Below are 57,671 nucleotides of genomic sequence, written 5' to 3' on the forward strand. Positions count from 1 at the left end.
GCTGGCGGCGGTGGTCGAGTTGCTGCGGTATCCCGCTGTGCTGTTCGGTGCGGCTCGCCCTGAGGGGAAAGTCGACGCGCGTTGCAAGTACACGAGCTGGGACGGGGTCGACAAGGCGCTGTCACTGCTTGAAAGTCGCAATGTCTCCGTGACCTATGTCCGACACCTTCTGCATCTGGCGGCTCACTTCGCGCAGCGTCACGGCCTGCGGCGAGAAGGAACGGTGACCTTGACGCTCTTCGAACACGAAAGCATCACGAGCATTCGCTACGAAGTTCCGGTCGATGTCAGCCGCGAAGCGGCCTTGGAATGGACGTCCGAATTCTGGGGCGAACTCGCTTACGTCGATCTGCTGCAGCCCCACTTCCTGCTCTCGTTTGTGGACGAGGCATCCGCCTGAGGCCGCCAGCAAAACCCACTGTCAGGGACGCATCATGGCCATCGAGTGCAAAGACTTTCTCGCCTTCGCGCGCCAGTTGGGGCAGCAGGACTCAGAGGTGGCATTCCGGAGCGCCATCAGTCGCGCCTACTACGCCGCATTCCACCGCTGCAAGGAATGGGAGCAGACCCTGCCGATGCTTGGTCGCAACGAAGGGCCGGAAGGAGGATCACATCAAGAGCTCATCAACCGGTTGAAGCATCCTGCCGAGCGCTGCGGCGAGATATTGAAGGAGCGGTCGCGGAGGAACGGAGCACAGCTCGAAGCGCAGCGACACCGACGAGTGCAAGCCGATTACGCATTGGGCGAGACCGTGACAGCCGCTGAGATGCATGACCAGTTCGGACAAGTCCGGCAGGTTCTGGAACGATGTGACGCGGCCCTACCGCGCTCGATGCCTCAGCTGCGCCGGCAGGCGCCCACCCAATCCCAGTCCTTGCGATAGACCGAAGTCTCCACGCCACTGAGGCTGAGCACCGTGTGATACAGCCCGTCGTGCGACATCGGCGTATCGCGCCGCTGCGTCAGGCAGGCGCTGTCGAGCTTCTGCGATTGCCGCGTCTGCTCCGGCAGCCACAGGATCAGCGGCACATGCTTCTGCTGCTTGGGCGCCAACGCATAAGGCATGCCGTGCAGGAACAGGTTGTTCTCGCCCAGCGACTCGCCGTGGTCCGACACGTAGAGCAGGCTGGGGTCGAAGCGCTGCTCCTGGGTCCCCAGCCAGTCGATCGCCTTCGCCAGCACATGGTCGGTGTAGGCGATCGTGTTGTCATAGGCATTGCGCACCTGTTCCAGCTCGCATTGCTGCAGCGCGTTGCTGCGGCACTCGGGCTGGAAGGGCTTGCGGTCGTCGGGCGTGCGCAGGTAATAGGCCGGGCCGTGGCTGCCCATCTGGTGCAGCACCAGCACGACGCCACGGGCGACGCGCTGCGGATCCAATGCCGCGATGCGCGCGTCCAGGTCGTGCAGCATCACTTCGTCGAGGCATTCACCGTCCGCGCGGCACAGGCCCGCGGGAACCGGGTGGTCCGGCCGCGCGGGATTGATGGCCTGCGCATTCGGCACGCGGTCGCAGATGCCTTTGCAGCCGGCCTGGTTGTCCAGCCACAGCACCGCCAGCCCGGCGCGCTGGAGCACATCCAGCAGCGTCTGCTGGTTGCCGGGATGATCGACATACACCTCGCGGCCGAGCTGGGAGAACATGCACGGCAGCGAGGCCGCCGTCGACGTGCCGCAGGACGCGACCTCGCGATAGCTCAGCACCGGTTTCGTCGACAGCTCCGGATTGGTCGGCTTGGCATAACCGTTGAGCTGGAAGTTGTCCGAGCGCGCCGTCTCGCCGACCACCAGCAGCACCAGCGGCGGTCGCGCGCCGGCGGCACGGGGCGTGAGCCTGGCGTCGGCGGCGACGACCTCGAGCGGCCCCTTGGGCTTCTTCTGCTTCTGCGCGGCCAGCGCGGCGCTCGCCCAGATCGCATTGATCGGGCTGACCATCTTGGTCAGGGTCTTGTTGTTGCGCAAGGTGGAGGCCAGGTCCGCCGTCTTCGTCGCCGCCAGGCCGACGCCCACGGCCAGCGCCAGCGCCACGCTCGCGAGGTTCCATCCCAGCCGCTTGAACCAGCGCTTGTCCGTCAGCCGCTGCCGCCAGATCCAGATCAGCGGGATCAACGCGATCACCAGCACATGGACCGCCAGTCCCCCGCCGATCAGGTCGCGCGTCTCGCGCACGTCGGTCTGCAGCGCGTTGGTGATCATCGTGCTGTCGATGATCACGCCGTAGCTGCCGATGAAGTAGGCCAGCGGTGCCGTCATCAGCAGCATCAGCGTCAGCAGCGGCTTCACCGCCACGCGCCAGGCCAGCAGGCTGAAGCAGGCCGCGAGCACCATGATCACGATGCCGGCGAAGACGATGACGAACAGCTTGCCCGAGGCGCCGGCATAGTCCGGCATGCCCCACATCCGCTGCCACAGCGGCCAGTTGCCGAGCACACCGATCCACAGTGCGGTCAGCCACGTCAATGCCAGCGGTGAACGGGCGCGCCCTGTGCGCGCCGTGGCGGCCTCGCGTGCCTGCGAGGTCGAGGAATCGGAAAACGGCATCTTGTTGTGTCAGGCCGGCAAGAGAAAACCTGCCCTTGTAGTTGTCGTACCTGAAGCTCCCCTGAAGCATTCCTGAGCCTCGCCGCAGCTTAGCCGGGGATGCGCAGTCATCCTCGCAAAGCCATGCCGCCGCCTCGGGCGGCCTTGAGCCCCTGGCCGCTGGCCTGCACGTAACGGCGCTGCAGGTCCTCGATCTTCGGCTCCAGCGCGCCGGGGTCGGTCATCCGTTCCCGGTAACGCTTGAGGACCAGCGCGGCCATGTCGATCAGCTTGGCGTTGAGCGTGTGCGTGCCTTGCTCGACCAGCAACTGCACGCCGGTCTGCGCGTCGCCGCGCATCGCATGCCGCATCGCCGTCTCGGAGATCGCGAACACCCGTGCATTCGCGTCGCGCAGCAGCTGCGTGCTGGGTTCATGGCCCTCGGCCATGCTGATCAGCACCTCGGTCGCCGACTTCGAGCTGCAGAAGCGCAGACCGAGCTGGTTCATCAGCGTCTCCATCTCGCTGAGCTCGATGTCCTGCCGCGCCATGCGCACCCACAGCGCGACCAGCAGGCTCGCGGCCTCGAGGTCGAAATCCGGGTCGGCGGCGCGTCGCGCGAACCGGCGCGCCAGCGTCAGCGCGTCCGCCAGCTTGCGATCCAGCAGCAGCCGCAGGCCCTGCATCAGCACGTCGAAGCCCTGCAGGCGCTGGTCGCGCGGCGCGCGTTCCATGGCCTGCATCAACGCATCCATCGTGTACTTGAGGCCCTTGCTGTCCTTCGCGTCGAAACGCATCAGCGCGATCAGGGCCAGGCTGTGCGCATCGAACAGCTTGGAGCGCAAGCCCTGCGCCACGCTGCGTTCGAGCATCTTGAGCGCCTCGTCGCGCTGCCCCGCGTAGAAGGCCAGCGTGCCGCAATGCTGCTGGCGCAGCAGGCAGCCCGGCGTCAGCGTCGCCGCGGTGCGGTAGGTCGCGAGCGCGGCGTCGATCTCGCCTTGCTCCATCTGCACGCGGCCCATCAGGTCGTAGCTGTCGGCCTGGTCGGGCATGTCGCCGATCAGGGTCTCCAGCGTCCGGCGCGCGGCGCTCAGGTTGCCCCCGGCGACCTCGGTCCGCGCCACGCCCAGCCGCGCCCAGGGCACGGTGCGCGCCGCGATGATGGCCTCGTACAGTTCACGCGCCTCGGTGTGGCGCTCCAGGCGCAGCAGCAGTTCCGCGCCGATGCGGGCGGCGTACAGCCAGTAGGTCGCCTTGCGTTGGAAACGCTCCAGGCACAGGTCCGCGGCGCGGCCGAAATCCTTCGCGTCGATCGCCTCGAAGATGTCCTTGAGTTCCACCTTGCGATGCCGCGCGTTGGCCAGCCGGTCGGCCAGCGCCGTGGTCGTGTAGGGCTTGACGAGGTAGGCGTCGAGGGCCGCCTCGGCCGCTTCGGCGACCTTCGCGTACGACGCCTCGCCGGTGACCATGACGAAGACGGTGGAGTAGGGGAGCAGGCTGCTCGCGCCGCAACTCGTCCAGCAGGTCCTGCCCCGACATCTCGGATCCGTCGAAGTAGTAGTCGCAGATGACGATGTCGTAGGGCTGCGTCTCGAGGATCACGCGGGCGTCCCGCACGCGCGTGGTCTGCCGCACATGGCCGACGCCGAGTTCGCGCAGCTGCGCCGTCATCAGGCTGCGCGAGTTCGCGTTGCTGTCGATGACCAGCGCCTGCGTCTTTCCGAGCGTGCCGGCGAGCGTCATGGCCGTGGCCCCGCCAAGGCGCGCGCCCATGTGAAAAAGCCCGCCTCCGAAGAGAGCGGGCCGGCAGCACCCCAACGAATTGTGCGAATGTCGTCAACCACCGACCGATTGTCGGTCGGGCGACGACCGCCGGTCCCCCGGGTTTGCGTGGGTGGCCGGCGCGATTCGCGAGTCGTGACTGGGGTTTGCGTGTCGCTGTTGGCGATTTACTTGAAGAGGTCCTTGACCCGGTCGGTCCAGCTCTTCGCGTTGGGCGAGTGGCGCTCGCCGCCGTCGCGCAGGCTCTTGTCGAGGTCCTTCAGCAGCTTGCGCTGATGCTCGGTCAGTTTCACCGGCGTCTCGATGCTGATGTGGCAGTACAGGTCACCCGGGTAGCTCGAGCGCACACCCTTGATGCCCTTGCCGCGCAGGCGGAAGGTCTTGCCGTGCTGCGTGCCTTCGGGGAGCTCGATCTCGGCCTTGCCGCCCAGCGTCGGCACCTCGATCGTGCCGCCCAGCGCCGCCGTCGTGATCGACACCGGCATCGTGCAGTGCAGGTCGTCGCCGTCGCGCTCGAAGATGTCGTGCTGCTTGATGCGGATCTCGATGTAGAGATCGCCCGACGGACCGCCGTTCACCCCCGGCTCGCCGTTGCCGGCCGAGCGGATGCGCATGCCTTCGTTGATGCCGGCCGGGATCTTGACTTCCAGCGTCTTGGTCTTCTTGATCTTGCCGGCGCCGTTGCAGGTGGTGCAAGGTTCCGGAATGATCTTGCCGGTGCCGTGGCAGTGCGGGCAGGTCTGCTGGATGCTGAAGAAGCCCTGGCGCATGTGCACCGTGCCGCTGCCGCCGCAGGAGCCGCAGGTCTTGGCGCTGGTGCCGGGTTTTGCGCCGCTGCCCTTGCAGGTCTCGCAGCCTTCCCAGGACGGGATGCGGATCTGCGTCTCCTTGCCGCGCGCCGCTTCCTCCAGCGTGATCTCCATCGCGTAGCTCAGGTCGCTGCCGCGATAGACCTGCTGGCCGCCGCCCTGGCGACGGCCGCCGCCGCCCTGCTGGCCGAACAGGTCGCCGAAGATGTCGCCGAAGGCTTCCGCGAAGCCGCCGAAGCCTTCGCCGCCCTGGCCGCCGCGGAAGCCCTGGTTCGGATCCACGCCCGCGTGGCCGTACTGGTCGTAGGCGGCCCGCTTCTGGCCGTCCGAGAGCATCTCGTAGGCTTCCTTGGTCTCCTTGAACTTGTCCTCGGCTTCCTTGGCACCGTCGCCCTGATTGCGGTCAGGGTGGTACTTCATCGCGAGCTTGCGATAGGCCTTCTTGATGTCCTCTTCGCTGGCGTTCTTCGCGACGCCCAGGACTTCGTAATAGTCACGCTTTGCCATGGAATCTTCCTGCAGGCCTCAAACCAGAACGCCGCGCGGGACTGGCGGCCCCGCGCGGCGGCTGTCAATCGACAGCGATTGCCGTGCGCGATGCCGACGTCGGGTCGGCACGCACGCCTGTACGGCTTACTTGGAGTCCTTGACTTCCTTGAACTCCGCGTCGACGACGTTGTCGTCGGCCGGCTTGGCCGACGCCTGCGCACCGGCGGCTTCCGCGTGCTCGGCACCCGCGCCCGCGGCACCCGCCGCGCCCGCGCCGGCTGCCGCCTGCGCGGCCTGCGCCTCGGCGTAGACCTTCTCGCCCAGCTTCTGGCTGGCGGTCATCAGCGCTTCGGTCTTGGCGTCGATGTCGGCCTTGTCCTCGCCCTTGATGGCTTCTTCCAGGTCCTTGACCGCGGCTTCGATCTTTTCCTTCTCGCCGGCGTCCAGCTTGTCGCCGTGCTCGGTCAGCGACTTCTGCACCGAGTGCACCAGGCCGTCGGCCTGGTTCTTGGCCTGGACCAGCTCGACCTTCTTCTTGTCCTCGGCGGCGTTGGCCTCGGCGTCCTTCACCATCTTCTCGATCTCGGCCTCGGACAGGCCGGAGTTCGCCTTGATGGTGATCTTGTTTTCCTTGCCGGTGCCCTTGTCCTTGGCGCCGACGTGCAGGATGCCGTTGGCGTCGATGTCGAAGCTGACCTCGATCTGCGGCAGGCCGCGCGGCGCCGGCGGGATGCCTTCGAGGTTGAACTCGCCCAGGCTCTTGTTGGCCTGCGCCAGTTCACGCTCGCCCTGGTAGACCTTGATGGTCACCGCGGGCTGGCTGTCCTCGGCGGTCGAGAAGGTCTGCGCGAACTTGGTCGGGATGGTCGTGTTCTTCTTGATCATCTTCGTCATCACGCCGCCCAGGGTCTCGATGCCCAGGCTCAGCGGGGTGACGTCCAGCAGCAGCACGTCGGTGCGTTCGCCGCCCAGGACCTGGCCCTGGATCGCGGCGCCGACGGCCACGGCCTCATCGGGGTTCACGTCCTTGCGCGGGTCCTTGCCGAAGAACTCCTTGACCTTCTCCTGCACCTTGGGCATGCGCGACATGCCGCCGACCAGGATGACGTCGTCGATCTCGCCGACCGACACGCCGGCGTCCTTGATCGCCGTGCGGCAGGGGGCGATGGTGCGCTCGATCAGCTCGTCCACCAGCGACTCCAGCTTGGCGCGGGTCAGCTTGATGTTCAGGTGCTTCGGACCGGTGGCGTCGGCCGTGATGTACGGCAGGTTGACGTCGGTCTGCGACGAGTTCGACAGCTCGATCTTGGCCTTCTCGGCCGCTTCCTTCAGGCGCTGCAGGGCCAGCACGTCCTTGGTCAGGTCGACGCCCTGTTCCTTTTGAACTCGCCGATGATGTAGTCGATGATGCGCTGGTCGAAGTCCTCGCCGCCGAGGAAGGTGTCGCCGTTGGTCGACAGCACTTCGAACTGCTTCTCGCCGTCCACGTCCGCGATCTCGATGATCGAGATGTCGAAGGTGCCGCCGCCCAGGTCGAAGACCGCGATCTTGCGGTCGCCGGCGCCGTGCTTGTCCAGGCCGAAGGCCAGGGCCGCGGCGGTGGGCTCGTTGATGATGCGCTTGACGTCCAGGCCCGCGATGCGGCCGGCGTCCTTGGTCGCCTGACGCTGCGCGTCGTTGAAGTAGGCCGGCACCGTGATGACGGCTTCGGTCACTTCCTCGCCGAGGTAGTCCTCGGCCGTCTTCTTCATCTTGCGCAGGACTTCAGCCGACACCTGCGGGGGTGCCAGCTTCTTGCCGCGCACTTCCACCCACGCGTCGCCGTTGTCGGCCGCGGCGATGGTGTAGGGCATCAGGTCGATGTCCTTCTGGACTTCCTTTTCCTGGAACTTGCGGCCGATCAGGCGCTTCACCGCGTACAGCGTGTTGCGCGGGTTGGTCACGGCCTGGCGCTTGGCCGAGGCGCCGACCAGCACTTCGCCGTCTTCCTGGTACGCAATGATCGACGGGGTGGTGCGGGCACCTTCCGCGTTCTCGATGACGCGGGTGGTGTTGCCTTCCATGACCGCGACGCACGAGTTGGTCGTGCCCAGGTCGATGCCGATGATCTTCTTCTTAGCCATGTGGTGCTCCTGAATTTGAAAACTGGCGGAACGGTCAGCGGGGGAGGCCCCCGAGGCTCATCGGATGAGCGGCTGAAACAACGTTCCGGGATGCTTCTGATCTGTGGATAACTTGCCCGGGTTCAAGGCCCCGGATCTTTTTTCAGCGTGCTTTTTTGGGCGAAGGCCGTGCGCTCACTTCGGGGCGGTCACGGTGACCAGCGCCGGGCGCAGCACCCGGTCGGCGATCAGGAAGCCCTTCTGCAGCACGGTCACGACCGTGTTCGGGTCCTGCTCGGCCGGGACCACCGAGATGGCCTGGTGCTGGTGCGGGTCGAACTTCGTGCCGGAGGCCGGGTTGATCTCCACCACCTTGTTGCGCTCCAGCGCCGACTGCAGCTGGCGCAGCGTGGCGTGCACGCCCTGCAGCACCTGCTCGACGCTGGCGTCGGGCAGGGCGATCGCGGCGGAGAGGCTGTCCATCACCGGCAGCATCGCCTCGGCGAAGCCCTCGACGGCGAACTTGCGGGCCTTGGTCGTGTCGTCCTCGCCGCGGCGGCGGGTGTTCTCGACCTCGGCCTTGGCGCGCAGGTAGGCGTCGGACATCTCGGCCAGGCGGCGCTCGGTGTCGGCGAGCCGGGCCTCGAGCGTTTCGGGCACCGCGGCGGCGGCCGCGGCAGCAGCTTGCTGGGTCAGTTCGTCCAGCGTCGGATCAGGTTGTTGGTTGTCAGTCGTCATGGTTGGAATGCCCCAATGCGGATGCCCGGGCTTCTCTTCGGAAGCGCGGCCGGCCTCTGTGAGAACCAGCGTGCGTCGGGCGACCCGCCGCATCTGGGGCCCATGGCCGGAACTTCAAGAGGGTGATTTTCGCATCCGTGCGCGGGCAAACCCCGGGCCTGCTACGGACACCGGCGAGCTGCGGGCGCCTGGTGAGCGCCGGAGGGGCGCAGGATGGGGCGCTGGATGGGGGTAGGTGGGCCGTTCCTCGGTCCGGCAGCGCCTGCCGCCGGCAAGCCCGTCCGGATCCGCCGGGCCTCAATCCAGGCTGGCGGACCAGCGGTTCCAGTCCGCGAGGCGGCGCCGGTCCTGCTTAGTCGGGCGGCCCTGCTCGATGGCGTCGGCCGGCTCGGGCGCGAGGCGGCGCGCCTCGGCGGCCCGCTCGCGGGCGGCGACGCTGTCGGGCGTCTCCTCGTACAGCGTTTGCGCCACTGGCGCGGGACCGCGCACGCCGCTGATGCCGGCCACCTTCACTTCGCGGTCGATCTGGCCCTGGCGCAGCTTGACCAGGTCGCCGACGCGCACTTCGCGCGAGGGCTTCGCCGCCTGCCCGTTGAGGGTCACGCGGCCCTTGCCGATCTCGTCGACGGCGATCGAGCGTGTCTTGAAGAAACGCGCCGCCCAGAGCCACTTGTCCAGGCGCACGCCGTCGGCTCCGGTGGCGCTGGCGGGCGGGGAAGGGGATCGGGAGGAGGAAGACATCGGGGGCGGATTGTCCTATGCGGAATTCAGGGGGCGATCGGATCGGGCGATGGTGCCGCCGGCAGCCGGACCACGGCGTCCAGCCCGGCGATGACCCCATCCTGCTCGCGGTTGTCCAGCGACAGCGTGCCGCCCAGGGATCCCACGATCTCACGGCAGATGGCAAGCCCGAGCCCCGAGCCTCCGCCGGCGCCCGCCGCGAACGGCTGGCCGAGCTTGGGCCGGAGGGCCGCCGCGATGCCGGGGCCGCTGTCGGCGATGCGCAGTTCGATGCCGCCAGCCGGGCCGGCGCCGAGGGCGGATCCCGCGTCGACGTCCCTGGCGCGCGCCGTCACGCGCAGCTCCAGCCGGCCGCCGCGCGGGCAATGCCGCAGCGCGTTGTGCAGCAGGTTGCGCACGAGCTCCCGCAGTGCCCATTCGTGGCCGCGCACCGGCGCGGGTTCGGTGATGAGTTCGAAGTCGAGTTCCGCGTCGGCGATCAGCGGCGCGAGGTCGAGCGCCACCTCGCGCACCGTCTCCGCCAGGTCCAGCCGCGGCGGATCGCCCTGCTGGCGCAACTGCTCGACCTTGGCCAGCGCCAGCATCTGGTTGGCGAGCGCGGTGGCGCCGTCCACGGTGGCGCCGATCTCGTCGATCGCCTGCGTCAGCGGCAGGTCGCCGCGGCGCGCCGACTGCACCTGCGCCTTGAGCACCGCCAGCGGCGTGCGCAGCTGGTGCGAGGTGTCGCGCACGAAGCGCTTCTGATGTGCGAACAGGCCGGCCTGGCGATGCCAGGCCTCGTTGATCGCGACCACCAGCGGCGCGAGCTCCGCCGGCACACCGGGCATCGGGATCGGACTGAGGTCGTCGTCCGCGCGCGCGCCGATCGAGCGGCTCAGCTCCCGCACCGGCCAGGTCGCGAAGAGCACCACGCCCCAGACCACGATGGCGATCACCGCCAGCAGCGCGGCCTGCCGCCACAGCGTCGAGATCAGCACCTGGCGCGCCAGCGTGCGCCGGATCTCCAACGTCTCGGCGACCTGGATGGTCGCGACGCCCAGGCCGGCCTCGCCCGACACCGGCTGCTTGAGCACCGCGACGCGGACCTCCTCGCCCTGGTAGACGTCGTCGTAGAAATCGACCAGCGCCGCATAGGCGCCGCGGGCGGGCAGCTTGCCGTGCCAGGCGGGCAGGTCGTCGAAGCCCGACACCCACTCGCCGCGGAAGCCGGTGACGCGATAGAACATGCGGCTGCGGTTGTCGGCTTCGAAGGCCTCGAGCGCCGCGTAGGGGACCTCGGAGACCAGGTGCGGATCCTCGCGCGTGCCGTGCACGTCGAGCTGCTCGCCGATGGTCTTCGCCGAGGCGAGCAGCGTGCGGTCGTAGGCCGTGTCGATGGCCTTGAGCGCGTCCTCGTAGAGCCGGTGCGCGTTGGCGGCGATCAGCAGGCCGACCGGCACCAGGATGCCCACCAGCAACCGGCTGCGCATCGAGGACAGCGTGATCACTCCGCCCACTCAGTCCGGCGCCTTGAGCAGGTAGCCCAGGCCGCGCAGCGTCACCAGCCGCGCGCCGTCTGCGGGCAGCCGCTTGCGCAGCCGGTAGGCGACGACCTCGACCGCGTCGGGCTGCACGTCGAGGTCGTCGGCGAAGACGATCTCCGTCAGCCGCTCCTTGGCGACCGCCTGGCCCGGCCGCGCCAGCAGCGCGCGCAGCAGCGCGGCCTCGCGCGGCGGCAGGTCCAGCGGCAGCCCGAGGTGGTAGATCGCGCCGCTGTCGACGTCCACGCGCAGGCCGTGGAAGGACTCGTCCTCGTGCGCGCCCGCGCCGGCGGCCGACCCTGATGCGCCGCGGCTGCGCCGGGCGAGGGCGCGCACGCGGGCCTCGAGTTCATCGAGATCGAAAGGCTTGGGCAGGTAGTCGTCGGCGCCGATGTTCAGGCCCAGGATGCGGTCCCCGACGGTGCCCCGCGCGGTCAGGATGATCACCGGCGTCGTGAGCTGCTCGGCGCGCGCGGCCGACAGCAGTTCCAGCCCGTCGATGTCGGGCAGCGACAGGTCCAGCAGCACGACGTCCGGCGGCGACGCGCGCCAGCGCTCGAGCACCGCGCGGCCCTCGGTGAACCCGTGCACCTGGATGCCGCGGCGCTCGAACGACCGCGCCACGGTGGTCTGCAGCGCGGCGTTGTCCTCGACGAAAAACAGCCTCATGGCCGGCAGTGTCCGCCACGCGCGAAGCCGGCGCCGCTCAGGGTCAACCCTGAGCTTCCCGACAGCCGAATGAAAGCCGCCGTGTGCAGGATTCACGCCTACAACACCGGGCGCTCGCTCAGCCCCGATGACGACATCTACAACAGGAGACACGAGCATGCGTCGAGACCAATTCCTGAAGTCCGCGGCCGCCTTCGCCGCGCTGGGCGCCACCGGCGCGCTGCCGTTGACCGCGCAGGCCGCGGCGGCCCTGAAGATCCTGGTGCCCGCCAACCCGGGCGGCGGCTGGGACATCACCGGCCGCGCGCTGGGCAAGGCCTTGCAGGACGCCGGCGCCGCGGGCGCGGTGACCTTCGAGAACAAGGGCGGTGCAGCCGGCGCCATCGGCTTGGCGCAGTTCGTCAACGCCGCCAAGGGCGACCCGAACGCGATGATGGTGATGGGCGCCGTGATGCTGGGCGGATTGATCACCAGCAAGCAGCCCGTCACGCTGACGCAGGCCACGCCGATCGCGCGCCTGACCAGCGAATACAACGTCTTCGTCCTGCCGGCCAACTCGCCGTTCAAGACGATGAAGGACGTGGTCGAGGCGCTGAAGAAGGACCCGGGCTCGGTGAAGTGGGGCGGCGGCTCGCGCGGCGCCACGGAGCACATCGCCGCGGCGATGCTGGCCCGTGAGGTCGGCGTCGATGCGACCAAGATCAACTACGTCGCCTTCCGGGGCGGCGGCGAGGCCGTGGCCGCGATCCTGGGCGGCAACGTCAGCATCGGCGGCAGCGGCTACAGCGAGTTCCAGCCCTACATCGAGAGCGGCAAGATGCGCCCGATCGCGATCACCGCGCCGCAGCGCATCAAGGGCCTGGACATCCCGACGATGAAGGAGCTCGGCTACAACGTCGAGATCGGCAACTGGCGCGGCGTGTACGGCGCGCCCGGCATCACGCCGGCGCAGCGTCAGGTGCTGATCGACCTGGTCGTGAAGGCGACGAAGTCCAAGGCCTGGACGGAAGCGCTGGAGAAGAACGGCTGGACGCCCGCCGTGCTGACCGGCAAGGACTTCGAGACCTTCGTCGACAACGAGTTCGCGTCCCTGCGCGCCATCATGCACAAGTCCGGCATGGTCTGAAGCTTTTGGCCCACCCCTACCGGCTTCGCCGGCCCCTCAAGGGGGCGAGCCCAGTGGCCTGGCGAAGCCAGTTCCACGGGCTCCGCTTGGTAGAAACGGCGCGGCCTGATCGACTTGATTCTGGACCGGGAGGTCTTCATGACGGATATCACCGAGCAGGCCGCACCGAGCCCGCTCTACCAAACCTTGGTCGGTGCCGCGGCGATGGTCGTCGGCGGCGTGATGGCCTTCGGGGCCGCCGCGATCCCGTCCGACGCCGGCTACTCCGGCATCGGCCCGAACGCGCTGCCCTGGTTCGTGGCCGCGGTGCTGCTGATCTGCGGCGCCTGGCTGATCTGGGAATCGCGCAGCGGCGGCTTCCGCTCGATGGAGCCGCCATCGGGCGCGCCCAAGGCCGACTGGCTGTCGGGCGCCTGGGTGGCCGCCGCCGTCATCGCCAACGCGTCGCTGATCACGACGATCGGTTTCGTCCTCGCCTGCACGCTGTGCTTCGTGCTGGCCGTGCGCGGCCTGCGTCGCGCCGAGGGCAAGACCCATGGCGGCGTGCGCCAGATCGTCATCGACGCCGTCACCGGCCTGCTGATCGCGGCCCCGGTCTTCTGGCTGTTCAACAAGCTGCTCGCGCTCAACCTGCCCGCCATCACGGCCGGCGGCTGGCTGTAACCCTCACCGGAGTTCCGACATGCAAGACCTCTGGACCCACCTGATGGGCGGCTTCGCCACGGCCGCCTCCGGCGCCAACCTGATGTGGGCCTTCATCGGCTGCGCGCTCGGGACGGCGATCGGCGTGCTGCCCGGCCTCGGCCCGGCCGTGACCGTCGCGATGCTGCTGCCGATCACCGCGCAGGTCGACCCGACCGCGTCGATGATCTTCTTCGCCGGCATCTACTACGGCGCGATGTACGGCGGTTCGACCACCTCCATCCTGCTCAACACCCCGGGCGAGACCGGCACCATGGTGACCGCGCTCGAAGGCTTCAAGATGGCCCGCCACGGCCGCGCCGGCGCGGCGCTGGCCACGGCGGCGATCGGCTCGTTCTTCGCCGGGACCTTCGCCACCGTGCTGGTCACGCTGTTCGCGCCGGTGCTGGCGGACTTCGCCGTCACGCTCGGCCCGCCGGAGTACTTCTGCCTGATGCTGATCGCCTTCACCACCGTCTCCGCAGTGCTGGGCCAGAGCACGCTGCGCGGCATGACCGCGCTGTTCATCGGCCTGGCCATGGGGCTGGTCGGCATGGACCAGATCACCGGGCAGATCCGCTACACCGGCGGCGTGCCCGAGTTCATGGACGGCATCGAGACGGTGCTGGTCGCGGTGGGGCTCTTCGCGGTCGGCGAGACGCTCTACGTGGCGCTCTATGAGGGCCGCAGCAACCTGACGATGAACACCATGGGCCGCGTGCACATGACGCGGCAGGAGTGGAAACGATCCATCCCCGCGTGGATGCGCGGCACCGCGCTCGGTTTCCCGTTCGGCGTGATCCCCGCCGGCGGCACCGAGATCCCGACCTTCCTGAGCTACGCGACCGAGCGCAAGCTGTCCAAGCACAAGGAGGAGTTCGGCACCGTCGGCGCCATCGAGGGCGTGGCCGGGCCGGAGGCCGCCAACAACGCGGCTGTCACCGGCACGCTGGTGCCGCTGCTGACGCTGGGCATCCCGACCTCGGTCACCGCGGCGATCCTGCTGTCGGCGCTGCAGAACTACGGCATCCAGGCCGGGCCGCAGCTGTTCGAGACCTCGTCGACGCTGGTGTGGGCGCTGATCGCGTCGCTGTACATCGGCAACGTGATGCTGCTGGTGCTCAACCTGCCGATGGTGGGGCTGTGGGTGAAGCTGCTGCGCATCCCGCGCGCGCCGCTGTACGCCGGCATCCTGATCTTCGCGACCGTCGGCGTCTACGGCATGCGCCAGAGCGCCTTCGACCTCTACGTGATGCTGGCCATCGGCCTGCTGGGCGTGGTGATGCGGCGCTTCGACTTCCCGACCGCGCCGGTCGTCGTCGGCATGATCCTGGGCCCGCTCGCCGAGGCGCACCTGCGCAACGGCGTCGCCATCGGCGGCGGGAGCTGGAGCGTGTTCCTGCAGCGCCCGCTGTCGGCCTCGCTGCTGGCGATCGTCGTGATCGTGCTGCTGCTGCCGCGGGTCATGAAGTGGATGGCCGCGCGCAAGGCGCGTCAGCAGGCGGCGGTCGCCCTCGGCTGACGGCGACATTGACGGCAACGGTGGCGGTCACCTCCTGCGGCGACGCCATCCCCCAACGACAAGGGCCCCGGATGAAGGGGCCCTTGGTCATGGTGCGGCGACGGCGCTCGGCGCGTTGCGCTGGCCGTCAGCGTGTCGCGCCCGCCATCGATGCCGCTTCGCGCTGACGGGCGAGGGCCGCGGCCTGCGCCTCGTCGGGCACGGCGGTCGTGGGCCAGCCCTGCAGGTGCTGCTCGGCGATCGCCGCCAGCGCGCGGATATGGGCGGGACGGTCGTTGAGGCAGGGGATGTAGCTGAAGCGCTGGCCGCCGCTGTGCAGGAAGGCTTCGCGCGCTTCCATGTCGATCTCTTCCAGCGTCTCGATGCAGTCGGACGAGAAGCCCGGGCAGATCAGGTCGACCGACTTCAGCCCGCGTCCGGCGAGTTCGCGCAACGTCGGCTCGGTGTAGGGCTCCAGCCAGCGCGCCTTGCCGAAGCGGCTCTGGAAGGTCACCTTGTACTGCGCGTCGGACAGACCCAGCGCCTCGGCCAACAGCCGGCTGGTCTTCAGGCATTCGCAGTGGTACGGGTCGCCCAGCGCCAGCGTGCGCGCGGGCATGCCGTGGAAGCTCATCACCAGCAGCTCGCCGCGGCCTTCGGTCTTCCAGTGGGCGCGCACGCTGTCGGCCAGCGCGGCGATGTAGCGCTTGTCGTCGTGGTAGCGGTTGACGAAGCGGAACTCGGGCACATGCCGGTGTTCCAGCGACCAGCGCGCCACGTCGTCGACGACGCTGGCGGTCGTCGCGCCCGAATATTGCGGATACGCCGGCAGCACCAGCACGCGGGTGGCGCCCTCGGCGCGCAGCACGTCGAGTTGCGACGCGATCGACGGGTTGCCGTAGCGCATCGCGTGCAGCACCTTGACGCGGTGGCCCTGTTCGCCGAGCTGGCCCTGCAGCAGCTTGGCCTGCTTCGTCGTCCAGACCATCAGCGGCGAGCCGTCCTTCATCCAGATGCTGGCGTACTTCTTCGCCGACTTCGCCGGACGCGTCCGCAGGATCACGCCGTGCAGGATCGGCCACCAGGCGGCCTTCGGGATCTCGATGACGCGCGGGTCGGACAGGAACTGCGCCAGGTAGCGGCGCGTGGCCTCGGGCGTGGGGGCGTCGGGCGTGCCGAGGTTGACCAGCAGCACTCCGATGGTCGGCGCGCGGCCGTGCACGTGATCGGGTTCAGGACGGAAGCTCATCCGGCGGGGGCGACGAGTCGCGAAGAAGGAGGGAGGGGCCCTGGCCGCGACGCGGCGGCTCAGATCCCACGTCGCATCAGGGCCGACGAGGCGGCTTCGGCCAGGTGCAGCACCTCGAAGCGCACGGTCGGGGCCTGCGACTCCGATGCCGCGCCGCCCAGGCCGATGGCGCCGGCGCCGTGCAGCGTGCAGGAGCCGCGGCGCAGGCTCAGCGTCTGGCCGCCGGCGCCGAAGCGCACGAAGGTGCCGTTGTAGCTGAGGTCGGTCAGGCTGAAGCTGCTGCCCTGCCAGTCGATGCGCGCGTGCGATCGGCTGACGCGGACGTCGGTGATGCAATAGGTCGCCTGCGTGCTGCGGCCCAGCACGATGGGCATCTGTTCGATCTCGAAGACACGGTCCAGGTCCTGCCAGACCAGCCGGATGCCTTCCGGTCCGGCGCTGCGGACGATCTCGCCGAACTGCGTCGCGCCCGGATCGCCGGTGCCCTGGTCCAGCACGTAGATGTGGACCGGCTCGGCGCGCCCGCGCACGCTGATGTGGTCGAGGCTGCGAAAGCGCGCCTTCTGCGCGCCGGTCAGGCCGTTCACCACCTCGGCGGTCACGACCGTCTCGCCGTCGCCCGCGTGGTCGAGCAGCCGGGCCGCGACGTTGACCGCGTCGCCGAAGCAGTCGCCGTGGATCTCGACGACCTCGCCGCGCGCCAGCGCGATCTGCAGGTGGGTGTGGCGCAGCCGCTCGCTGCGGGCCGACGACTTGAGCAGCAGCTCCTGCATCCGCATCGCGGCCTTGATGCCGTCGCGCGGGTTGTCGAAGGCGGCCATCAGGCCGTCGCCCAGCGTCTTGATGATGTGACCGCGGTTCTCTTCGACCGCCTGGCCGGTCAGTGCGACCGTCTGCGTCACCAGCCCCGAGGCCTCCGCGTTCCCCAGCGTCTCGAACAGCGCCGTGCTGCCGCGCAAGTCGGCAAACAGGACGGTGCGCTCGCGGATCTGGGTCATCGGCCTGACAGGGGACAAGATGTGATGGAAGTCTCAGTGTAGCCGCGCCATCCTGGGCGTCACGTGGAGATAAGCCCTCGCCTTGGGGGCCTGTCGGCCCCTGTACGACACCTCCCCCAACAGGCGGGCGAATGCCGTAACAAGCCTTTCGGGCGCCGAGGTCCGGAGGCGGCGGCACCAATAAAAAACCGGCCCGCGTCCGAGGACGGGGCCGGTCTTTCGGCAAACCCGGTGCCCATCGCTGGGCCCCGGGTCGCGGGCTGGATCAGAGGTTGTCCAGGTAGGTGCGCAGCTTGTCGCTGCGCGACGGATGCTTCAGCTTGCGGATCGCCTTGGCTTCGATCTGGCGGATGCGCTCGCGGGTGACGTCGAACTGCTTGCCGACTTCCTCCAGCGTGTGGTCCGTGCTCATCTCGATGCCGAAGCGCATGCGCAGCACCTTGGCTTCGCGCGGGGTCAGGCTGTCCAGGATGTCCTTCACCACCTCGCGCAGGCCGGCCTGCATCGCGGCCTCGATCGGCGCGGTGTTGTTGGTGTCCTCGATGAAGTCGCCCAGGTGGCTGTCGTCGTCGTCCCCGATCGGCGTTTCCATGGAGATCGGCTCCTTGGCGATCTTCATGATCTTGCGGATCTTGTCCTCCGGCATCTCCATCTTCTCGGCCAACGTCGGCGCGTCCGGCTCGAAGCCGAACTCCTGCAGATGCTGACGCGAGATCCGGTTCATCTTGTTGATCGTCTCGATCATGTGAACCGGGATGCGGATGGTGCGGGCCTGGTCCGCGATCGAGCGGGTGATGGCCTGGCGGATCCACCACGTCGCGTAGGTCGAGAACTTGTAGCCGCGGCGGTACTCGAACTTGTCGACCGCCTTCATCAGGCCGATGTTGCCTTCCTGGATCAGGTCCAGGAACTGCAGGCCGCGGTTGGTGTACTTCTTGGCGATCGAGATGACCAGGCGCAGGTTGGCCTCGATCATTTCCTTCTTCGCGTCGCGCGAGGCCTTCTCGCCCTCGTTCATCCGCTTGTTGATGCCCTTGAGGTCGTCCAGCGGCACCACGGCCTTGCCCTGGATGTCGATCAGCTTCTGCTGCAGCTCCTGCACCGCGGGCAGGTTGCGCGACATGATGTTCGCGTACGGCTTGCCCGAGGCCACTTCCTTCTCCGCCCACTGCAGGTTCAGCACGTTGGGCGGGAAGGTCTTGATGAAGTGTTCCTGCGGCATGCCGCACTTGTCCACGACGATCTTGCGGATCTCGCGTTCGAAGCGGCGCACGTCGTCCACCTGCGAGCGCAGGATGTCGCACAGCTTCTCGATCGTCTTGACCGTGAAGCGGATCGTCATCAGCTCCTGGCTGATCGCGGACTGGGCCTTGTTGTAGTTGGCCGACTTGTAGCCGTCCTTCTCGAAGGCCTTGCGCATCTTGTCGAAGTTGATCGCGAGCGAATCCAGCTTCACCAGCGCGGCGTTCTTCAGCTCCTCGAGCTTCTTGGTCAGCGCCTTGGAGCCGCCGGCGCCGTCGTCGTCGTCCTCTTCGTCGAACTCGTCGAAGTCTTCTTCCGCGACGTAGTCGTCCGCCTCGTCATCGGAGACGAAGCCGTCCACCGACTCGGAGATCTGCATCTCGCCGGCGCGGATCTTGGCGGCGATCGCCAGGATCTCGGCGATCGTCGTCGGGGAGGCCGAGATGGCCAGCATCATGGCCTGCAGGCCGCCTTCGATGCGCTTGGCGATCTCGATCTCGCCCTCGCGGGTCAGCAGCTCGACGGTGCCCATCTCGCGCATGTACATGCGCACCGGGTCGGTCGTGCGGCCGAATTCGGAGTCGACGGTCGACAGCGCGGCTTCGGCCGCCTCTTCCGCTTCCTCTTCGGTGGCGGTCGGCGAGGTCGAGCCCTGGATCAGCAGCGTGGCGGCGTCGGGCGCCTGCTCGTACACGGCGATGCCCATGTCGTTGAGCATCGACACGATCGCCTCGAGGATTTCCTCGTTGATCAGCTTCTCGGGCAAGTGGTCGTTGATTTCCTGATGCGTCAGGAAACCGCGCGTCTTGCCCATCTTGATGAGGGTCTTCAGCTCGTGGCGACGCTTGGCGACTTCCTCTTCGGTCAGCGCCGTCTCGTCCAGGCCGAACTCGCGCATCAGCGCGCGCTCCTTGGCGCGGCTGACCTTCATGCGCAGCGGCTTGGCCTTGGGCTTGTCCTCGCCGACTTCCTCGACCTCGACGGTCTCCGCGGTCTCGACTTCCGCGTCGGCCTCGCCCTCGGTCTCGCCGTCGGCGTCGACGTCGGCGAAGTCCTCTTCTTCCTCTTCGACCTTGGCCTTGGCGGCCGGCTTCTTCGACTCGGTCTCGGCCTTGGGCTTGCGGCCGCGCTTGGGCTTCGCGTCGTCAGCGGACGCGACAGCGGTGGCGGCTTTGGCGGTCTTCGCGGCGGCCTTGACGGCCGGCTTCTTGACTTCTTCGGTTTCTGCGGCGGCGGCCTTGGACGCGGTCTTTTTGGCGGTCATGCAGTTCCTCGGTGGCTCGGGGGCCAGTAGGTGAATGCGGGGAAATCGCAGTGGATGCAGGCAATGCAAACAGCCACCTGTCCCGCCGGCGCTCGCAAACTCCCGACACTTGCGGGCTATGCGGCGCGAGCGAGCCAGGCGGCTCGAACTCAGGCCCTGGATGGCAGATCGGGGTGAGCCGTCCACCATTCAAGGCTTTGCGCGTGAAGGTTAGCGTGAACCTTTGTTGTTGCAGCCCAGGCGGTGTCAGTTGGCCACTTTTGTGTATGAACCCAGGGTCAGTGGGGGGCCGGGGACCGGTTGGCGCTGCGGTCACTCTTGACGCGCGAAAACCATAGATTATCTGCGAATTTTCCCGTCCGGTCAAAAAGCATGTCCTGAGCGCACGTCCGGACGGGCCGTTCAGGCGGCTTCCAGCTCGCGGATCTGACGCAGCAAGGCCTGGAACCGCGTCATGTCCGGCTGCGGACTGCGCGCGATGCGGTCGGCTTCCGCACGAAGCTTCGCGACCCAGAGCTTGCGCATCACGACGCGGAATTCGACCTCGACGTGCTCATCCGGCGGCGGTGCGGTCAGCGGACCGCCGCTGACGCGCTGGGCGAGGTCCATCAGGTCGGCCTCCTGCAACGCGATCTGCAGCACTGCCCAGGGCGCGGGGCCGTTGTCGACCAGCGACCGTTCCAGCCACGCGATCAGCTGCCCGTGTTCGCCGGGGAGCTCGTGCAGCAGCTGCAGGTCCTGCTCGCCGATCTGCTGCCAGAGCTCGCTGTGCAGCACCAGCATCCGGACCGCGAGATTCATCGGCGCCGGCGGCAGTTCCAGCGGCATGCCGATGGTCGGATCCTGGTCGCGCTTGCGCCAGTCGCCCTTGCCGCCCTTGCCGCTCCAGTTGCCGCCGCCCTTGCCCTTGTATTCGCCCTTGTATTCGCCCTTGGGCACCCACTTGCGCTCGGCCTGGCCCTGGCCTGGGGCCTGGGGGGAGGCGGCGGCGTAGGCGTCCGGGGGAATGTGGATGTCGTCAGCGCCGGCGTGCGCCTCGTCGCCGTAGGCGGAGGCGGGGATGTCGAAGTACGGTTCGTCGTGCGAGCCGTCGGAAGAGGGGAGGAGGCTCTCGGCGCCGCCCGGGGCGCCGGTGCGGGCGCGGGGCGCTCCGCGCGGGGGCGCGAGCCCGGTGCCGCGGGCGGCTGCGCATTCGCCCACAGGCTTTGCAGTTCGGCGTCCGGCAACTGCGCGCGCCGCGCGAGTTCGCCCAGCAGCTGCCGCTTCAGCAGCCCGTCCGGCAGCGCCGCCCACAGCGGCTTGGCGACGCTCAGCATCTTGGCGCGGCCTTCCGGCGTGCCGAGGTCGCAGCCGTCCGCGGCGGTGTCCATCAACTGGCGCGACAGCGGCACCGCGCCTTCGACGCAGCGTTCGAACGCCTCGGCGCCGAGCTCGCGCACATACGAGTCCGGGTCGTGCTCGGTCGGCAGGAACAGGAACTTGATCGTGCGTGTCTCGTTGGCGTGGGGCAGGGCGGCCTCCAGCGCGCGTCCGGCCGCGCGGCGCCCGGCGGCGTCGCCGTCGAAGCTGAACACGACCGACTCGGTGAAGCGGAACAGCTTCTGCACGTGCTCCGCCGTGCAGGCCGTGCCGAGTGTCGCGACCGCGTTGCCGAAGCCGTGCTGCGCCAGCGCCACCACGTCCATGTAGCCTTCGACGACCAGGGCATAACCGCGCCGGCGCATCTGCGGGCGGGCCTCGTACAGGCCGTAGAGCTCGCGGCCCTTGTGGAAGACCGGCGTCTCCGGCGAGTTCAGGTACTTGGGCTCGCCCTTGTCCAGCACGCGGCCGCCGAAGCCGATGACCTCGCCCAGCACGTTGCGGATGGGGAACATCACGCGGTCGCGGAAGCGGTCGTAGCGGCGCTGTTCGGCCTCGCTCTTGCCGGGGTCGTCCTGCAGGATGACCATGCCGGTCTCGACCAGCAGCGGGTCGTCGTAGGACGGGAAGGCGTTGGCCAGCGAGCGCCAGCCGTCGGGCGCGTAGCCCAGCCCGAACTGCAGCGCGATCTGTCCGGTGAGGCCGCGGCCCTTCAGGTAGTCGATCGCGCGCGCGTTGCCCTTGAGCTGCTGGCGGTAGTGCTGGCCGGCCTTGGCGAGGACCTCGGTCAGGGTCGCCTGGCGCTGCTTCTGGGCCTTCTCGCGCTCGCGCTCCTGCGGGCCGCGGTCGTCCTCGGGCACCTGCATGCCGGCCTGCTGCGCGAGGTCGCGCACCGCGTCGATGAAGCCGATGCCCAGGTGCTCCATCAGGAAGCCGACGGCGTTGCCGTGCTGGCCGCAGCCGAAGCAGTGGTAGGTCTGGCGCGACGGGCTGACCGTGAAGCTCGGCGACTTCTCGCCGTGGAACGGGCACAGCCCCTTGTGGTTGATGCCGGCCTTCTTGAGGTCGACATGGCGGCCCACGATGTCGACGATGTCGACGCGGGCCAGGAGGTCCTGAATAAAGCCGGGTGGGATCACCTCCGGATTTTAAGTGATGGCTTGCGCGGGCAGGTCCTGGGCCGGCGCGCGCGGCCTGGACGGCGAGGGCGGCGGCGAGCGCCGCAGGGCCCAGTCGAGCAGCGCCTGCGGCGGCAGCGGCTCGCACAGGCCGCTGCCCTGGCCGACCTGGCAGCCCAGCGCGATCAGCGCCTGCGCGTGCGCCGGGGACTCGACGCCTTCGGCCACCAGTTCGCAGCCGAACTGCCCGGCCAGCGCGATCACGCCTTGCACCAGCGCATGGTCCTGCGGATCGACGAGCATGGTCTGCACGAACGAGCGGTCGATCTTGAGCTGGTCCAGCGGCAACTGCTTGAGCACCGACAGCGTCGCATAACCGGTGCCGAAGTCGTCCATCGCCAGGCGCAGGCCGAGACGCTTGCAATCGGTCAGCAGGCGGCGTGCGTGGGCGACGTCCTCGAGCGCGCTGGACTCGAGCAGTTCCAGCACCAGCCGCTGCGGCGGCACGTCGGGATGGCGCGCGAGCAGGGCCTCGAGCCGCGGCACGAAGGCCGGCGCCGCCAGGTGGCGCGGGCTGATGTTGACGCTGAGCTCCAGGTCCAGGCCCTGGGCGCGCCAGAGCCGGCATTGTTCGAGGGCCTGTTCCAGCACCCAATGGCCGAGCTGCGCGGCCATGCCGCTGTGTTCGACGGTCGGCAGGAAGGTCGCGGGCGCGAGCAGCCCGCGTTGCGGATGGCGCCAGCGCAGCAGGGCCTCGGCGCCGAGCAGCGCGCCGCTGACCAGGTCCAGCTTGGGCTGGTAGTACAGGCAGAGTTCGCCGGCTTCCAGCGCCTGCTGCACGCGCAGGGCGGCCTGTGCCTGCGCCTCCCGGCTGCGGCGTTTCTCGACGTCGAAGAACTGGACGCCGTCCCGGCCGCTGCGCTTGACGCGATAGAGCGCGTGCGCGGCGTGACGCATCAGGGTCTCGGCCTCGCCGCCGTCCTGCGGGTACAGCGTCGCGCCGACGCTGGCGCTCAGGCGCAGCGCGCTGCCGACGGGCTCTTGCGCATCGAGGTCGTCGGGAACGTCGCCGCCCGCGCTGCCCATGCTTGCGGCGACGCCGTCGATGCCGTCGACGTCCGTCCCGCGGCCGCCGCTGTGACCGTGACCGTGACCGTGACTGTCTTCCGGATCGATGGGGCGACGCAGCACCTGCACGAGCCTGTCGAGCGCCTGCTGGGCTTCTTCGACGCTCTGCACGCGAAGCAGCAGCCCGAACTCGTCGCCGCCGAGGCGGGCGACCTCATCCGACCACTGCGGCGCCTGCCGTAGCGCCTGCGTCAGGCGTCGGGCGAGCTCCGTCATGGCCTGGTCCGCGCGGGCGACGCCATGGCGCCGGTTGAACGCGGCGAACCCATCCAGGTCCACGCGCGCGACGCACAGCATGAACCCCGGTCCGACCTGGCGGCTGGTCTGCAGCGCCCCTGCAGCCGGCGCAGGAACTCCTGCTCGTTCGGCAGCCCGGTCAGCAGGTCGAAGCGGCCGAGCCGCTCCAGCGCCTGCTGCCGCTGCAGTTCCTGCGTCAGGTCGCTGAGCGCCAGCACGCGGTAGCGCGGCGGGCCCTCGGGCTCGGGGATCGAGGACACGGTCAGCCGCAGCGTGCGCGGCTGGCCGCCGGCGGCGCGGACCTTGACCAGGCCCTGCCAGTGGCCGGCGGGATCGGCCAGCGCTTCGGCGATCGCCTCCGGATCGTGGCCGGCGCGACGCAACTGCGCCTCGTCCATCGGCAGCGCGGTGCGGCCGAGCATCCGATGGCGCAGCGCCTCGGCGGTGTCCGTCGGCGGGGCGTCGTTCTCGATCACCAGTCCCGCGGGCGGCTCCAGCAGCGTCGCCATCAGCGTCCAGTAGGCGGGGTTGGCGTCGAGCAGGCGGTGTTCGAGGTCGGTGATCGCGAGGCCTTCGTGCAGGTGCTGGAACAGCCCGCTGCTCATGCGCTGGCGTTCCTCGGCCGTGCGGCGCCACTGGATGTCCTGCAGGCTCGCCAGCACCTGGCGGGCGCGGCCTCGCGGGTCGCGGCGCGCCACGCGCAGACGCAACTCGTGCCAGATCCAGCCGCCGTCCTCGTCGGGCAGGCGCAGCGCGTGATGCAGCGTGTCGGGCTCCGGTGACGGTGCCTGCCGGCCGTCCTGCCCCTCGACCCCGTTCGCATCGCGCGCCGCCGTCGCGGTGCCCAGCAGTGCGGGCAGGCGCTCCTCGAGCGTCATCCGGTCGACGGCGTGCACCTGGGTCAGCCAGGCGAGCGGATCGGCGGGGTCCAGTGGCCCCAGCCGCGATTGCCAGCCGGGCGACATCGCGACCGACTCGCCGGGGATCCACTGCGCCAGGGACAGGCCGGTGTCGTCGATCTTGGTGCGCCACTCGCGGCGCTCGTCGAGCGCGCGTTGCCGCAGCGTGCGGGCGTGCAGCACCGCGCCGAGTCCGAGCAGCGGGAGCAGCCACCAGGCCACCGTGCGCCAGGTCGGCCACAGCGCGCCGGCGACCAGCAGCAAGGCGGTGGCGCCGACCAGCAATGCGGCCGGCGCGACCGCTGGCAGGCGGCGCGACGCAGCGGGCGGAGCCCAACCGGCAAGAGCGGACAACTCGGACTTCAAGATGGGGCGGCGTAGAAGGAAAAGAGCGGATCCGCGCGCGGCGCGGAGGGGGCCGGGCGGCATGCTAGCCGCGAGCCGGAAGCGCCCGGTCAGCGCTATCCCTGCCGGAGGCGGCGCTCCCCCGGAATGAGGGTACCCGCAGGAGGTAGTGGCGCAGGTGGCACCGAAAGAGGGCGCCGGAAAGCGGTGGAAAAGCGAAAGGGGAAAAGGGAAAAGGGCGGTGCCGAAAAAGCAGAAAGCCACCCGAAGGTGGCTTTCGCGGTGCCGGAAGGCGCGGGGCCTTCAGATCATGGGTCAGATGACGAAATCTTCCAGCTTGGCGCCGCCGGAAATGGCGGCCTTCAGCCATTTCGGTTGCAGGCCGCGGCCGCTCCAGGTTTCGCCGGTGGCCTGGTTGCGATACTTCGCCGCGACCTTGGACGACTTCGGCGTGCCGGTCTTGGCGGCGCGCGCGGTCAGGTCGGCGACCGTCAGGCCGTATTCCTGCATCAGCGACTTCACCTTGCCGATCGCGTCGGACCGTTCGCGGTCCTGGGTTTCGGCGATTTGCGCTTCGAGGGCGGCCCGCTGGGCCAGGAGGTCTTTGAGCGATGCCATTTATGCAATTCCTCGCGTAGTTCGACGGCTCCCTCGAAAGGGAATGCCGTATTATAGGCAGGGAATCGAGTATCACCGCAAGGGGGTAAATCCCCGGGCCGGCGCCGAAACCGCATTTCCTCGCGGTTTTACCGGCTCAACTGTCAGAAATCGTGTCTTGGCCGGCGCGAATTGACGCTGGACGTCACCGCGCGCACCGCGATGGGGAAATCACTCCGTCGGCGGGACATATCCGGCGGGCTGTTCCGCGCCGCCGCCGAAGAAGAACTGTTCCATCTGCCGCGCGAGGTATTGCCGGGCGCGCTGGTCGGCCAGATTCAGGCGGTTTTCGTTGACCAGCATGGTCTGGTGCTTCATCCACGCGGCCCAGGCTTCCTTGGACACGTTCTCATAGATGCGCTTGCCGAGTTCGCCGGGATAGATGGGAAAGTCCATCCCTTCGGCTTCCTTCTTCAGATAAACGCATTGGACGTTGCGGGCCATATCAAACCTCGATGTTCAGAAAAGTGTAGGTGCGGCGGCCGGCCCACGCCGGGCGGCCGCCACGGAATCGATCCCGACGGGGATCAGGCGAGTTTCTTGACCAGGACCTGCGAGCGCCGGTCCCAGTTGTATTTGCGCTTGCGTTCCTCGGGCAGCCAGGTCGGGTCGACCGGCTGGAAGCCGCGCTTGATGAACCAGTGCATGGTGCGCGTGGTCAGCACGAAGATGCTGGTCAGGCCCATGGCCTTGGCGCGCTGCTCGATGCGCTTGAGGATGCGCTCGCCGTCGCCCTGGCCCTGCACGGCGCTGGACACGGTCAATGCCGCCATCTCGGCGGTGCGCGCCTCCTGGTAGGGGTGCAGCGCGGCGCAGCCGAATATCACGCCGTCGTGCTCGATGACGGTATAGGTCTCGATGTCGCGTTCGATTTCGCTGCGTTCGCGTTTGACCAGGGTGCCGTCGCGCTCGAACGGCTCGATCAGCGCGATCAGGCTGCCGATATCGTCGTGGGTGGCCTCGCGCAGGCTTTCCAGTTTTTCGTCGACCACCATCGTGCCGATGCCGTCGTGGGTATAGACCTCCTGCAGGATCGCGCCGTCGACGATGAAAGGCAGGATGTGCGAGCGCTCGACCCCCGATTCGCAGGCCTTCACGCAGTACTTCAGATAAAACCGACGTCGGTCGGTTGCGTCGGCGGCGGGAGTTTGGCGATCAGCCGTTTCGCATCCGCCAGCGCCAGTTCCGTGTCGATCGCGCTTTCCGGATCCTCGGGGTTTTCGCGCACGCCCTCGACCTCGGTCATGAACAGCAGCTTGTCGGCCTGCAGCGCGATCGCGGTTTCCGTCGCGACGTCTTCCATCATCAGATTGAAGGCGTCGCCGGTGGGCGAGAAACCGAACGGCGACATCAGCACGATGGCGCCGATATCGATGGCGCGCTGGATCGCGGCCGCGTCGACGCGGCGCACGATGCCGGAATGCTTGAAATCGACGCCGTCGACGATGCCGACCGGCCGCGCGGTCAGGAAATTGCCCGACACGACGCGCACCGTGGAATTGGCCATCGGCGTGTTTGGCAGGCCTTGCGAAAACGCCGCCTCGATCTCGAATCGCAATTGGCCGGCGGCCTCCTGGGCGCTGTCGAGCGCAATGCCGTCGGTGATGCGCATGCCGTGGCTGTACTGCGGCTGATGGCCCTTGAGCGCGAGTTGCTCGTTGACCTGCGGGCGGAAGCCGTGCACCAGCACGACCTTGATGCCCATCGCCTGCATGATGGCCAGATCCTGGACGAAGCCGTTGAGCTTGCCGGCGGCGATCATTTCCCCGGTCATGCCGACGACGAAGGTTTCTCCGCGGTACGCGTGGATATAAGGGGCCACCGCGCGAAACCACGGCACGAAGGTATGGGGGAAGACCAGGCTCATGGGCGCGGATTGTGCAACAGCCTGTCCCCGCAACGCGGCGGCAAGGTCACTTGCGGGACGCTGTGCGGCAGCGGAGCATGGCGCCTTCGCAACACCCCCGGAGCGAGACATGGAAGTCTTCAAGACACATGGGGCCTTCAGCTGGTCGGAGTTGATGACGACCGACCCGAAGAAGGCCACCGAGTTCTACGGCAAGCTGTTCGGCTGGAAGGTCGAGGTCATGCCGATGCCGGGCGGTCCGGCTGACGCGCCGCCTTATCACGTGATCAAGACCCGCGGCGCGGACGATGCCATCGGCGGCATGATGGCCTGCCCGCAGCAGGGCATGCCACCCGCCTGGGGGATCTACGTCACGGTGGACAACGTCGACGAGACCGTGGCCCAGGCCAAGGCGATGGGCGGCAAGGTCCTGATGGAGATCATGGAGGTACCCACCGTCGGGCGGATGGCGACGATCCAGGACCCCCAAGGGGCGGTGATCAACGTGATCACCTATGCGGAGATGCCGGACGAAAAAGTGACCCGGCAGTGCCCTTGACCTGACGTCCGGCCCCGTCTCGCGGGGCGCGAGATAATCCGCGCCCCGTGAGTCAAGACACCAAAGCCCCCGCCCCCGTCCCCCGCGCGAGCCGCGCCCTGCCGGACAGCCGGGTCCCCCGCGTCCGCCGCGCCCGCCACGCCCGCCGCGCGAGGCCGGACCTCGCCGCCCCCGGCGCCCGCGACCCCGATCCCGCCGATCGAGTTCCCCGAATCGTTGCCGGTCTCCGGCCGTCGCGAGGAAATCATGCGGGCGATGGCGGAGCACCAGGTGGTGATCGTCTGCGGCGAGACCGGCTCCGGCAAGACGACGCAGCTGCCCAAGATCGCGCTGGCGATGGGCCGCGGCCGCGGCAACGGCGGCGGCCTGATCGGCCACACGCAGCCGCGCCGGATCGCCGCGTCCAGCGTTGCCAAGCGCATCGCCGAGGAGCTCAAGTCGCCGCTGGGCGACGTCGTCGGCTACAAGGTCCGCTTCCAGGACCGGCTGCAGCCGGGCGCCTCGGTCAAGCTGATGACCGACGGCATCCTGCTGGCCGAAACCCAGACCGATCCGCTGCTCAGCGCCTACGACACGCTGATCATCGACGAGGCGCACGAACGCAGCCTCAACATCGATTTCCTGCTCGGTTACCTGCGCGAGATCCTGCCGCGCCGTCCCGACCTGAAGGTCGTGGTGACCTCCGCGACGATCGACGCGGACCGCTTCGCGCAGCACTTCGCCTCGGCGAAGGGGCCGGCGCCGGTCCTGATGGTCTCGGGGCGGCTTTTCCCGGTGGAGCAGCTCTACCGCCCCTTCGAGGAATCGCGCGAGTACGACGTCAACGACGCGATCTGCGACGCCGTCGACGAACTCTGGCGCCAGGGCCGCGGCGACGTGCTGGTCTTCCTCCCCGGCGAACGCGAGATCCGCGAGGCCGCCGAGGCGCTGCGCAAGCACCACCCGCCCGGCGTCGAGGTGCTGCCGCTGTTCGCGCGCCTGTCCGAGCAGGAGCAGAACCGCGTCTTCCAGCCGCACGGCCAGCCGCGCATCGTGCTGGCGACCAACGTCGCCGAGACCTCGCTGACGGTGCCCGGCATCCGCTACGTGATCGACCCCGGCCTGGCGCGCGTCAAGCGCTACAGCTACCGCAACAAGGTCGAGCAGCTGCAGATCGAGAACATCAGCCAGGCGGCCGCGAACCAGCGTGCCGGCCGCTGCGGCCGCGTCAGCAACGGCACCTGCATCCGGCTGTACGACGAGAAGGACTACCTCTCGCGGCCGCGCTTCACCGACCCCGAGATCCTGCGCAGCTCGCTCGCGGGCGTGATCCTGCGGATGAAGTCGCTGCACCTGGGGCAGGTGGAGGACTTCCCCTTCATCGAGCCGCCGCCGCGCAAGGCGGTGGCCGACGGCTACCAGCTGCTCAACGAACTGGGCGCCGTCGACGAGCGCAACGAGCTCACGCCCATGGGCCACGAGCTGTCCAAGCTGCCGCTGGATCCGCGCGTCGGCCGCATGATCCTGGAGGCGCGCCAGCGCGACGCGCTCAGCGAAGTGCTGGTCATCGCCAGCGCGCTGTCCGGGCAGGACGTGCGCGACCGGCCGATGGAGCAGCAACAGCAGGCCGACGAGAAGCACAAGAAGTTCGACGACGAGAAGTCGGAGTTCATGGGCTACCTGAAGCTGTGGAAGTGGCTCGGCGAGTCCCGCGGCGGGGAGGGCGAACACAAGCTCTCCAACCGCAAGCAGGAACAGCTGCTGCGCGACAACTTCGTCAACCCGCGCCGCGTGCGCGAGTGGCGCGACATCTACTCGCAGCTGCACACGGTGATCGCCGAGCACGGCTGGCGTCTGAACGGCGCGCCCGCCACCTATGAACAGGTCCACCTGTCGATGCTGGCGGGCCTGCTGGGCAACATCGGCGTCAAGGCCGATGACGACGACTGGTACCTGGGCGCACGCGGCATCAAGTTCTGGCGCCATCCCGGCGCGCACCTGAGCAAGAAGCCGGGCCGCTGGATCGTCGCGGCGGAACTGGTCGACACCACGCGGCTCTTCGGCCGCGGCATCGCGGCGATCGAGCCGCAATGGCTGCCCGGCATCGCCGGCCACTTGATCAAGACCCAGCTGCTGGAACCGCACTGGGAGAAGAAGGCCGCCGAGGTCGTCGCGCTGGAGCGCGCGACGCTCTACGGCATCGTGCTCTACAACAACAAGCGGGTGAACTTCGGCCGCGTCGACGCCGTCGCCGCGCGCGAGATCTTCATCCGCGAGGCGCTGGTCAACGGCGACTGGGAAACGCGCCTGCCGTTCCTGGCGCACAACCAGAAGCAGATCGCCAAGGTCGAGGAACTCGAACACAAGTCGCGCCGGCAGGACGTGCTGGTCGACGACGAGCTGATCTACGCCTTCTACGACCAGCAGCTGCCGGCGGACGTGTACTCCGGCGCGACGCTGGAGAAGTGGTTCCGCGAGGCGAGCAAGGCCAACCCGAAGCTGCTGCAGCTCAGCCGCGACGAGCTGATGCGCCACGAGGCCGCCGGCGTCACGAGCAACGCGTTCCCGAAGACGATCCGCCTGGGTGGTGTCGACTGCACGGCGACCTACCTGCACCAGCCCGGCGACGCACGCGACGGCCTGACGGTGACGGTGCCGATCTACGCGCTCAACCAGGTCAACGACGAACGCGTCGACTGGCTGGTGCCGGGGATGCTGGAGGCCAAGGTCACGGCGCTGCTCAAGAGCCTGCACCAGAAGCCGCGCAACCGGCTGACGCCGCTGCCCGAGTTCATCGCCGAGTTCGTCGAGCTGAACCCGTTCGCGCAGGGCGGCCTGGTCGACGTGCTGCTGAAGGCGGTGAAGGAGCGCTCGCAGGTCGCTGTGCAGCGCAACGACTTCAAGCTCGAACAGTTGCCCGCGCACCTGTTCATGAACATCCGTGTCGTCGACGAGCACGGCCGCCAACTGGGCCAGGGCCGCAACCTCGCGACGCTGAAGGCGGAACTCGGCACGCAGGCGCGCTCTGCCTTCCAGGCGTTGGCGACCTTGAAGCTCCAGGGCTCCGACGACTCGCTCCCCCGCGAGCGGGAGAGGGCAGGGGTGAGGGCTGCGGTCGACGAAGGACGGCCGACGCCAAACGACGGCAAGCCCTCCCGCGGCATCAAGGCGACGATCATCCCGCCGCAGAAGCCCGCGGTCGAAGCCACGAAAACCTACACCGCCTGGACCTTCGGCGAGCTCCCCGAGCTGATGGAGATCAAGCGCGGCCCGCAGACGCTGATCGGTTTCCCGGCGCTCATCGACAAGGGCCAGCACGTCGAGATCGAGGTCTTCGACGAGCCCGAGCTCGCCGCCGCGAAGCACCGCGCCGGTCTGCGCCGCCTGATCGCGCTGCAGCTGAAGGAGCCGTTGAAGTACCTCGAGAAGAACATCCCCGACCTGACGCAGATGTCGGTGTCCTACATGAGCCTGGGCACGGCCGAGGAACTGCGCGACCAGATCATCGCCGTCGCGCTGGAGCGCGCCTTCCTGGCCGATCCGCTGCCGGTGGACGAGTTCAGCTTCAAGGCCCGCCTCGAGGAGGGCCGCGCGCGGCTCAACCTGATCGCGCAGGAGGTGGCCCGCCTCGCGTTCAACGTGCTGATCGAATACCAGGGCGCGCTGCGCAAGCTCAAGGACGCCCGCACGGCGCCCAAGGACGTGGTCGAGGACCTGCAGGCGCAGCTGCAGCGGCTGATGCCCAAGCGCTTCGTGCTGCAGACGCCGTGGAGCCAGCTGCAGCACTATCCGCGCTACCTGAAGGCGATCACGCTGCGGCTGGACAAGCTGCGCGCCGACGCGGCGCGCGACGCCAGGCTGCTGTCGGAGCTGCGTCCGCTGGAGCAGCGCTGGTCGCGCCGGGTGGCCGACCTCAAGGGCACGACCGATGCGCGGGTGGAGGATTTCCGCTGGCAGCTCGAGGAATTGCGGGTGAGCCTTTTCGCACAGGAACTGAGGACACCGCAGCCGGTCAGCGTCAAGCGCCTGGAAAAGGTGTGGGCGCAGTTACAGAACTGAGCGGAGAATCCCCCTCAGTTCTTCAGGCGAGGACTCCGGGTTTTCGGTCCAATCCAAGCTACAAAAGGTCCGTGGCCCTGCACCGTCGGGTGCCGCACATCGCTCGTGTCTGACAACACCACAACATCCACCGCCGCCCCGATGAAGCGTTTCGGCCGCTTCGAGCTGCGCGCGCTGCTGCACAAGAGCCTGCGCTCGATGCTGTGGGTCGTCTTCGACCCGCAGAGCGGCCAGGAGATGTTCCTGATGATGCCGCGCGAGAAGCCCAACAGCGAGGCGGCGATGCTGCACTGGCTGAAGACGGTCGACGGCGCCTCCCGCATCCATCACCCGAACCTGGCCCACGTCATCGAGACCGGTCGCGTCGATCCCTGGCCCTACGTCGCCTACGACCGCGCGCTCGGCGAGACGCTGGAAGAACGCATCTCCCGCGGTGCGCCGCCGCTGCCGCTGGACGCCGCCGGCTGGGCCGCGCAGGCGCTCGAGGGTCTGGCCTTCGCGCACGAGGCGGGTCACGCCCACCGCGACATCCAGCTCGCCCACATCGTCGTCGACGGCGCCAACCACGTCCGCGTGCTGGGCCTGGAGGTCGCGCAGGAGGTCGTGCCGCCGAACGTCGACTTCAACACCACCACGCGTCGCGCCGTGCGCGAGGCGGCGGAGGAGGACGTCGTCTGCATCGGCCTGGTGCTGCATCGCCTGCTCAGCGGCAGGCCGGTGCTGGAGGAGAGCGACCTGCAGGTCGTGCTGCAGCGCATGCAGCCGCAGGGGCATGACCTGGTCCGTCTGGGCTGGGAGACGCCGTATGCGATCCCCGAGCCGCTGCGCGCCATCGTCAACCGCGCCAGCGACCGGCGAGACGCGTCAGCGCTATCACCTGGCGCGCAGCTTCTGGCGCGCGCTGGACGGCTGGCGCCTGTCGGCCGAGCAGGACGACGGCGGCCCGATCGCGCTGCTGAAGGACAAGATGCAGCGCTTCGGCCACCTGCCGAGCACCTCGACCCGGCTGGTGACGACGGTGTCGTCCTCGGCGATGGCGGGGCAGCACGGCAGTCAGCTGGCATCGATGGCGCTGAAGGACATGGCCCTGGCGCTGGAACTGCTGCGGCGCGTCAACAACGCGCTGCGCCAGCAGGGACCGACCAGCGGCGGCACCGTGCTCAACCTGCAGCGCGCGATCGCGATGCTGGGCCTGAACGGGCTCGAGGATGCGGCGCGGGCGCTCAAGCCCTGGCCCGGTCCGATGAACGAAGGCCAGGCGCAGTTCATGCAGAGCGTGATGCGCCGCGTGCACCGCGCCGGTCAGGTGGCGCAGGCGCTGCGCCCGGCCGGTTACGACGGCGAGGTCATCTACCTGATCTCGCTGATGCAGAACCTCGGGCGGCTGCTGGTGCAGTACCACTTCCCGGACGACGCGCAGCAGATCCGCCAGCTGCAGGTCGCGCCCGAGGCGACCGAGGACAACCCGAATCCGCGCGGCATGAACGAGCAGTCCGCTGCCTATGCGGTGCTGGGCTGCGACCTGGAAAGCCTGGGCCTGGCGGTGGCGAAGTACTGGGGCCTGGGCGACGAGTTGCAGCACATGATGCGCCGCCAGCCGCAGGAGGCGCCGGTGCGCCATGCCGACGGCGACACCGAGATGCTGCGGCTCACCTGCAGCCTGGCCAATGAACTGGTGGATGCGCTGGCCCTGCCGGAGCGCAAGCGCCAGGCGGCGATCGAGCTCGCGACGCGGCGGTATGCGCGCGCGCTCGGCCTGGGACTGCGCGAGATCTACGACGCGCTCGGTGCCAGCGGCGCGATCGCCGACGCCGGCGAAAGCGGCCTCGGCGCGATGAGCGACCCGGCCGTCGGCGCGGCCGCGACCGCGGCGCCGCGCTCCCGGTTGCGCGAGCGCGCCGAATCCGGCGCGCCGGCGCCTGCGACGAACACGGCCACGAACACGGCCATCAACAACACGAACAGCACCGCCCAGCCAGGGTCGCCGACCGGCACACGCCCGTCCGGCGCACCCGAGCCCGGCAAGGACCGACCATGACCGCCATGCCGCCCGCTGTCGGGCGCTTCAAGCCGCTGCGCAGTCTTGGGCAGGGGGCCCAGGCATTGGTTTGGCTCGCCCACGATCCGCGGCTGGACCGCGAGGTCGCGCTGAAGGTGCTGACACAGGCGGTCGACCGCGCGAGCGTCGACGCGTGGTTGCATGAAGCCCGGGCGGTCAGCCGGCTGACGCATCCCAACATCGTCCCGGTCTTCGAGGCCGACATCGAGGCCGGTCAGGCCTACATGGTCTTCGAGTACGTGCCCGGCGGCACGCTGACCGAGCGGCTGCGCCAGCGCGGCCGGCTGCCGGCGCGCGAAGCCGTCGCGATGATGCTGGGCATCCTCGACGGGCTGCATGCGGCGCACCAGGCGGGTGTCGTGCACCGCGACCTGAAGCCGTCCAACATCCTGATCGACTCGACGGGCCGGCCCAAGGTGATGGACTTCGGCATCGCCGGACGCATCCAGTCCGGCGTGGCGGGGGCCGCTGCGCGTCCGAACCGCATCGTCGGCACGCCGGGCTACATCTCGCCGGAAGCGGCCAAGGGCGACCCCGCGTCGCCGGTGATGGACGTCTTCGCGGCCGCCGTGATGCTCAGCGAGATGCTGTCCGGCCAGCGGCTCAACTACGACCCCGATCCGTGGCGCGCGGTGCGCCGCGCGATGGAGCAGACGCTGGATCCGCCCGCCGACCTCGGCCCCGACAGCGACGATGCGCTGCGCGCCGTACTGTTGCGCGGCCTGTCGCGCGAATCCTCGCAGCGCTGGGCCGACGCCAAGGCCTTCCACGATGCGCTGGCCGCGTGGCTGCATCCGGCCGCCAGCGAGACCACCGAAGGCGGCGAGGGCGGCAACGCGACGCTCGAGTTCCTGCTGCGCCGCATGCGGCATCGCAGCGACTTCCCGGCGATGGCCGATTCGGTGACGCGCATCCAGCGGATGACGCAGTCCGACAACGAGAGCCTGACCTCGCTCTCCAACGAGATCCTCAAGGACGTGGCGCTGACCAACAAGCTGCTGCGCCTGGTCAACACGGTGCAGTTCAGCCATGCGGGCGGCGGGCACATCAGCACGGTGTCGCGCGCGGTGGCGCTGGTGGGCTTCGGCGGCATCCGCAACCTGGCGCTGTCGCTGGTCCTGCTGGAGCGCATGGAGAACAAGAACCACGCGCAGCGGTTGAAGGAGGAGTTCCTCCGATCGCTGATGGCGGGCTCGCTGGCGCGCGAGCTGTGCCTGGTGCCGCGCGAGAACGAGGAGTCCTTCCTCGCCACGATGTTCCAGGGACTGGGCCGCCTGCTGGCCGAGTTCTACCTGCCCGAGGAGGCGCAGCAGGTGCGCCGCGTGGTGCGGCCGGAGCGCGGCATGGGTGAGCAGGCGGCGCCGCCGCTGAGCGAGGCCGCGGCTTCCGCGCAGGTGCTGGGGCTGAGCTACGAGAGCCTCGGCCTGGGCGTGGCGCGGCAGTGGGGGTTCCCGGACAGCCTGCAGCGCAGCATGCAGCGGCCCGACGGCGATGCGCCGGTGCGGCTGGTGGAGCACTCGACCGACCGCATGCGCTGGCTGGGTCGCGCGAGCAACGACGTCGCGGACGTCATCCTGAACAGCGATCCCGCCGAGGCGCATGCCAAGGTGCGCGCGATGGCGCAGCGTTACGCGCGGGCGCTGGGCGTGGAGGCCAAGGCCTTCGAGGCCGCGGCCGACCAGGCGCGGCAGCGGCTCACGCAGCTCGCGCAGGCGATGGACATCAAGCTGGCGAAGAACTCGCCGGCGCAGCGCCTGCTGGCGCCGCTGACGCCGTCGGCGGAGGACACGCTCTCGCCGCACCAGCTGCAGGCGACGGTGGTCGAGGGGCATGCGCCGCCGGGCGCGATCTCGCCCGACCAGGCGGCGGCGACGCTGGCCGCGGGCATCCAGGACATCACCAACGCGATGGTCGAGAGCTTCAAGCTCAACGAGATCCTGCGGATGATCCTGGAGACGATGTACCGCGGGCTGGGTTTCCGCCGGGTGATCTTCTGCCTGCGCGACCCGAAGACCGAGACGCTCACCGGCCGCTTCGGCCTGGGCGACGGCGTGGAGGCGGTGGTGCCGCTGTTCCGCGTGCCGCTGCGGGTGATGCCCGGCCTGCCGGCGGACCTCTTCACGGCCATCTGCACCAAGGGCGTGGACACGCTGATCGCCGACGCCTCGCAGCCCAAGATCGCCGAGCGGCTGCCGCCATGGTTCCTCAGCGGCGCCAAGGCGCACAGCTTCCTGATCCTGCCGATGGCGCTGCGCGGCGCGCCGTTCGCGATGATCTACGCGGACAAGGCGGAGCCGGGCAGCGTCGTGCTCGACGAGAAGCAGCTGTCGCTGCTGCGCACCTTGCGCAACCAGGCCGTGATGGCCTTCAAGCAGGCGAGCTGAGCGCGTGAGGGCGCCCGCTTCGCGCAGCGGTCTACGCGCCCTGTCACGGGCCGCTGGCGGACTGGTCCTGTTCAGCATCCTGCCCGTCGCGGCGACGGCGGCCGGGGACATCCCGGCCGTTCCTGCACAGGAACGGCCGGTGGTCGGGACGTCATGGCGCGAGCAGGCCGAGGCCGATCTCGTCGCGGCACACCGGCTGATCGAACAGGCGCACCCCGGCATGCTCGAGCCGGATCCCGCCTTCCACGCCTGGCGGACACGCGGGTTCCGTCAGGCGATGGCGCTGGCCCGGCAGGCGGACACGGAGGCGCGGGCCTGGACGGCGCTGCGCTTCTACGCGGCGGGTTACCAGGACGGCCATCTGGCCGTCTGGCGCGAGCGGCCGCCATCCGGGGGCGCGCGCTGGGCCGGCTGGAATGTCCAGTCCCGGTCCGGGAAGTACCTCGTGACGCGCAGCGCCGCGCAATGGCGCAGCGCATTGCCGCGCGTCGGCGATGAACTGCTGTCCTGCGATGACGTGCCGGTGCGCGATTGGCTGGGTTCGCGGGTCGCGCCCTACGTGGACCGCCGGGCGCTCGATGCCGCCAGAAGCCATGTGGCCCTGCACCTCACGAACCAGTGGCCGAACGAACAACCGTGGCGTGTCGCGCCACCCGCTCGCTGCACCGTTCGCACGACCGCCGGGCGCACGCAGGACATCCCGTTGACCTGGCAGGACTCGTTCGAAGGGCTGACCCGCTGGCGCGCCGAAACGCCGCCCCAGGGCGTGACTGCGCCGTCGGGGTCGATCCGCTGGATTCATGCGTCCGACTTCATGACCGAGGACGGCGAGCGGCTGTCGGCCTTCCTGGCCGAGATCGCGACCATCGGCGCGGCTGACGAGGTTCGCGCCGTCGTGCTCGACACCCGAGGGAACAACGGCGGCAATGCGATGGTCGGCTTCCGCGTGTTGCAGGCGTTGTTGAAGGAACGGACGCCGGCGGACGATGGGGCCTCGAAGGCGACGTGGCGGGTGTCCGGGATCGCGCGCGATGCCCTGGTCGAACGGTTGGCGATGGCCGCGCGGCTGGAGGGGGCCGACGGCCCGACGCTGCGTCTTGTCGCCGAATTGCTGCGAGGCATGAACGAGGCCCTCGCACGGGGCGATGCGACCTTGCCGCAGCCGGATGACACGCCGGCGCAGGACCCGAGGCCGGAGGGCCGGGCCTTCGGCGGTCAACTGGTGCTGCTGACGGACAGTCATTGCGCGAGCGCCTGCCTGGATTTCGCGGACCTCGTGCGGCGCGTTCCCGGCGTCATGCATGCGGGACTCCCGACCTCGGGCGACACCCGCTACATGGACATCACCGTGCGGCAGCTGCCCAGCGGCGCGAGCCTGGCCCTGCCGCTGAAGGTCTGGCGCGGGCGGCCGCGCGGCGACAACGAGCCGCTGGTCCCCCGTTTTCCCTACGCGGGCGACATCGGCGACACGGCAGCGGTCCAGGCCTGGGTCAGAGACAAGGTACTGCCGCACGCTCAGGGCATCGCCCCCAATGACCCGGTGACCGCGTGGTCCGTTCGGGCCCCACGCGGATATCGCAGGCGCGAATTCCTGGTCAAGCGCTACACCCCTTGGGGGGTGAACGCCACCCCACACCTTCAGGCAGGTTGGGCGCATAGCGCGCACCGGATCCGATTCCCTTTTGAGGCGCCAAAAAGTCCCGCCCGGCTCGCGGCGAGTCCCACCAGACTCCGGCCCCGCCGATGGATTCAATTGGCAACAGAAGTTTCAATTCAGGGAATGTCATGAAGTTCGAAGTCAAGAAGGTGTTCGTGTTCCTGCCGCTGATCGCGGCGCTGGCGGCGTGCGGCGGCGGTGGCAGTGACGGCGACACCGCAGTCAACGCCAACGTGGGAACGGGCACCACGGGCACCACGGGCGGCAGCGCTGGTGGCAGCACAGGCACCACGACCGGTGGCGGCAGCACCGGCACTTCCACCTCGTCGGTCACGGCCTTTGCGCCGGGAACCTCGCCGCGCTACGTGGTGATGAGCACGGCGCTGCAGGGCGCCGGTCGTCTGCAGGCGGTGGACCAGCAAGCCAACGGCGGCGTCGTCGCGCTGAACGGCAACGTGCTGGCCGGCGCCGACCGTGTGGTGGCCGACATCACCGGCGACGCGAGCGTCGCGCTGGGCCGTTGGACCAAGGGCACCGCCACCTTGGGCAGCACGACGACGACGCTGGGCGCGACCGTCTATTCCAACGTCCATTACATCGCCTACAACGCGCTGGACGCCTTCCCCACCAGCGGTGCCTACACCTGCGATGCCGGCAAGTTCACCTCGCCGACGCTGGTCGAGGACCCGAACACGCCGGAGATCGGCACCGCGCGCGGCAGCGCGGCGCTGAGCTACACGGCATCGGGCGCCGTGGTGGACGCGTCGATCACCGTGGATCTGGGCAACGGCAAGACGGGCACCGTGTCGGCCACCGGCCGCACGCTGTCCAGCCCGACCACGAGCCTCTACACCGGCAGCCTCCTGAGCAGCGGCATGCAGGGCTTGATGCTGAGCACGGCGAAGGGCACGGGTGCCCGGCACCGCGTGATCGTCGGCTATGTGGCCGTGGCGGACGGCACGCGGTATCGCGGCATCGCGACGTTCGACTGCGCAGCGCAATGATGCGCCGCTCGTGAGCGGCGGGCGCCCATGCGGGCGCTCCTCACGGAAGACGAAGCCGGCCTCGTGCCGGCTTCGTCGTTCAAGGGACGCTCGCAGCCTCGGTCTCGATCGCGGACAGGTTTGATATTTATCAACGCGAGAGCGCTGCGCGACCGCCAGCGCCTGCCACTCACCGGATGTCGTGCATCGAGCGCGGCGTTCCCGGACATCAACGAGTGGAGAAAACCCATGACCTCTGGAATGAAGCATGCCCTGGCGGTGCTTCCGCTGATCGCGACCCTGGTCGCCTGTGGTGGGGGAGGCAACGATGGCGGCACGGAGGCCGTCAACCCGGCCACGACGACCGGCGACAAGGTCGACGGCACGATCGCGGGCAACGCCGCGGCGGCGGACCCCGGCAAGGTCGAGGAGCCCTTCCTGAAGCTCACCACGCTGCGTTACCTCGCGATCAGCGCCACCTCGCAGGCGACCGGCGCGGTGGTGACCTGGGACCAGCAGCCCGCGGGCGGTGTTGTCGCCATCAACGACAACACGTTGACCGGCCCCAACCGGTCGGTGCTGAACGTCGCCGGTGATGAAACCTGGGGGCAGGGCCGATGGGCCGGGGGAAGCGCCGTGATCGGCGGACGGTCAACGGTGCTTGGGACGGCGTCCAACGGCGCCTTCCATTACGTCGTCTTCAACCAGCCGATCTCGTTCCCGACCTCCGGCAAGCTGACCTGCGATGGGGGTCAATTCACGGCGCCCAACGTCCTCGATGCCGCCACCGGCGAAGCGCTCGGTCTCGCGACCGGCACGGCCGCGCTCAGCTTCGCCGACGACGCTGCCGTGGCGGACTTGTCGATCACGGTGACGGCCAGGTCCGTCGTGGCCACCTCGTCGACGAAGGGCCTCGCCCTGCGGCCGGGCAGCACGCCATTCACCGGCGGTTTCGCCGGCCAAGGGGACGGGATGATGCTGACTCTGGGGGACGCCGGCAACGGCAAGTTCCGTCTCATCGCGGGATACCAGGTCACCGACACCCGCGCCGGTGCCAGCTATCGCGGCGTGGCCACATTCCTGTGCTCGAACTGACCAGGGGCAGGTCACCCTCCTCGTGGAGATGTGGTGGGGCCGATGGCGACGTCGGCGGTGGGGTGGAAGCCGGTGGATCGCCGGGCGGCTCAGCGCCGCGGGCCGTAGTGGCCCGGGATCCAGCGGCGGCCGCCGCCGCGGTTGTCCCAGTAGCCGTCGATCCAGATCGTGCCGGTGACGACCGGGCCGCCGTCCGAATAGCCGTAGCCGCCGCCGTCGACGTAGCCGCGGTCATAGCCGTGATAACGGTGGGCGGGGACCACGACGCAGCCGGTCAATGTCGCGACCAGCGGCGCTGCGACCAGCGCGAGCAGCAGGGAACGAAGCGTTCGCATGTGGGACCTCCATGAAGGGGACAACATGCGTGGACAACGCGGTCCTGGCGGTCGCAGATGACCGGGGGCGCCGGACATTACCCGGCCGACAAGGAGTAACGGCCGGTGAGCCGGGTCAACGCGACCCGGCAGGCTCGACCGACCCGGTCGAGCCGATCCCCGATCAATACGGGCCGTTCGCCAGCCAATGTTCGAGTTGCGGCAGGCGGTCGTTGCCCCAGAAGCGTTCGCCTTCGACGATGAAGAACGGCGAGCCAAACACGCCGCGGGCTTCGGCGAGGTCGATCTCGGCCTTCAGGCGGGCGCGCGCGGCGGTGTCGTTGGCGATGGCCTGGAGCTGGTCGGGCGAGACGTGCTGGGTGGCGCACAGGTCCTGCAGCACCTCGGCCTGCGCGATGTTGCGGTCGTCGACGAAGTAGGCCTTGTAGACGGACTGCGCGAACTTGCGGCCCTGCTCGGGGTCGCGGTCGTTGAACCAGTGGAACAGGCGCGCGGCCATCTCGGTGTGCAGGCCCAGCGAGGTCGGCGTGTTGTAGGGCACCTTCATGAACGCGGCGAGCCGGGTGACGTCGCGCCGCACGTAGTCGCTGCGCATGACGCTGTTGGGCACGCGGATGCGTTCGAGCGACTGGAAGTTGGCGTCCAGCACGATCGCGTGCCAGTTGACCGTGCGGCCGTACTTGGTCGCGAGCTCGTCGATGCTCTGCGCGGCGATGTAGCCGTAGGGCGAGGCGAAGTCGAAATAGAAGTCGATCGGTGCGGGCATGCGGGCTCCTGACAAGGCGCGCGGATTGTAGGAGGGGGAACTTCCCTGTTGCTGAAACCGACTCGGCGTTCCTCCTCGGAACGTCTGACCGTGCTGTCAGGTACGCTTCCATCCGCACGATTGACTTGCCGGCACATGGCCAGCGTCCCGCCCGACCACTCTCATGAAAACACTTCGCATTTCCGTCGCTTTCTTGTCGCTCTGCCTTCCGCTCGCCGGCCATGCTCAATGCGAGAGCGAAGCGGCGGCAATCGCAACGGCCACGGCGCTCCAGCAAGAGGTGGGAAGCTTCAAGGAGTCACAACAGGCCTCCGTCAAGGAAGTGATGCGGCTCTTCGAGACGAAGGCCAATGAATTGGGATGGAGCAAAGAACAGCGTGCTTCGTTTCTGGATGATGCGACCAAGACCGCGGTGTACGTCTACCTCCAATTGGGAATCCAGAAGGAGCAGCTCGGCATCGCCGCCATACAGCAGGAATTGAACCAGCCCGAGATCAGGAAGGACCCGGTGGCCGCCTGTGTGACCGGGCTGAAGATGGGGCCGCATTTCCGCGAAGTCGCTGTCATCAGCGGCAAGCAATTGCAGTATCTCCGGGAGCGCATTCAGGCCGCGAAGTGAGACGATCGCCGCGGCGTCCGCGGCCCCTTGAACACGAGTGGATTCGATGGACTACATCGATACGCCGGTGCATCGTTCCGCGCGGCTGGCAATCTCGCAACTGTTCCTGGATACGGAATTGGATGAACTCGACCTGAAGTCCATCGCGCGTGAATTGGCAGCGGCGGGATTACCCGTCGACGAACTGCAGCGCATCTACGAGACCGAAGTCGCGCCGGCCTGCTGGCGGAATCTCCACGCCTTGCCGGGCGGCGTGTGGACCGGCTTCGACGGGCAATCACTGGACGAGGCGATCCGGCAGCATCGCATTCGGAACGCGATACCTACGCTCTGGCAACGGTGGTCGATTCGACGTTGGACTGCAAGCACACGTGATGACTGGTCGCGCGTCATGAAGGCGCTGACGGGCATCTGAACTGATGCGCATGGACCAAGCGCCTCACGCCACTTCTCCGACTCTTATGACCCACATCGTCACCGGATTCATCGCCCTCACCGACCTGCTGAGCGACTTCTCAAAACGGCAAGGACTGGCACCTCCGGTGACGCTGTCGCAAGGACTGGCCCTCTTGCCAACGCGAGACGGCGACCTCGACGCCCTTCTGCCGCTGCCACTCCCGGGGTCGACCGACGGCTTTGTCTATCTGTGCGACCCACTGCTGGCCGTCCTCGCTGAGCTGTCTCGCGGAGGTCGCGTGATGTACTTCGAGACTGACTATTTCGGCGGCGCCGGTACGCAAGGAGCGGTGCTCTTTGATGACGGTCGGCTTGCCTACGGACCGTGTTCCTCCGAACGCATCGGCCCGATCAATGAGGCGCTCGCGTTGCTCGGCGTGACCGTTCAGGCGCCTGCCCGCGACGCGTTCGACACCCTGGGCCTGGGGAGCAGGCGGCGCACCGAGGACTGGATCGATATCGATCCGGAGTGAAGAGCGGCCATCTTGGCCTCATCCATTCCCGCTATCGCTGCCGCTACTGCATCCGTCCATCGCCCGTCAACCACCCCCGGGTGGCGATGTGTCAGTCCTGTTGCCTTCCGATACAGTCATTTACCTCAGTTCCCCATGAGGGCGTGCACTCCGTGAGGGATGTCACCACTCAGGGACTGATCAGGGCAAAACCGGCGCGAGCCGGCGACGCAAAGCCTCCGGTCTCGGCGCCGACATCCGACAGATGTCACGAGTTGAGATAGCGGGGTTGCCGAACCGGACTCGACCGGTTCGTGACGCATCGCCGCTCGCCTGGCCCGTCCTGGGTTGAAAAAACAACGCCAGACCAACGGCAGGCAGGGATGCAAGAGAAGTATGAAATGCGGACGCCCACGCGGCGGCGTCCGGCCGTCGGCGTGCCGACGGTCGCCACCATCGCGATCGCTGCCGCCTTGTGCGCCGGCTACGAAACCGCCCGGGGTCAGGCCTTGCCGCCGGGCACCGTCGACCCCGATGCGCAGCGCCAGCTCCAGCAGCAGCGCGAGGCGCAGCAGCGCCAGTCGCTCGAACGCGAACCGGACATCCGCCTGCGCGCCAGCGCGCCGCAGGCGCGTCCCCGCCTGCGCGACGACGAGTCCCCGTGCTTCCCGATCAGCCAGATCGAGCTGCGCGGCGTCGAGGGCCAGCCCCGCATGGCGCGCCAGATCGGCGCGCTCGACGGCCCCCAGGGCGACGACGCGCCGATCGGACGCTGCCTGGGCACCGGCAGCATCGCCACACTGGTGACGCGGCTGCAGGACGCGCTGATCGAGGAAGGCTTCATCACCACGCGCGTGCTCGCGGCGCCGCAGGATCTGTCGACCGGCCATCTCGTGCTCACCGTCGTGCCGGGCCGCGTGCACGCGATCCGTCTGCGCGAAGGCACGTCGCCGCAGGTGCGGCTCGCCAACGCGCTGCCGGTGACGCCCGGCGACGTGCTCAACCTGCGCGACATGGAGCAGGCGCTCGAGAACCTGCAGCGCGTCCCCGGCGCGCAGGCCGACATCCAGGTCGAGCCCGCGCAGGGCACCGGCGAGCCGGGCTACAGCGACCTCGCCGTCAGCTACCAGGGCGGCCGTCAGTGGCGCTGGCAGGTCTCCCTCGACGACAGCGGCAGCGAGGCCACCGGCCGCTATCCGCTGGCGCTGACCGCGTCGCTGGACCATGCGCTGACGCTGAACGACCTCTTCTACGCGACGCTCAACCGCGATGCCGACTGGCTGGCGCGCCGCGTCGACGCCCGCGACGGTCCGCACAAGGGCACCGGCGGCCACGTGCTGCACTACTCGCTGCCGTGGGGCCACGCGCTGGTCAGCGTCACGGTCAGCCGCAGCGGCTACCGGCAGGTCGTCATCGGCGCCAACCAGACCTATGTCTACCGCGGCGCCAGCAGCAATGGCGAACTGAAGCTGACGCGCATGCTCTGGCGCGACGGCCAGTACAAGTTCAGCGGCTACGTGAAGCTGTTCGGACGCGGGTCGCGCAACTACATCGACGACACCGAGGTCGAGGTCCAGCGCCGTCGCACCGGCGGCTGGGAGGCCGGCATCAACCTGAAGCGCAATGCCGGCGGCATCGGCAGCGAGGCCGAGCTCAGCCTGAAGCGAGGCACCGGTGCCTTCCATGCGCTGGAGGCGCCCGAGGAGGCCTTCGGCGAAGCCGAGTCGCGCGTGCGTCTGCTGCAGGGGAGCTACAGCGTCAACGGCGCGCTGGCGCTCGGCCGCCGTCAGCTGCAGCTGAGCACGTCGCTGCGCGGCCAGTACGCGCTGAACCGGCTCACGCCGCAGGACCGCTTCTCGATCGGCGGCCGCTACACGGTGCGCGGTTTCGGCAGCGACGCGTCGCTGTCCGCCGACAACGGCCTGCTCTGGCGCAACGAGGCCGAGCTGCCGCTGTCCGCGGCGCAGCAGTCCCCGGCCGTGTCGATGTACCTCGGCGTGGATGCCGGCCTGGTCGGCGGCAACGGCGCCGAGCGTCTGGCCGGCCGGCACCTGACCGGCGCCGTCATCGGATCGCGCGTGCGCACGCAGGGCGTCTCGCTCGAGGTGTTCGCCGGCGCGCCGTTGTGGCAGCCGTCGCGCTTCCCTGCCGCCCGCGTCGTCGCGGGCTTCAACCTGACCTATTCCCGCTGAGCGGTCGGCGTTGAGCGGCCCCGGCCGATCCGCCCCGTCCAGCCACCCCGTTGACCTGTCGTGTTGACTTTCTCCCGGTGATATCGCGATGAACCGTCTCCAGTACCGAATCGTCTTCAACAAGCAGCGCGGCCAGCTGATGGCCGTGGCCGAGACCGCCCTGAGCCATGTCAAGGGCGGCGGTGCCGGGGAGAGCAGCGGACCGGCCGCCCGCGCGCCGGCCAGCGCCGAGGCGGTTCCCGCGGCCTCGCGCGGCCCGCCGACGCTGCTCGCGCTGGCGGCGGCCTTCGCGATGGGCGCGGTGATCACGCTCGCGCCGGACGCGTCCGCGCAGGTCAAGGCCGATCCGAACGCGCCCAAGGGCCAGCAACCGACCGTGGTCAACAGCGCCAACGGCACGGTGCAGGTCAACATCCAGACGCCGGGCGCCGCCGGCGTCTCGCGCAACACCTACAGCCAGTTCGACGTCGACAAGCGCGGCGTGATCCTGAACAACGCGCGCACCGACGTCAGCACGCAGCTCGGCGGCTTCGTGCAGGGCAATCCGTGGCTGGCCAGGGGCGGCGCACGCGTGATCCTGAACGAGGTCAACAGCAGCGCGCCCAGTCAGCTGAAGGGCTATGTCGAGGTGGCCGGCCAGCGTGCCGAGGTCGTCATCGCCAATCCGGCCGGCATCCAGGTCGACGGCGCCGGCTTCATCAATGCGAGCGCGGCCGTGCTGACCACCGGCGCGCCGCGCTTCAACGCCGACGGCAGCATCGCGGGCTACGGCGTGCAGGGCGGGCTGATCCGCGTGGACGGGCAGGGCCTGGACGGCGCCTCGACCGACTACACGGCGCTGCTCGCGCGCGCCGTCGAGATCAACGCCGGGATCTGGGCCAAGGACGCCCGCATCCAGACCGGCACGCAGGTGATGACGGTGGACGGCACCGGCGTCGCCGGCGGTGAATCGCTGACGCCGACGGGCGAGCGTCCGCGCTATGCGCTGGACAGCACCGCGCTGGGCGGCATCTACGCGCAGCGCATCACGCTGGTGGGCACCGAGGCGGGTCTCGGCGTGCGCCAGGCCGGACAGGTCGTCGGCGGCCAGCTGACGCTGCGAGCGGACGGCTGGCTGGACAACACCGGCACCGTCTATGCGCAGGAGGCCGATGCCAACGGCGCGCCGGCGCTGACGGTGCAATCCAACGCCGGTGTGCGCAATGCCGGCTGGCTGGCGTCGCGCGGTTCGGCGGACGTGCGCGCGCCGCAACTGGTGGGCGAGGCCGGCAGCGTGACCGCGGCGGGCCTGGCCGCGGACGGCGCGATCGTGGGCGGCGGCGGCAGCCTGGCGCTCACCGCGACGCAGTCCGCGAAGCAGGCCGGCCAGTTGCTGGCCGCGGACCGGCTGACGGTGCAGGCACCGACGATCGATCTCGGCGGCGCGCAGGCGCAGGCCGGCTCGATCGCGCTCGACGGCGACACGGTGGCGGCGCGCGACGCGCTGCTCATCGCCGGCAACGGCATCGAGGCCACCGGCACGGCGTCGGTCGACCTGACGCGCGCGCAAGCGCAGGCCGGCACCATCGTCGCGACCGCGCCGACGCTGACCGTCGACGGCGCGCAGCTCTCGGCCGGCGGCACGCTGAGCCTGAAGGCCGACGGCCGCTTGAGCACGCAGGCGGCGAGCCTCGCGGGACAGGCGCTGTCCGTCGCCGCGCATGACATCGACCTGCGCAAGTCCGAGTGGCTGAGCCTGGGCACCGAGGCCCTGTCCGTGAGCGTCCTGGGCGGCATCGTCGCCGACGACGCGCGCATCGCCACCAACGGGACCGATCTGCTGCTCGCGGCCGACACCCTCAGCGCGCAGCGCGCCCGGGTGGAGCACTACGGCGCCGGCGCACTGCTGATGCGCACGGGCTCGCTGGACCTGGGCACCGCGCAGGTGCTGTCGAACGGCCTTTTCCGCATCGACGCCACCACGGCGGTGATCGATCGCGCCGAGGTGTCGGCCTCGACGATCCGATGGCAGGCGACCGAGCTGTCGCATCGCGGCGCCCGCACGCGCGTCGCGTCCGGAGCCGATGCCTCCGTCGACGTCGACGGCCGGCTCGACAACACCGGCGGCGTCCTGCAGGCCAACAGCGACACGCTGTCGCTGCGCGCCGCCGTCGTGGAGAACAGCGAGGGGGTGCTCTCCACCAGCGGTCGCGTGCTGCGGGTCGAGGCTGGCCGTCTCGGCAACCGGAGCGGCGTGATGCAGTCCGCCGGCGCTCTGGGGGCCGGCGCCGGGCAGCGGATCGTCGCCATCGACAACACCGGCGGCCAGATCGTCGCGGACGCCCTGTCGCTGAACGTGCAGCAGCTGGTCAATGCGGACGGCGTCGTCGCGGCGAGCGGGCGCGCCTCGCTGCTCGCGGGTGAATGGGACAACGGCAGCGGCCGCCTCGAGGCAGGCGCGCTGACACTGAACGCCGATCGCCTGCTGGGGACCGGCAGCCTCTATGCGCGCGGCGACGCCGCCATCGCGGCCACGCGACTCGAAACGACGGGCGTCCTCGCGGCGGGGGGCGCCTTGTTCGTGCGGGCCGACCAGGTGTCGACCACCGGTCTGCTGGCCGCGGGTCTGCGTGTCGACGGCACCGTCGGCAACGCGGGCGACCTGAGCATCGATGCCGCCGGGACGCTGCGTCATGGCGGCACGCTGCTGGCCGGCGGCGCATTGACGGCGACCGCGGCGTCGCTGGCCCTGCAGGACAGCGCCTCGCAGGCCGCCAGCGTCGCGATGACGGCCCGTCAGGGCGGCATGACGATGGACCGCGCGACGGTGTCGACGTCGGGCGCCTTGGTGCTGGACGGTGCCGGCCAGCTCTCCACGGCAGGCGCACGTCTCGCCGGCGCCCAGGTGGCGATCAAGGCGGACGGATGGCGCAACGCGGACGGCGAAGTGCTGCAGACCGGTCCCACGGGCGCGATGACGCTGCAGGTCGCCGGACGTCTGGACAACGCGGGTGGACACATCGGCGCCAACGGCGCATCGCTGGGAATCACGGCCGGCTCGTTCGACAACACGGCAGGCCGCGTCGCGCAGGCGGGCGATGCGCTGACACTGAACACCGGTCGCCTCGACGGCGCGCGCGGCGAGTTGCTGGCGCGAGGCGCGCTGCAGATGCGCGTCAGCGGCAATGCGGACCTGAGCGATGCGGTCACGCAGGCGCGCACGATGGACCTGCAGGCAGGAGCCTTGGTTCACCGGGGCGGCAAGATGGCCGCGTCGGAAGGCCTGGTCGCCGCGGCGCGGACCATCGACAACGCGGCCGGTGCCATGCAGGCCGGTGGCGCGGTGTCGGTGAGCGGCGATACGGTCAGCAACCTCGACGGCGAGATCAGCGGCAGGACCGTCGCGCTCGACGCGGGGGCGTTGACGAATGGCGGACGAGGCCTGATCACCGGCGCGGACCGCCTGACCGTGCGTGCGAACACCTTGGACAACGCCGGCCATCTGCAGTCGCAAGGCGGGATGACGTTGAACGTCGTCGACAGTCTCGCCAACAGCGGGACGGTGCAGGGCCTGGGCGACCTCGTGCTGAACGCCGGGCGACTGACCCAGCAATCGACGGGCACGATCGCGGCGCAAGGACATCTGGGCGTCGACGCGACCTCCATCGACAGCAGCGGCGCCTTTGCGGCGGGGCTGCCCGGCAACGGCAGTGCGGCGGCCGGCGGTGACCTGAGCTTGCGCACGACCGGCGTGCTCCGGCAGGGTGGCAGCCTGTTCGCGGCGAGCACCCTGTCCGTCAGCGGCGGAACGCTCGACCTGGATGGCAGCCGTTCGAAGGCCGCGACCCTGGCGTTCACCGCGACCCGCGGCGACCTGTCGCTGAACGGTGCGCAGGCGGCGGCGGCCGATGGGCTGTCGATCTCGACGTCGGAGGCGCTGCGGACGACCGGCGCCACGCTGAGCGGCCGCGACGTGACGCTGGCCGCGCGGGAATGGAACAACACGGGCGGCGTGCTCGCCCAGACCGGCAGCACCGGCGCATGGCAGGCGACCGTCGCGGAAGGCCTCGTCAACGCCCAGGGTGTCATCAGCGCGCAGGGCCGCGCGATGTCGCTGCAGGCGGGCCGCCTGGACAACGCCAACGGCCGCCTGGTGCAGGCCGGCGGCGGCGACCTCGTCCTGCGCGCGGACCGCGTGGACGGTGCGTCGGGGCAGCTGCTGACCGACGGTCGGCTGACGATCCAGACCACCGGGGCGATCGACCTGAATGGCGCGACGACACAGGCCTCGGCGCTGACGCTGACCGGTGCGAGCCTGGACCACCGCAACGGCCACCTGCTGGTGCAGGGCGATGCGGCGTTGACGATCACCGCCGCGTTGCAGAACCAGGGCGGACAGATCAGCGCGATGGGCGCGTTGAACGTCGGGGCGGCGACGATCGGCAATGGTGCCGGCCAACTGGACGGCCAGCGCGTGACGCTGACCGCGACCACCTTGGACAACGGCGCGCTGGGGCTGATCGCCGCGCGCGGCGACCTGACGGTGTCCGCCGCGGATTGGATCAACGGCGGCAGCGCGCAGGCGCAGGGCCGCGCGGACCTGACCGTGACCCACACGCTCGCGAATGCCGGCACGATCCATGCGCAGGGCGATGCCGCGCTGACGGTCGGTACTCTGACGCAGGACGCGTCTGCCATCGTGGCCGCGCAGGGCGGGCTGACGATAGCCGCCGGCAGCATCGCCAGCGCCGGCACGCTGGCGGCGGGATTGAAGGGCGACAGCACGCTGGCGGCGGCCGGCGACCTGCGGCTCACCGTGGGCGGCACGCTGCAGCAGAGCGGCCACCTGCTCGCCGCCGGCGCGTTGAGCGCGACCGCGGCGCATCTGGATCTGGCGGACAGCCAGGCGAAGACGGCGGCGGCGACGCTGGTCGCGACCGACGGCGCGGGAACGATCGGCCTGGATCGCGCGACCTGGTCGGTGCGCGACGCGCTGTCGCTGGAGGCGGCCGGTGCGGTCGACAGCGGCCGCGCGACGCTCGAGGCCGGCTCGATCCGCCTGACCGCGGGGAGCTGGGGCAACCTCGCCGGCCGCTGGTTGCAGACGGACGCGGGCGGCGCCTTCACCGCGACGGTGAGCGGCCTGCTGGACAACCGCCAGGGCGAACTCGGCATGAACGGCGCGTCGACGACGCTGGCCGCCGATCGCGTCGACAACGGCGCGGGACGGATCGCCCAGGCGGGCGGTGCGCTGGATGTCCGCGCACGCCAGTTCGACGGTGCGCAAGGGCAGGTGCTCGCCACCGGCGCGCTGACGCTGAACGCCAGCGGCGCGCTCACGCTCGACGGGGCGACGACGCAGGGCGCCAGCGTCCGCGTCGACGCAGGCAGCCTGAGCCACGTGAACGGTCGCCTGCTGAGCGCCGGCGACGCGATGCTGCGCGTCGGCGGTGACCTGGACAACCGAGGCGGCCTGATGCAGGCCGCGACGGCCCTCGACATCGCGTCGGCGGGCATGAACAACACCGCCGGGCAGTTGTCCGGCCAGACGGTGGCGCTGCGCGCGGACCGCCTGGACAACGGGGCGCAAGGCGTGATCGGTGCAGGCGGCAGGCTGACGATCGACGCGGGCCGACTGACCAACGCCGGCACGGTGCAAGGGGGGCGACACGACGCTGACCGTCGCCGGCCTGTTCGACAACAGCGGCATGGTCTACGGCCAGGGCCGCGCGACGGTGCAGGCGGATGAACTGCGCAACGGCGGCACGATCGCCGCGCAGGGGGCGCTGGGCGCCTCGACGGGACAACTGAGCGGCAACGGCGTGTTCGCCGCGGGTCTGCGTCCCGACAACACCTGGGCGACGGGCGGCGACCTGTCGCTCAGCGCGACGCGATCGCTGCAGTTCGGCGGTGCGGCGACGGCGGCGGGTGATCTGAGCGTCACCGCGCCTTCGCTGCAATTGCAGGGCGCGCAACTGCAGTCCACCACGATGGCGCTTCGGGCCACCGCTGGTGAACTGTCGCTGGATCATGCGGCGGTGGCCGCGGCGCAGCGGCTGGAGATGGCGGCGACGGCGCGCCTCGTGACTGCCGCCGCGCAGGTGAGCGCCGGTGATGTCCGGCTGACGGCCGGCGACTGGCTCAATGCCGGCGGGCGTCTCACGCAGACCTCGTCGGCGGGAACGCTGCAGGCGGTGCTCGGCGGGAACCTCGACAACCACGGCGGCACCCTCGAGTCCGCCGGCGCGCAGCTGACGCTGGCCGCGGGCACCGTCGACAACGGCGCGGGCCGCATCGCGCAGGCCGGCGGCAATCTCACGCTGCGCGCGTCGCAGTGGGACGGCGCGCAGGGCCAGGTGCTGGCGTCGGGGGCGCTGGACTGGCAGGTGAGCGGCGCCTTGACCGCGACGGGCGCGACGACGCAGGCGGACAGCCTCCGCCTCGTCGCGGGCAGCCTCGCCCATGACGGCGGCCGGATGACGGCGGCGCAGTCAGCGACGCTCGATGTCGACGGCAGCCTGGGCAACCGCGGCGGCAGCATCGTGGCCGGCGCCGGTCTGAGCGTCGAAGCGGGGCGCCTGAGCAACGCGGCCGGCGGTCAGATGCAGGCCGGCGGCACGTTGCAGGTCGGCGTGACCGGCACCGAGGCGCTGGACAACCAGGGCGGCCGTCTGCGCAGCGGCGGCGACATGACGATCGCCGCCGCGGCGCTCGACAACCGCGGCGGCTGGGCCGGCAGCGACGGGCAACTGACGGTGCGCGCCGGCGGTGCGCTGCTGAACCAGCAGGGCACGCTGCTCGCGCAACGCGCGATCTCGCTGGAGGGCGGGTCGCTGACCAACCAGGGCGGTCGCATCGCCAGCGTGCAGGGCGCCATCGGCCTCACCACGTCCGGACTGCTGGACAACGCGCAGGGCTCGGTGCTCGCCGCCGGCGGCCTGACGTTGCACTCGACCGGCCTGGGCAACCAGGGCGGTGAACTCTCCGGCTCGACGGTGACCGTGGACGCGCGCGGACAGTCGCTGGACAACCGCGGCGGCCGCGTGCTGGCCAGCGAGGCGATGACGGTGCGCAGCGGCGCGCTGGACAACCAGGGCGGCCTGCTGCAATCGCTGGGGGCGCTGTCGGTGGACACGGCCGGTGCCGCGCTCACCAACACCTTCGATGCCTCGATCACCACGGTGACCGGGCTCCGCGCCCAGGGCGCGCTGCGCGTCGACGCTGGCAGCGTCGACAACGGCGCGGGCATGGCCGGCAACGCGGTGACGATCAATGCCGCGTCGCTGGTGAACCGCAACGCGATCTCGGGCCAGTCGGTGAGCCTGGGCATCGCCGGCACGCTGGACAACCGGGGCGGGCAGGTGATCGGCGCGCAGACCACGACGGCGACGACGGGTCAGGTGCTCAACCAGAACGGCCTGATCTTCGGCGGCCAGACCTTGGACCTGCGCGCGGGCGGACTGATCGACAACCGCGACACCGGCGGCGCCAACCTCGGTCTGCAGGGCGGCGGCGTGACGCTGCGCGCGGCCACGATCGACAACCGCAACGGACAGCTGCGCGCGGACGGCGATCTGCGCGCGTCCGCGTCGCAATGGCTGGACAACGGCGGCGGGGTGCTGAGCGCGCTCGGCCAGGCGGTGATCGGCGACGGCGGCGCGGATCCGCGCGCCTCCGCGCTGGACCTGCGCAACGGCAGCGGCAAGGTCTGGGGCGCCACGGGCGTGACCGTGGCCGCGGCAGGGCTGTCGGGCGGCGGCGAGATCGCCAGCGGCGCGGACCTGAGCCTGACGCTGGGCGGCGACCTGACCCACGGCGCGGGGACCCTGCTGCAGGCGCGCGGCGACATGGCGCTGACGCTGGGCGGCAACTTCACCAACCAGGGCGTGCTGCGCGCCGGCGGCGCGTTGAGCGTCGACGCGCGCAACATCGACAACCAGGCCAGCGGCGAGCTCAGCAGCGCGGACACGCGGCTGACGACCTCTGGCACGCTGACCAATCGCGGCCTGATCGACGGCGACCGCGTCCGCATCGATGCGGGTCAGCTCCTCAACGTCGGCAGCGGCCGGATCTACGGCAGCGACCTGACGATCGTCGGCGGGCAACTGGCCAACGGTGCCGAGAACGGCCAGTCGGCGGTGATCGCCTCGCGGGGCGCGTTGACGGTGTCGATGACGGGAGCGGTGTCCAACACCGCGCAGGCGCTGATCTTCGCGGACAGCGACCTGTCGCTGCGCGCGGCCAGTCTGCTCAACGAGAACGCCACCATCGAAGCCAGCCGCCTGCTGCAGCTGGACGTGAGCGGCGGCATCGCCAACCGCAGCGTCCACGCCGGGGCGGAGGCATTGCCGCAGGATCCGGCGGCGCCGCGCGTGCTCGACAGCAAGGCCTTCATCAGCAGCGGCGGCGACATGCGCATCACCGCCGGCCAGGTGATCAACAGCGGCGCGACCATCGAGGCGCGCGCCAACCTGCTGCTGCAGTCCGCCGACATCCAGAACCTGAATCCCTACCTCAAGTGGCAGCTGGTCAACGGGCAGAGCACGACGGGCTGGGAGTTCCAGGCGCCGGGCAGCACGGTGCGCTACAAGCCGGAGGACATCCGGGTGCTGTGGTGGGTCACCGACACCGGTCTCGGCTGGAGCAGCAAGTGGGGCAGCCCGGCGCAGGGTTCGCTGGAACCGTTCGTCTACGAGTTCCATCCGAAGCAGTCGACCTGGTCCCAGGACACCTACAACCGCAAGATGCTGCTGCCGTCGACGCGGTATCCGAACGAGGTCTTCGGCCGCTACCTGGGCGGACTGGGCGGGGACTCGGACGGCTCGGCGCAGCGTTGGTTCGAGTGGCGCCGCAGCGCCGATGTCAGCTCGCAGTCCTGCGACGGCGACGGCAATTGCTCGACCTACGTCGATCCTGGCGCGCACTATCCGGTCACGGACCGCATCTGGTCGGACTTCCAGGTGACGCCGGGCGACGACGCGGCGCTGGACGCCGCGATGTCGGCGTTCTTCAACGACGCCAACAGCCGCCTGCGCGGTGACTTCACCGCGTTCAACTACACGCGGACGACGCAGTCCGCGGCGGTGACGCAGAGCGCGGCGGGGCAGATCATCGTCGGCGGCACGCTGCGCGTGGAAGGCGGCAAGATCGTCAACGAGATGAGCCGCGTGATCGGCCGCACCGGCGTCGACATCCAGTCCACGGACATCGACAACCGGACGACCCGGGTCAATGTCACGGGCACCGAGCAGGTCGACGTGTACCGGACCTGGAACGACGGCTCCAGCGTGCCGAACACGGGCATCGGCTACACGACGACGAACGCGGTCATCAACGACCAGGTCGATCTGAAGCTGCCGGCGCTGGGTGGCGGAGCGGCCGGCGCGGACCCGACGCCGGGCGGCCGGCAGCAGGCCGGCGCGGTCGGTGGCGCGGGCGGCGCACAGTCCCAGCAGGCGTTCGTCGCCAACCTCGTGGGCGCGGGCGCGGCGGGATCGACCGGCGCGCTGAACGGGCCGACGCGGCAGTCCATCATCGGCGGCGGTGACGCCAGCGTCGGACGCGCGACGGCGGCCTGGCGCAGTGGCGGCCAGCAGCAGGCGGTGGCGGTCGACGCGCAGGACGCGTCCAACGGCGCCGTCGCGGCGGATCTGCGCGTGCGTCATGCCGCGGAGACCGGCGCGCAGATCGTGCGCGGCGCCGACGGTGCCGTGGTGCGCACCGACGCGCAGGCGCAGGGCGTGAACGCGCAGGACCTCCGGCTCGTGGCGCTGCAGCCGTCGAGCGGGCAGGGCGCCAGCGTCAGCGGTCCGGGCCGGATCACGACCGGCGGACTAGGCGCGGCGCAGGTCGTTCCCGGCAAGGATGCCAACGGGCGTCTGCGCGCGGTGCCGGCCTCGCTGGCGCTGCCGGGCAACAGCCTCTTCAAGCTGCGGACGGACACGCGCTCGGGTTACCTGATCGAGACCGACCCGCGCTTCGCCAACTACCGCGACTGGCTGTCCAGCGACTTCCTGCTGCAGGCGATGTCGGTGGACCCGGCGACGGCGCAGAAGCGGCTGGGCGACGGCTTCTACGAGCAGCGCCTGGTGCGTGAGCAGATCGGTCAGCTGACCGGATCGACCTTCCTGCAGGGCTACGCGAGCGACGAGGAGATGTACCGCGCGCTGCTGACCAACGGCGCGAGCTTCGGCCAGTCGCACCAGCTGCGGCCGGGCGTGGCGCTGACGGCGGAGCAGATGTCGCTGCTGACGACCGATCTGGTCTGGCTGGTCGAACAGGAGGTGACGCTGGCGGACGGCTCGACGCAGCGCGTGCTGGTGCCGCAGGTCTACCTGCTGCCGCGTGACGGCGACCTGCAGGGCACGGGCGCACTGATCGCGGGCGACCGCGTGAACCTGGCGCTGAGCGGGAACCTGAACAACAGCGGCGACCTGCGCGCGACGGGTGGCCTGAGCGCGACCGCGCAGAACATCGTCAACAGCGGCAGCATGCGCGGCGCCAGCGTGGCGCTGAGCGCGAAGGAGGACCTGCGCAACATCGGCGGCGAGCTGACGGCGACGGACACGCTGAGCCTCTCGGCGGGGCGTGACCTGGTGGTCGCGAGCACGACGGCGAGCGGCGCGACGGACACCAGCCAGCGCACGGTGCTGAGCCGCGTGGCGAGCCTGAACGCCGGCGGCGTGATGGTGCTGCAGGCGGGGCAGGACGTGGTGCTGGACGCGGCGCAGCTGCGCCAGACCGGCGGCGCCGACGGCGGCATCCTGGTGGATGCCGGGCGGGATCTGAAGCTGGGGACGGTGAAGACGGCGAGCAGCGATCGGGCGACGTTCGATGCGAAGAACTTCCTGAATTCAAGCCAGAGCCAGGACGTCGGCACGACCATCCAGGCGCAGGGCGCCGTCGTCCTGAAGGCGGGCCAGGACCTGAGCGCCACGGCGGCGCAGGTCACCAGCACGCAGGGCGCGGTGACGCTCAGCGCGGGCCGCGACGTGTCGCTGCTGGCGGGTGAATCGACGGCCTCGCTGGAGGAAATGGCGCACCGGACGAAGAAGAGCCTGCTGAAGAAGACGACGACCACGACGTACAGCAAGGTCGACGAGACCGGCGCGATCGGCACCACGCTGAATGGCGACACGGTGACCGTGCTGGCGAAGCAGGACATCCTGCTGCAGGGCGCGCAGGTCAAGTCGGAGGGACTGACGACGCTGGACGCTGGTCGAGACCTGTTGCTGCAGAGCGCGGAGCAGACACGCGACTCGACCAGCTTCAGCCAGACCCTCAAGCAGGCGAGCGGACTGGGCAGCACGCTGGGCAAGGCGATGGTGCTGACGGGTGGTCCGATGGAGGCGCTGGTGGGCACGGCGCTGCTGACCCGCCAGAGCGGCGCGCAGAACCAGACGCAGCACGTCACCGAGTCGGTGGGCAGCTCGATCAGCGCGGGCAGCCTGGTGGCCAACGCCGGGCGCGACATCGCGCTGCAGGGCGCCACGGTGGTGGCGGACTCGGACGTGCTGATGCACGCGGCGCGCAACCTCACGATCGGCACTGCGGAGAACACGCAGCAGGGCAGCAGCAGCTCGAGCAGCAAGAAGAGCGGCTTCATCGGCAGCGCGTTGCAACCGGCGGTGGGCACGGTCAAGCAGAGCAGCACCGGCGAGCAGTCGAGCACCACGCAGACGGGTTCGCAGATCGCGAGCCTGGGCGGCAACGTGACGCTGACCGCGGGCGAGCGCTACACGCAGACGGCCTCGCAGGTGCTCGCGCAGAAGGCGGCGGACGGCACGGGCGGGGACATCGACATCCTGGCCAGGAAGGTGGTGATCGAGGCGGCGCAGAACAGCGCGGACAGCACGCAGACGAGCAAGTTCAGCAAGACGGCGCTGGGCGGCACGGTGAGCGTGCCCATCGTGAGCGCGGTGCAGAGCGCCATCGGCGCGGCGGAAGCGAGCGGCAAGACGAGCGACCCGCGCATGCAGGCGCTGGCGGGCATGAGCGCGGCGCTGGCGGCCAAGGATGCGGTGGATGCGGCGCAGACGCTGACCAAGGGCACCGGCATCAAGGTCGGCGTGAGCCTGGGGACGTCCAAGAGCGAGAGCAGCAGCGTCGAGCAGAGCACCACGGCCGTGGGCAGCCAGATCGTGGGGCAGGGCGACGTGACCATCCGCGCCACCGGCGACGGCAAGGACAGCACGCTGCAGGTGGTGGGCTCGGACATCAAGGCAGACGGGAAGACGACGCTGAAGGCCGATGGCGCCGTCGATCTGCAGGCGTCGCAGTCCAGCAGCACGCTGAACAGCAAGAACAGCAGCAGCGGCGCGAGCATCGGTGTCTCGTACGCGTTCGGCGGCACACAGAACGGGTTCACGCTGGAGGCTGCGGCCAACCAGGCCAAGGGCAAGGCTGAAGGCACTTCAGTGAGCCAGACCTTGACGCATGTGTCGGGCGATCAGGTGCGCATCGAGTCGGGCGGGGACACGACGCTCAAGGGCGCGGTCGTCACGGGCGGCAAGGTCAGCGCCGACATTGGCGGCAACCTCAACATCGAGAGCGTGCAGGACACGGCGGCCTACACGGCCAAGCAGCAGAGCGCGGGCGTGGGCGTGAGCCTGTGCATCCCGCCGTTCTGCTACGGCGCGAGCTCGGTGAGCGGCAGCTACAGCAACGCCAAGGCCAACGGCAACTTCGCGTCGGTGACGGAGCAGAGCGGCATCGCCGCGGGCGATGGCGGGTTCCAGCTGACGGTGAAGGGCAACACCGACCTGAAGGGCGGGTTGATCGCGAGCACGCAGCAGGCGGTCGACGACAAGAAGAACAGCCTGGTGACGGGCTCGCTGACGCACAGCGATCTGGACAACACGGACAGCTACAAGGCCAGCGGGTTCAGCGTCAGCGCGAGCGTGAGCAGCAAGGTGGGGGATCAGCCGTCGAAGAAGACGGACGAAGAGAAGAAGGGCGACGGCAAGTCCAGTACCAAGCCCGGCTTCGCGCCGGGGATCGGCAGCGTGAGCGGTGGTGCGAGCAGCACGACGGGCAGCGGCATCAGCGGCGCGGAGATCACGATCACCGATGTGGCCAAG

36 protein-coding genes, 3 pseudogenes and 1 riboswitch (2 of these 40 running past the window's edge) are annotated in these 57,671 nt (G+C 69.6%); of the genes and pseudogenes, 18 read left to right on the forward strand and 21 right to left on the reverse strand.

All coding sequences use genetic code 11. The annotated features are described in order from the left end of the window. Together ACQ86G_RS15590 and ACQ86G_RS15595 are read left to right on the forward strand one after the other, a co-directional pair. Positions 1–400, forward strand: partial view of a hypothetical protein gene (locus ACQ86G_RS15590; protein WP_431256200.1) — the 3' portion only. Its footprint begins 98 nt before the window's first position; only the last 400 of its 498 coding nucleotides appear in the window; its start codon lies beyond the left edge, outside the window; its stop codon occupies positions 398–400. 34 nt (positions 401–434) lie between these two features. Next, positions 435–884: a hypothetical protein gene (locus ACQ86G_RS15595; protein ID WP_431256201.1), complete on the forward strand. Its 450-nt coding sequence runs from the start codon at positions 435–437 to the stop codon at positions 882–884. Here the strand turns inward: ACQ86G_RS15595 and ACQ86G_RS15600 are convergent. The 9 genes and pseudogenes from ACQ86G_RS15600 to ACQ86G_RS15640 form a co-directional block, all read right to left on the reverse strand. Beyond that, on the reverse strand, positions 839–2,539 hold the full coding sequence (locus tag ACQ86G_RS15600; RefSeq protein ID WP_431256202.1) for a phosphoethanolamine transferase: 1,701 nt from the start codon (positions 2,537–2,539) through the stop codon (positions 839–841). The two genes, ACQ86G_RS15595 and ACQ86G_RS15600, sit on opposite strands and share 46 nt — an antisense overlap. A 107-nt stretch (positions 2,540–2,646) precedes the next feature. Beyond that, complete coding sequence (locus ACQ86G_RS15605) at positions 2,647–3,987, reverse strand: tetratricopeptide repeat protein (protein ID WP_431256203.1); 1,341 nt, start codon at positions 3,985–3,987, stop codon at positions 2,647–2,649. Positions 3,988–4,021: 34 nt separating this feature from the next. After that, positions 4,022–4,291, reverse strand: a pseudogene (locus ACQ86G_RS15610) (response regulator); the annotation flags it as partial. Positions 4,292–4,467: 176 nt separating this feature from the next. Further along, entirely contained in the window at positions 4,468–5,616 is a 1,149-nt protein-coding gene (gene dnaJ / locus ACQ86G_RS15615; protein ID WP_431256204.1) for a molecular chaperone DnaJ, read from the reverse strand. Between the two features lie 126 nt (positions 5,617–5,742). Next, positions 5,743–7,721 (reverse strand): annotated as a pseudogene (gene dnaK / locus ACQ86G_RS15620) (molecular chaperone DnaK). A gap of 174 nt (positions 7,722–7,895) precedes the next feature. Continuing rightward, the gene (gene grpE / locus ACQ86G_RS15625) at positions 7,896–8,438 is read right to left on the reverse strand and encodes a nucleotide exchange factor GrpE (protein ID WP_431256205.1); all 543 of its coding nucleotides are present in this window, start codon (positions 8,436–8,438) and stop codon (positions 7,896–7,898) included. Positions 8,439–8,735: 297 nt separating this feature from the next. Further along, the gene (locus ACQ86G_RS15630; protein WP_431256206.1) at positions 8,736–9,179 is read right to left on the reverse strand and encodes an RNA-binding S4 domain-containing protein; all 444 of its coding nucleotides are present in this window, start codon (positions 9,177–9,179) and stop codon (positions 8,736–8,738) included. Between the two features lie 26 nt (positions 9,180–9,205). After that, positions 9,206–10,648, reverse strand: a complete 1,443-nt coding sequence (locus ACQ86G_RS15635; RefSeq protein ID WP_431261415.1) for a sensor histidine kinase — start codon at positions 10,646–10,648, stop codon at positions 9,206–9,208. Between the two features lie 27 nt (positions 10,649–10,675). Next, a complete protein-coding gene (locus ACQ86G_RS15640) occupies positions 10,676–11,368 on the reverse strand; it encodes a response regulator transcription factor (RefSeq protein ID WP_431256207.1) in 693 nt (230 codons plus the stop codon). A 157-nt stretch (positions 11,369–11,525) separates the two neighbouring features. On the opposite strand from ACQ86G_RS15640, the gene ACQ86G_RS15645 reads away from it, so the two are divergent. The 3 genes from ACQ86G_RS15645 to ACQ86G_RS15655 all read left to right on the forward strand — a co-directional run bounded on the left by ACQ86G_RS15645 (position 11,526) and on the right by ACQ86G_RS15655 (position 14,697). Then, positions 11,526–12,494 (forward strand): Bug family tripartite tricarboxylate transporter substrate binding protein, encoded by a 969-nt coding sequence (locus ACQ86G_RS15645; protein ID WP_431256208.1) that lies wholly within the window; start codon positions 11,526–11,528, stop codon positions 12,492–12,494. A gap of 138 nt (positions 12,495–12,632) precedes the next feature. Beyond that, entirely contained in the window at positions 12,633–13,157 is a 525-nt protein-coding gene (locus ACQ86G_RS15650; RefSeq protein WP_431256209.1) for a tripartite tricarboxylate transporter TctB family protein, read from the forward strand. A 19-nt stretch (positions 13,158–13,176) separates the two neighbouring features. After that, on the forward strand, positions 13,177–14,697 hold the full coding sequence (locus ACQ86G_RS15655; protein WP_431256210.1) for a tripartite tricarboxylate transporter permease: 1,521 nt from the start codon (positions 13,177–13,179) through the stop codon (positions 14,695–14,697). 127 nt (positions 14,698–14,824) lie between these two features. On the opposite strand, the gene hemH is transcribed toward ACQ86G_RS15655, so the two are convergent. The 9 genes and pseudogenes from hemH to argA form a co-directional block, all read right to left on the reverse strand. Next, positions 14,825–15,925, reverse strand: a complete 1,101-nt coding sequence (gene hemH / locus ACQ86G_RS15660; protein WP_431256211.1) for a ferrochelatase — start codon at positions 15,923–15,925, stop codon at positions 14,825–14,827. A gap of 59 nt (positions 15,926–15,984) precedes the next feature. Next, positions 15,985–16,923, reverse strand: a complete 939-nt coding sequence (locus tag ACQ86G_RS15665; RefSeq protein WP_431256212.1) for an adenylate/guanylate cyclase domain-containing protein — start codon at positions 16,921–16,923, stop codon at positions 15,985–15,987. Positions 16,924–17,188: 265 nt separating this feature from the next. Continuing rightward, positions 17,189–19,429, reverse strand: coding sequence for an RNA polymerase sigma factor RpoD (rpoD, locus tag ACQ86G_RS15670; protein ID WP_431256213.1), 2,241 nt, complete (start codon positions 19,427–19,429; stop codon positions 17,189–17,191). A gap of 797 nt (positions 19,430–20,226) precedes the next feature. Beyond that, positions 20,227–21,927, reverse strand: a complete 1,701-nt coding sequence (dnaG, locus tag ACQ86G_RS15675) for a DNA primase (protein ID WP_431256214.1) — start codon at positions 21,925–21,927, stop codon at positions 20,227–20,229. 9 nt (positions 21,928–21,936) lie between these two features. Then, entirely contained in the window at positions 21,937–23,331 is a 1,395-nt protein-coding gene (locus ACQ86G_RS15680) for a putative bifunctional diguanylate cyclase/phosphodiesterase (RefSeq protein WP_431256215.1), read from the reverse strand. Next, complete coding sequence (locus tag ACQ86G_RS15685) at positions 23,247–24,524, reverse strand: hypothetical protein (protein WP_431256216.1); 1,278 nt, start codon at positions 24,522–24,524, stop codon at positions 23,247–23,249. Before ACQ86G_RS15685 ends, ACQ86G_RS15680 begins: the two co-directional genes overlap by 85 nt. A gap of 306 nt (positions 24,525–24,830) precedes the next feature. Continuing rightward, a complete protein-coding gene (locus ACQ86G_RS15690; RefSeq protein WP_067275254.1) occupies positions 24,831–25,133 on the reverse strand; it encodes an H-NS family nucleoid-associated regulatory protein in 303 nt (100 codons plus the stop codon). A 210-nt stretch (positions 25,134–25,343) separates the two neighbouring features. Then, positions 25,344–25,616 carry an oxidative damage protection protein gene (locus tag ACQ86G_RS15695; protein ID WP_431256217.1) on the reverse strand — a complete coding sequence of 91 codons (273 nt, stop codon included), beginning with the start codon at positions 25,614–25,616 and terminating at the stop codon, positions 25,344–25,346. Positions 25,617–25,699: 83 nt separating this feature from the next. Continuing rightward, a pseudogene (gene argA / locus ACQ86G_RS15700) lies at positions 25,700–27,039 on the reverse strand (amino-acid N-acetyltransferase). A gap of 109 nt (positions 27,040–27,148) precedes the next feature. Between argA and ACQ86G_RS15705 the strand changes: the two are divergent. Both ACQ86G_RS15705 and hrpA read left to right on the forward strand, forming a co-directional pair. Continuing rightward, positions 27,149–27,577: a VOC family protein gene (locus ACQ86G_RS15705; RefSeq protein ID WP_431256218.1), complete on the forward strand. Its 429-nt coding sequence runs from the start codon at positions 27,149–27,151 to the stop codon at positions 27,575–27,577. 246 nt (positions 27,578–27,823) lie between these two features. Beyond that, positions 27,824–31,615, forward strand: a complete 3,792-nt coding sequence (gene hrpA / locus ACQ86G_RS15710) for an ATP-dependent RNA helicase HrpA (protein WP_431256219.1) — start codon at positions 27,824–27,826, stop codon at positions 31,613–31,615. On the opposite strand, the gene ACQ86G_RS15715 is transcribed toward hrpA, so the two are convergent. Further along, on the reverse strand, positions 31,604–32,389 hold the full coding sequence (locus tag ACQ86G_RS15715) for a hypothetical protein (RefSeq protein ID WP_431256220.1): 786 nt from the start codon (positions 32,387–32,389) through the stop codon (positions 31,604–31,606). The genes hrpA and ACQ86G_RS15715 overlap by 12 nt on opposite strands. A 31-nt stretch (positions 32,390–32,420) precedes the next feature. Between ACQ86G_RS15715 and ACQ86G_RS15720 the strand changes: the two genes are divergently transcribed. The 5 genes from ACQ86G_RS15720 to ACQ86G_RS15740 are packed head-to-tail and all read left to right on the forward strand — an operon-like array spanning position 32,421 to position 39,793. Beyond that, a complete protein-coding gene (locus ACQ86G_RS15720) occupies positions 32,421–33,653 on the forward strand; it encodes an HDOD domain-containing protein (RefSeq protein WP_431256221.1) in 1,233 nt (410 codons plus the stop codon). Further along, positions 33,650–36,058, forward strand: coding sequence for a protein kinase domain-containing protein (locus ACQ86G_RS15725; RefSeq protein WP_431256222.1), 2,409 nt, complete (start codon positions 33,650–33,652; stop codon positions 36,056–36,058). Before ACQ86G_RS15720 ends, ACQ86G_RS15725 begins: the two co-directional genes overlap by 4 nt. Before the next feature lie 4 nt (positions 36,059–36,062). After that, complete coding sequence (locus tag ACQ86G_RS15730) at positions 36,063–37,847, forward strand: S41 family peptidase (RefSeq protein ID WP_431256223.1); 1,785 nt, start codon at positions 36,063–36,065, stop codon at positions 37,845–37,847. After that, positions 37,844–38,719, forward strand: coding sequence for a hypothetical protein (locus tag ACQ86G_RS15735; protein ID WP_431256224.1), 876 nt, complete (start codon positions 37,844–37,846; stop codon positions 38,717–38,719). Before ACQ86G_RS15730 ends, ACQ86G_RS15735 begins: the two co-directional genes overlap by 4 nt. A 27-nt stretch (positions 38,720–38,746) precedes the next feature. After that, the gene (locus ACQ86G_RS15740; RefSeq protein WP_431256225.1) at positions 38,747–39,793 is read left to right on the forward strand and encodes a hypothetical protein; all 1,047 of its coding nucleotides are present in this window, start codon (positions 38,747–38,749) and stop codon (positions 39,791–39,793) included. Between the two features lie 89 nt (positions 39,794–39,882). Here the strand turns inward: ACQ86G_RS15740 and ACQ86G_RS15745 are convergent, their stop codons facing one another. Together ACQ86G_RS15745 and ACQ86G_RS15750 are read right to left on the reverse strand one after the other, a co-directional pair. Continuing rightward, positions 39,883–40,128, reverse strand: a complete 246-nt coding sequence (locus ACQ86G_RS15745; RefSeq protein ID WP_431256226.1) for a hypothetical protein — start codon at positions 40,126–40,128, stop codon at positions 39,883–39,885. Positions 40,129–40,291: 163 nt separating this feature from the next. After that, positions 40,292–40,894, reverse strand: coding sequence for a 2-hydroxychromene-2-carboxylate isomerase (locus tag ACQ86G_RS15750; RefSeq protein WP_431256227.1), 603 nt, complete (start codon positions 40,892–40,894; stop codon positions 40,292–40,294). A 163-nt stretch (positions 40,895–41,057) separates the two neighbouring features. Here ACQ86G_RS15750 and ACQ86G_RS15755 point away from each other — a divergent pair, with 163 nt between their 5' ends. The 6 genes from ACQ86G_RS15755 to ACQ86G_RS15780 all read left to right on the forward strand — a co-directional run. After that, positions 41,058–41,513, forward strand: coding sequence for a hypothetical protein (locus ACQ86G_RS15755; protein WP_431256228.1), 456 nt, complete (start codon positions 41,058–41,060; stop codon positions 41,511–41,513). 46 nt (positions 41,514–41,559) lie between these two features. Further along, positions 41,560–41,928: a DUF7079 family protein gene (locus ACQ86G_RS15760; RefSeq protein WP_431256229.1), complete on the forward strand. Its 369-nt coding sequence runs from the start codon at positions 41,560–41,562 to the stop codon at positions 41,926–41,928. 46 nt (positions 41,929–41,974) lie between these two features. Then, positions 41,975–42,442 (forward strand): hypothetical protein, encoded by a 468-nt coding sequence (locus ACQ86G_RS15765; RefSeq protein WP_431256230.1) that lies wholly within the window; start codon positions 41,975–41,977, stop codon positions 42,440–42,442. Positions 42,443–42,616: 174 nt separating this feature from the next. Further along, a riboswitch (cyclic di-GMP riboswitch) is annotated at positions 42,617–42,718 on the forward strand. Between the two features lie 104 nt (positions 42,719–42,822). Continuing rightward, a complete protein-coding gene (locus tag ACQ86G_RS15770; protein WP_431256231.1) occupies positions 42,823–44,613 on the forward strand; it encodes a ShlB/FhaC/HecB family hemolysin secretion/activation protein in 1,791 nt (596 codons plus the stop codon). Between the two features lie 88 nt (positions 44,614–44,701). Beyond that, positions 44,702–50,341, forward strand: coding sequence for a filamentous hemagglutinin N-terminal domain-containing protein (locus ACQ86G_RS15775; RefSeq protein WP_431256232.1), 5,640 nt, complete (start codon positions 44,702–44,704; stop codon positions 50,339–50,341). Beyond that, positions 50,301–57,671: the 5' portion of a hemagglutinin repeat-containing protein gene (locus ACQ86G_RS15780; protein ID WP_431256233.1), read on the forward strand. It continues 1,893 nt past the right edge of the window; the window shows 7,371 of its 9,264 coding nt (coding positions 1–7,371); its start codon is at positions 50,301–50,303; its stop codon lies beyond the right edge, outside the window. The genes ACQ86G_RS15775 and ACQ86G_RS15780 overlap by 41 nt, the downstream gene beginning before the upstream one ends.

The sequence above is a fragment of the Roseateles chitinivorans genome (assembly GCF_050632145.1).
Lineage (GTDB): Bacteria > Pseudomonadota > Gammaproteobacteria > Burkholderiales > Burkholderiaceae_C > Roseateles > Roseateles chitinivorans_B.

What these genes read in the sequence shown, in the direction of transcription:
- ACQ86G_RS15735 (WP_431256224.1), top strand. Translation starts at nt 37,844, where the DNA reads ATGAAGTTCGAAGTCAAGAAGGTGTTCGTGTTCCTGCCGCTGATCGCG.
- ACQ86G_RS15645 (WP_431256208.1), top strand. Translation starts at nt 11,526, where the DNA reads ATGCGTCGAGACCAATTCCTGAAGTCCGCGGCCGCCTTCGCCGCGCTG.
- ACQ86G_RS15595 (WP_431256201.1), top strand. Translation starts at nt 435, where the DNA reads ATGGCCATCGAGTGCAAAGACTTTCTCGCCTTCGCGCGCCAGTTGGGG.
- ACQ86G_RS15640 (WP_431256207.1), bottom strand. Translation starts at nt 11,368, where the DNA reads ATGAGGCTGTTTTTCGTCGAGGACAACGCCGCGCTGCAGACCACCGTG.
- ACQ86G_RS15715 (WP_431256220.1), bottom strand. Translation starts at nt 32,389, where the DNA reads ATGCCCCTGCGGCTGCATGCGCTGCAGCACGACCTGCAGGTCGCTCTC.
- ACQ86G_RS15600 (WP_431256202.1), bottom strand. Translation starts at nt 2,539, where the DNA reads ATGCCGTTTTCCGATTCCTCGACCTCGCAGGCACGCGAGGCCGCCACG.
- ACQ86G_RS15680 (WP_431256215.1), bottom strand. Translation starts at nt 23,331, where the DNA reads ATGCTGTGCGTCGCGCGCGTGGACCTGGATGGGTTCGCCGCGTTCAAC.
- hrpA (WP_431256219.1), top strand. Translation starts at nt 27,824, where the DNA reads ATGCGGGCGATGGCGGAGCACCAGGTGGTGATCGTCTGCGGCGAGACC.
- ACQ86G_RS15755 (WP_431256228.1), top strand. Translation starts at nt 41,058, where the DNA reads ATGAAAACACTTCGCATTTCCGTCGCTTTCTTGTCGCTCTGCCTTCCG.
- ACQ86G_RS15775 (WP_431256232.1), top strand. Translation starts at nt 44,702, where the DNA reads ATGAACCGTCTCCAGTACCGAATCGTCTTCAACAAGCAGCGCGGCCAG.
- ACQ86G_RS15740 (WP_431256225.1), top strand. Translation starts at nt 38,747, where the DNA reads ATGCGGGCGCTCCTCACGGAAGACGAAGCCGGCCTCGTGCCGGCTTCG.
- ACQ86G_RS15635 (WP_431261415.1), bottom strand. Translation starts at nt 10,648, where the DNA reads ATGCGCAGCCGGTTGCTGGTGGGCATCCTGGTGCCGGTCGGCCTGCTG.
- ACQ86G_RS15745 (WP_431256226.1), bottom strand. Translation starts at nt 40,128, where the DNA reads ATGCGAACGCTTCGTTCCCTGCTGCTCGCGCTGGTCGCAGCGCCGCTG.
- ACQ86G_RS15720 (WP_431256221.1), top strand. Translation starts at nt 32,421, where the DNA reads ATGCGATCCCCGAGCCGCTGCGCGCCATCGTCAACCGCGCCAGCGACC.
- ACQ86G_RS15665 (WP_431256212.1), bottom strand. Translation starts at nt 16,923, where the DNA reads ATGACCCAGATCCGCGAGCGCACCGTCCTGTTTGCCGACTTGCGCGGC.
- ACQ86G_RS15760 (WP_431256229.1), top strand. Translation starts at nt 41,560, where the DNA reads ATGGACTACATCGATACGCCGGTGCATCGTTCCGCGCGGCTGGCAATC.
- ACQ86G_RS15690 (WP_067275254.1), bottom strand. Translation starts at nt 25,133, where the DNA reads ATGGCATCGCTCAAAGACCTCCTGGCCCAGCGGGCCGCCCTCGAAGCG.
- ACQ86G_RS15725 (WP_431256222.1), top strand. Translation starts at nt 33,650, where the DNA reads ATGACCGCCATGCCGCCCGCTGTCGGGCGCTTCAAGCCGCTGCGCAGT.
- ACQ86G_RS15605 (WP_431256203.1), bottom strand. Translation starts at nt 3,987, where the DNA reads ATGGTCACCGGCGAGGCGTCGTACGCGAAGGTCGCCGAAGCGGCCGAG.
- ACQ86G_RS15770 (WP_431256231.1), top strand. Translation starts at nt 42,823, where the DNA reads ATGCGGACGCCCACGCGGCGGCGTCCGGCCGTCGGCGTGCCGACGGTC.
- ACQ86G_RS15750 (WP_431256227.1), bottom strand. Translation starts at nt 40,894, where the DNA reads ATGCCCGCACCGATCGACTTCTATTTCGACTTCGCCTCGCCCTACGGC.
- ACQ86G_RS15695 (WP_431256217.1), bottom strand. Translation starts at nt 25,616, where the DNA reads ATGGCCCGCAACGTCCAATGCGTTTATCTGAAGAAGGAAGCCGAAGGG.
- ACQ86G_RS15705 (WP_431256218.1), top strand. Translation starts at nt 27,149, where the DNA reads ATGGAAGTCTTCAAGACACATGGGGCCTTCAGCTGGTCGGAGTTGATG.
- rpoD (WP_431256213.1), bottom strand. Translation starts at nt 19,429, where the DNA reads ATGACCGCCAAAAAGACCGCGTCCAAGGCCGCCGCCGCAGAAACCGAA.
- dnaJ (WP_431256204.1), bottom strand. Translation starts at nt 5,616, where the DNA reads ATGGCAAAGCGTGACTATTACGAAGTCCTGGGCGTCGCGAAGAACGCC.
- ACQ86G_RS15630 (WP_431256206.1), bottom strand. Translation starts at nt 9,179, where the DNA reads ATGTCTTCCTCCTCCCGATCCCCTTCCCCGCCCGCCAGCGCCACCGGA.
- hemH (WP_431256211.1), bottom strand. Translation starts at nt 15,925, where the DNA reads ATGAGCTTCCGTCCTGAACCCGATCACGTGCACGGCCGCGCGCCGACC.
- ACQ86G_RS15650 (WP_431256209.1), top strand. Translation starts at nt 12,633, where the DNA reads ATGACGGATATCACCGAGCAGGCCGCACCGAGCCCGCTCTACCAAACC.
- grpE (WP_431256205.1), bottom strand. Translation starts at nt 8,438, where the DNA reads ATGACGACTGACAACCAACAACCTGATCCGACGCTGGACGAACTGACC.
- ACQ86G_RS15765 (WP_431256230.1), top strand. Translation starts at nt 41,975, where the DNA reads ATGACCCACATCGTCACCGGATTCATCGCCCTCACCGACCTGCTGAGC.
- ACQ86G_RS15655 (WP_431256210.1), top strand. Translation starts at nt 13,177, where the DNA reads ATGCAAGACCTCTGGACCCACCTGATGGGCGGCTTCGCCACGGCCGCC.